Source organism: Nonomuraea zeae, assembly GCF_005889725.1.
Classification (GTDB): Bacteria; Actinomycetota; Actinomycetes; order Streptosporangiales; family Streptosporangiaceae; genus Nonomuraea; species Nonomuraea zeae.
The window spans coordinates 55,173-110,015 of record NZ_VCKX01000003.1 but is presented as its reverse complement, the minus strand read 5'-3'; the positions used below and the strand labels follow the sequence as shown (position 1 = coordinate 110,015).

Genomic DNA, 54,843 nt, shown 5'->3' with positions numbered 1-54,843 from the left:
ACCTGGATGCTCGTGCCGGTGTGGACGAACTGGACGATCTCGGCCGTGGTCAGCTCGGCCACGCCGAAATCGACGCCCGCGTGCTCGTCGCACCACTGGACGATCCGCTCCGGATCGGCGAGCGGGCCGGCGAAGTGGACGAGGCTGACGTACCAGCGGTCGCGGACCCGGCCGCGCTCCTGGTCCCGCACGCCGCGGGCGGCCAGCGCGCGGGCCAGGCGCGCCCAGAGCGTGGTCACGGTGTCGTCCTCGGGGTGGCCGCAGGCCAGGACGCCGCCCGCGTGCGGGCTCACGCCCGACAGGCGGATGCGCACCGGGGGCAGCCCGGCGGCGGCCTCGGCGAGCGCCGCGCCGTACACCCGGCGCAGCGGGTCGTCCTCGGGGATCTCCATGCGGTAGGGCTCAAGGGTTTTGACGGTGAAGTGCAGGGTCCCGCCGCCGTGCACCCAGTGGCCGGGCGCCCGGATGGTCGCGGCCAGCTCGGACAGGCGGTCCAGGACCTCGCCCGTGGGGCGGAGCACGGCCGAGGCTCCCCACCGCTGCGCGCCCTCCACCATGGGCACGTCGTACGTGGCCCGGCCGGACAGCAGGGCGGCCCGACCCGCGGCCCGGAACTCGGCGAAATCAGACATTCGAGCAGTATGCCAAAGCGGTGATCGCTCCAGAGGAGCAGCGGCGTCTCGCCGGGGGCGGGCCGCCATCCGCGCCCGCTCGGGCGTCAGGCGCGCAGGCCCTCACGGACGATGGCCAGCATGCGGGCCCTGGCGACCGGGTCCGCGGCCTTTCTCTCCCGGTCGATGCACCCGGTGAGCAGGGCCTTCACGTCCGCGATGTCGGCGTCGGCGCGGATCGCGCCCGACCGCTGCGCGCCCGCCAGCAGCCCTCCCCAGGCCCCCATGACGTCGTACCTGCTCTCCGCCGCCACCGCCCCGACGTCGAACCCGGCGCCCGCGAGCGCGTCCACCAGGCCGCGGTTCGCGGCGCCCTCCTCGACCATCAGGGAGAAGAACGCGAAGAACCCCTCCGCCGCCCCCTCGCGCTCCGCCAGCTCGGCCGCCTGCCGGACGAGCTGCTCCATGCGGCCGAGCAGGATCGCCTGGAACAGCGACTCCTTGGTCGGGAAGTGCCGGCTGACCGTCCCGGTGCCCACGCCGGCCCGGCGGGCGATCTCGTGGACGGGCACCGACAGGCCCTCCGCGGCGAACGTCTCGGCCGCCACCTCCAGGACGCGCGCCCTGTTGCGCTGGGCGTCGGCGCGCAATGGCCTGCTCATCCGGCACTCCGTTCCATGCTCGATAGACAAGCGGGATGGCCGTCCCGTATATTTCCGGACATAACCGGGACGTCCATCCCGATTCTACCCGTGACTGGAGACGCGCATGCGCATGGTCAAACTCGGCGACGGCCTTGAGGTGTCCGCTCTGGGGCTCGGCTGCATGGGGCTGAGCGAGTTCCTCGGCCCGACGGACAGGGACGAGTCGCTCGCCACCCTCAGGAAGGCCGCCGAGCTCGGCCTGACCTTCCTCGACACCTCCGACTACTACGGCATCGACTTTGCCAACGAACGCCTGATCGGCGACTTCCTGGCCGAGCGGCCACGCGAGGAGATCACGGTCGCCACCAAGTTCGCGGCGATCCGCGCGCCGGGCACCGGTGAGCTGGTGGGCGTGCGCAGCGACCCCGAGCACGTACGCGCCGCCTGCGAGGCGAGCCTGCGCCGCCTGGGCACCGATCACCTCGACCTCTACTACCTGCACCACCCCGACTTCACCACGCCGATCGAGGACACCGTGGGCGCCATGGCCGAGCTGGTCGCCGCCGGCAAGGTCCGCCACCTGGGGCTGTCCAACGTCTCGGCCGGCCGGCTCCGGGCCGGGCACCAGGTGCACCCGATCGCCGCGGTGCAGAACGAGTGGTCGCTGTTCTCCCGCGACGACGAGCCCTCGGTGGTGCCGGTCTGCGCCGAGCTGGGCATCGGGTACGTCGCGTACGCGCCGTTCAGCCGCGGCTTCCTGACCGGGCGGCACCTCTCCACCGAGGGCCTGGCGGAGGACGACATGCGGCGCGGGCTGCCCAGGTACGAGCCCGCGAACGCGGCACACAACGCCGCCCTGCTCGCCCCCGTCCGGCGCGTCGCCGAGGCGCGGGGGGCCACGATGGCCCAGGTCGCGCTCGCCTGGCTGCTCCACCGGTCGCGGGCGCACGACGTCCAGGTCGTGCCCATCCCCGGCACCCGCAGCGCGGACCGGCTGCGGGAGAACGCCGGCGCGGTCGACGTCGAGCTGACCGGTGAGGACCTCGCGGCACTCGAACCCATCGCCGCCCAGGTCGCGGGCGACCGCATGCCACCGCCGCCGGACCTGGGCTGAGGCGTCATCCCCCGATGAGCGCGCGCACCGCGGGCACCCAGTGCTCGCCGTAGCGTTCCTGGAGCTCCGGCCGCCGCCAGTCCTCGCCGGTGACCCGGCCGCGGCAGAGGGCGGCGCCGCACCGGCACTCCATGCCGAAGCCCGGCTCGGCCGTGCTGGTGGCGTAGTCGTTGGTCGCCTCCTCGCCGGGCCGCAGGTCGCGCCGGGCGGCCAGGGTGTAGGGGCCGGTCCACCACAGGTTGGGGTCGCAGGCGTGGTTGCCCTTGCCGTTCGGCCGCCCGGCCGGCAGGACCAGGTGCAGGTCCGCGGCCACGGCGATGGTGTCGACGTACGGGAGAGCGGGGTCGTCGATCAGCGCGCGCAGCCGGGCCGTGGACACCAGCCGCCCGCCCAGCCGGGAGACGACGGTGCCCGCGGGGATGGCGGCCGTGGCGAACAGGCCCGCGCCGGCGATGGGCGAAGGCCGTACCTCGAGGTGGGGGTGCAGCCAGCAGTCAGAGGCGGGAGGTTCGAGCATGACCCCAGCATGTACGGCACTCAGGTGCGCGCGGTGGGCGGGAAGGCGGCCTTGTGCGGGCCGGTGTCCGGGTCGAACTCGTGGCGGATCCTGGCGCAGTCGTCCAGCAACGCCCCCTGCAGCGCCCGGAACTCGTCGTTCTCCGTGCTCCCGAACTCGTGGGCCAGCTTGGACTGCAGGCGTTCGCCCTCGTCCAGGGCCGCGCACAGGTCGTGCATGTCCGCCTTCCTGCCGTGGCCGATCTGGAGGCGCCCGAAGTCGCGGAAGATGCGCGACAGGACCATCAGCTGCTCCGACAGCGCCCTCGGGAGGTCCGCCCCCTCCTCGCCCGGCAGGCCGCGTACGCCCGCTATCAGGTCCATCAGGCCGCGCGCTATCCCCCTGAGCTGGTGGCAGGCGTGGTCCAGGCAGGTGGCGGCGGCGGCCACCTGGCGCAGGCGGCGGTCGTACCGGCGGCGGCGCAGCGCCAGCCGGACCGACTCCGCCGCCTGGTCCGCGGACTCCTTCGTCTCCTCCAGCCGCTGTGACAGGCTCCTGGCCCGCTCCAGCCACTCGCGGGCCATGTCCTCGTCCCAGCCCTCGCCGAGGCCCTTGGCCATGTCCTCGGCCAGCTCGGCCAGCTCGTCGGACAGACCGCACACCTCCCTGACCGCCTCGTCCACGTAGCGCGGCGGGAGGACCAGGAGGTTCGCCACGATGCCCAGCGCCGCGCCCAGCACCACGTCCGCGAGCCGTTCGAAGCCGTAGGTCTTGCCCAGCGCGAACACCAGCAGCGCCGTGATCGGGATCTGCACGTTCTGGGCCGGGAGGTTGAGCAGCCGGGTCAGGACGAGCCCGGCGACCACCAGCGCGGCCAGCGTCGCCGCGTTGATGCCGATCAGCCAGGTCACGGCGGTAGCCGCGGCCACGCCCACGAGCACGGCCCCGACCTGCTGCACTCCCCTGATCACCGTGCTGTACGCCGTCGCGGAGACCGTCAAAAGCACGCCCACCGGCACGAGGATCGGCAGGTCCAGCTTGAGCACGTACAGCGCCAGCCACCAGCCCAGCACGCAGGTGCCGGTGACCTTGACGGTCTGGACGAGCGCGTCCCGCTCCATCCGCAGCCAGCGCCGCAGCCCCAGGCTCCGCAGGCGCCCGAGCGCCACCACCCCGCCCTTGACGACGCGTCCGAGCGGGGAGCCGGCCGGCTCGGTACCGCGCCCGGAATCCGTCTCCATGACAGGTCCATGCCCAGCCACGCAGCGGATAGAGCTGGGCTTATGCGGGTAGCGGCACAGCTGAGGGAGGTGGCACGTGTCCGGCGATCTGATCGTTCCCGACGCCGCTCATGGAGTGGTGGTCTTCGCGCACGGCAGTGGCAGCGGCCGGCTCAGCCCGCGCAACCGGTACGTGGCCGGCGCGCTCAACGAGGCCGGGCTGGGCACGCTGCTGTTCGACCTGCTCACCCCCGAGGAGGAGGCCGACCGGGCGAACGTGTTCGACATCGGGCTCCTGGCGGACCGGCTGCTCGGGCGTACCGGCTGGGTGCGCGAGCAACCCGAGGCCGCCGGGCTGCCGATCGGCTACTTCGGCGCCAGCACCGGCGCGGCGGCGGCGCTGTGGGCGGCGGCCGAGGCGGGCGACGAGATCGCCGCGGTCGTCTCGCGCGGCGGCCGGCCCGATCTGGCCGGGGCCCGGCTGGCGGAGGTACGCGCGCCGACCCTGCTCATCGTGGGCGGCAGGGATCCGGTGGTCGTGGAGCTGAACGAGCAGGCGCAGCGGAGCCTCGGCGCGGAGAGCCGGATGGTCGTGGTGCCGGGGGCCACCCACCTGTTCGAGGAGCCGGGGACGCTGGAGGCGGTGGCCGGGCACGCCCGGGACTGGTTCCGCACCCACTTCGCGGGACCACGCGAACGCCCGCAGGCTTGAGCGGCGGTGTGTCGCGGGCTCCAGCGGTCGCGGGCCTTAACGGTCGCGGGCTTCAGCGGTCGTGTGCCGTGACGGGGGTCGCGCCCGTCGCCGTGGCCGCAAGGCGCTCGTAGACCTCGGCCGACGTCGTCTCGCAGCCCAGCCGGTGCCCGGTCAGCTCCCCGTGGTCGTCGCTGGAGCCCGTCACGGCCAGTCCGAGGTCGCGGGCCAGCCCCCGGATGTGGTCCCGGGCGCCGGCGTCGTGATCCAGGTGATCGGCCTCCACGCCGAAGAGCCCGGCCCGCGCCAGCTCGGCGATCCACTCGTCCGGCACGACCTGGCCGCGCTTGACCGCCTTCGGATGGGCCAGCACCGTCACTCCGCCCGCCGCCCGCACCAGGCGCACGGCCCGCTCGGGCGCGAGCGCGTAGCGGGTCACGTGGGCGCGGCCGCCCGTACCGATCCAGTCCGGGGTGAAGGCGAGCTCAGGCGTGGCGATCGCGCCTGCCGCGACCATGGCGCGGGCGATGTGCGGCCGCCCGACCGGCCCGCCTGCCGCCAGCTCGGACACCTGCTCCCAGGTGACCGGCACGCCCAGCTCGACCAGCCGCTCGACGGTGGCCCGGCCGCGCTGCTCGCGGGCCCGCCTGATGCGTACGCACTCGGCCTGGAGCTCGGGCTCGAACGGGTCGAACAGGTAGGCGAGCATGTGGATGCTCTGCCCGGCCCGCCGGCAGGACAGCTCCATGCCCGGCACCAGCGTCAGCCCGCCGGGCAGCGCCTCGATCGCCGCCCGGTGCCCGGCGACGGTGTCGTGGTCGGTCAGCGCGAGCACGTCGAGCCCCCGCTCGCGAGCCCGGCGCACCACGTCGGCCGGGGGCTGTGTCCCGTCGGACGCGGTGCTGTGGCTGTGCAGGTCTATGCGCATCGTCCCCGATCGTAGGCCGTCACACGGCGACGGTGCCCAGGGTCCTGCCGTCGAAGGTCTCGATCGTGAAGTGGTTCAGGTCGGATTGGGGAAGGCTGGTGCCGCCGTGCAGGACGAGGGGGTCGGGGGAGCCGGCGACGCCGTACCCCTTGGCCGGGACTCCCCAGCTCGCCACGACCTCCGAACGGCCGTCGTCGCCGACCGCCAGGAGGCGGCACTGCAACGGGCCCTTGACACCCTTCAGCTCCAGCGCGACGTGGGTGCCCCAGCCCTTGTCCTCCAGGCCGACGACGCCGGACACGCCGGTGGCCGAGTCGGAGAGGGCATACGTCCGCCCGGTGAGCAGCAGGTCGCGGGCCGGGCCGTGAACGCTGTCCGGGTTCGGGGCGCTGGTCATGGAGCTGACCGCGAGGAAGACGCCGGCCGCGACCACCAGGCACGCGGCGGCGGACATGAACGTGCGGTGGATCCGCCGGCGCCTGCGCTCCGTGGCGGCCCGGCGTACCAGAAGGGACTCGACCTGCGGATCGGGCGGATTGGGCAGCAGGTCGTCCGGATGCACACCCTTGATGAGCTCCCCCATCGCCGCGAAGGCCCCTACCTCGTCGGCGCAGCTGTCACATCCCCGTAGATGGTGTTCGAACTCGGTCCGCTCCCCTTCGTCGAGCAGGCCGAGCGCGTACGCGGCCACATCTTCGTGACGCACCTCCGTCATGGCAACGTCACCCCCCTTTCTTCGAGCGCCACGCGCAGCGCGCGCATGGCGTAGTACACCCGTGACTTCACCGTGCCGACCGGCACCCCGATCGCCTCAGCGGCCTCCGCAGCCGTCCGATCCAGCAGAAACGTTTCCGTCAGCACCTGTCGGTGCGCGGGAGAGAGCGAGAGCATCGCGTCCGTCACGACGATCTCGCGGAGCAGGCGCTCGTCCTCAGCGGCCACGGGCTGCACGCGGTCGGAGATGTCCTCGACGGTGTCGAGGGGGCGCGCGCCCGAGCGGCGGTGGTTGTCGATGACGACGCGACGGGCCACCGTCGCCAGCCAGGGCATCAGCGAGCCCGACTCCGTGCGCAGGTCGTGCAGGTTGCGCCAGGCGCGTACCAGGGTTTCCTGTACGACGTCCTCGGCCCAGCGCCGATCGCCGCCCGTCAGCCGGACGGCGAAGGCCATCAGGGGGGCGCCGTATTCGCGGTAGAGGGCTCGGACCATGGCCTCGTCAGTTACGCGGTGATTCACAAGGGTGTGAGCTCCTTGCGGTGCGGATATCCTAAAATATCGCGCTGATATTGGAATTGTTACTCTAGCCACCCGCAGGGGCGAAGGTCAGGTACTTTGCCGCTCTCGCTATGCATCTAGATTTAGCGGATAAATCGTGCTCGGTCGGCCGAAGCAGCGATTATGATCATCAGGTTGGGTGGTCGGGTCCGGGCCGCCGGATCCTCCTTCCGGCCCGCCCGGCGGCGACGACGCCCGCCGTCACGGGCCCCGGGCACCGCCGGGGAGGCGCGGCCACACCTCGCGCCCACCCGCCGGGGCGGGCGTCGAACTCCTGTTCTTTCCTGCTGCCGCTGCCGCATGGCCGCGTGCGTGCTCGCGCGGCGACGGGTGTGATCGGGGGCACATTCCTGGCAGCAGAAAATGTGCATTTTTCAACGGGAGCGCTAATGCGCGGGAAATATGGCGTGATCGGGGTGAACAAAAGGCGCAACAGCGGATCAGACGCTCGGCCGAACCCGTGGACGTCAGCCATAGCCGCGCTCCTCGTCGACGTCACCGGGGGCGCGCTTCTGCGGCGCCGCGTCATAGCCGTAGTCCGAGTCCGAGCCTGATTCCGGATCCTGCTCCGGTGGCGCGGTGTCGTACCCCTCGTCCGGATACTCCTCCTCCGAGTACTCCTCCTCCGGGTACTCCTCCTTCGGGACCGGGTTTGCGGGCGGCGTCGTCTCGGGGCTCTTCGCCGGGCTCGGGGCCGGCGAGGACGGCTTGACGTAGGCCGGTCTCGTGGTGGTCGCGGGGGATACGCCGTCCGTCAGCGCGAACGCCAGCGAAGCCCCGATCGTCGCCACCAGGACCCCGGTGAGCACCCCGACCCCGAGCGGCTTCATCTCGTCCTCCCCGCGCCGCCGACCGACGGCTCGCCGAGGCTCACGTTCTGGGAGTCCCGCCCTGCGGCCTGACCGGAGATCAGGGTGACGGCTCCCGCCAGGGCCGCCACGATCAGCGCGCCGATCACGACACCGACCAGGAACGACGGCCTGCGCCAGACCGGCGCGGACGGTGTCTCCAGGGTCTCCGGTTCGAAGAGCCGCCGATCAGGCCGCCCGACCGGCCCTGATCCCAGCAGGTCCGACCAGTAACGATCGGACTCCAGCTCGTCCGGGACGGCATGACCTGCCTCCAGCCGGTCGGACAGCAAGGTGTCATCTGATCCGGCCCGTTCCGACCTGTTCCGAGCAGGCACCGCCCGTTCGGCACCAGCCCGACCACGCTCGCCCCGCCCCGGACGGGACCGAGGCTGCTCGACCTGGCTCGGGCGGGACCGAGACGGCTCGCCCCGATCCGACCGGGGATGAGACTGCTCGCCCCGATCCGACCGGGGATGAGATTGCTCCGCTCGGGCCGATTCGGCGCGGCCGGGCCCCAGCTGGACCGGCCCGTAACCCCCGAGATCCACCCGACCCGACCAGACCCGGGACGCCCCCACCCGAGCCGCACCAGCACCCCGGGCCCGGGCACCCCTGGGCCGGGACCGCCGCCTGGCAGGGGGCGGTTCGGGCTGAGGTTCGTCCGGTCTCGTGCGGTTCTCGGCCTCCAGCAGGAGGTCGTTGAGCGTGTCACGGTCGGGGGTCCCCGGGTAGCCGAGGAGGGTGTGCACCAGGTCCACGGCGGTCGGGCGGGTCGCCGGGTCCCGGCGGTGGCAGTCCTCGATCATCATGCACAGCCTGGGGAGCAGCCAGTCGAGGCCGGGCTCCGCACTCTGCCACTGCCCGGTGGCGGCGTACACGATCACGTCCGCCCAGTCCCGCACGTCGCTCGACGGGAACTGGCTGTCGCGCGGCCCGGGCGCGAAGGACACCTGCCCCCGGGCCCCGATCATCACGTTCGCCGGGTTGAGCCGCAGGCCGGCGATCCCGGCCAGGTGCAGCCGTGCCATGGTGGCGGCGCTGCCGAGTGCGAACAGATAAAGCGCCTCGCCCTCGAAGGGCCCCGCAGCCCGTACGACGTCGCCCAGCGACGCGCCGTCCCCCAGGTAGTCGTGCGGCCGGAGAGCCAGGCCGCCGCTCCATCCCTGAAATTCCATCGCCATTCCCGTCCGCGCCGGTCATCGCTTGCGGGCACGCCGATGTTCGTGCAGGTGAGTCGGCATTTTCCGGCCATCGGCGAGTGCCGTTCCGTCTCGTGGTACGCCGCCGCCCCGGACCGGGTTCAACCTCGCCAGGTAAATCTCCGTAGCCGACCGAATGGTTATGGCCGGGCGGCGATCACGTACGCGATCCGGGTCACAGCGGCGGGACCGCCGTGAACAACTCGTAGCTGTGGCCGTTGGGATCGCGCACGTACACGCCGCGCCCGCCCCCGAGGTGGTTGACCTCGCGGTCCCACCCGTTCATGGGTCCGGAGCCGTAGTCGATCGACGTGCTGCGCCGCAGCCGGTCCAGCACCGCGTCGAACGTGGCCTCGTCCACGAGGAAAGCGTAGTGACCCGGCTGGGAGACGAGGTGGCGGTCGTCGAAGTCGAGCGTGAGGTCGCCGTTCACCCTGACAGGGGTGAACGGGCCGGCCGGGACGCCCACCTCCAGCCCCAGCAGGTCGGCGAAGAACGTGGCCGCCGCGCGCCGGTCGGCGGCGGGCACGATCAGGTGGTTCATGACGATGGTCATGTGGCACCCCTTCGAGAGAATGCATGCGTTTCGCACACAATAACATGTGCGAAACGCATGCGATCTGCCGTAGGGTGTCGGGCATGGATGTGACGGAGGTGGAGGGCGGGCCGGCGCTGTTCCGGCTGGTGCGCTTCTGGTCGCGGCGGTGGGCCGGGCGGGCGTCGGAGGAGCTGACCGGCGAGTCGCGTCACGTTCAGCACATCCTGGTCGTGGAGGCGGCCCACACGAGCGCGGGCGAGGGCGAGCCGCCCACCGTGGGCACCGTGGCCCACCAGCTCGGGCTCGACCACTCGGGGGCCAGCCGCATGGTGAAGGACGCCGTGGAGGCGGGTTACCTCGCGCGCGACACCTCCGTACGAGATCGGCGCCGAGCCTCGCTGCGGCTCACGAAGAGCGGGCACGCGTTGCTGGCCGGGTCCCGCCAGTGGCAGCGGCAGGCGTTCGAGGAGCTGACCGCCGGGTGGGACGAGCGGGATAGGCGGCAGTTCGGGGCCTACCTGCTCCGGCTCGCCGACGACGTGGGCGCCTGACGCAGGCGGGCGATCAGGAGGAGCGCCGCCACCGTGAGCAGGCCCAGCAGGCCGAACGCGAGCCGGAAATCCCCTGTCGCGTCCCGCAACGCGCCCACCAGGACCGGGGCCAGCGCCGCGCAGGCGTACCCGACGAAGAAGGCCATGGCGCTGATCCGCCCGGCCTCCCCCGCGTCCCGGCTGATCACCACCGGCAGCGTCAGCACCAGCGTGAACAGGCCCCCGTGGCCGATCCCGAGCGCGGCGATCCACAGCCACGTCGCCGCGCCGGGCGCGAGGGCCAGCCCCAGGAAACCGGCGGCGGTCAGCAGGGTCGTGATCGCCAGCCCGGCCCGCCTGTCCCGGCCCTCGCCGAGCAGTGCGGGCACGGCCAGCATGGCGACGACCTGGACGGAGATCATCACGGTCAGCAGCACGCCGGCGGCGACCGTACCGACGCCTCCGTCCTCGTGCAGCAGCGGCGCCACCCAGGCCAGCTCGCAGTAGTAGAGCGCCGAGTTCGCGGCCGACAGCACGGTCACGCGCCAGGCCACCGGGCTGCGCCAGGGCAGGCCGCTACGCCGGGGCACCGGGCTGCGCCAGGGCAGGCCGCTGCGCCAGGGCAGTCCGCTGGCTTCCGTCGCGGGCCCCGTGGCGGAAGCGTCGCCGTCCAGGGCGAGTGAGCCCCGGCTCGCCTGCCACAGCACCATGCCCGCCACCGCCAGCACCACCCACGAAGCGAGCGCTCCCGGCCACGAGCCGAGCGCGTCGGCGAGCGGCGCGCCGACGCCGGCCGCGACCGCGCCGCCGAGGCCGAGACCGGCCGTGTAGATGCCGGTGACCAGGCTCGCGCGCCCGGCCCACCGCGTCTTGACCACGGCGGGCAGCAGCGTCTGCGCGATCGCGATCCCGGCGCCGACCGCCGCCGCGCAGGTGAGCTGCACCCAGGTCGCGCCGCCGAGCCCGCGGGCGGCAGTGGCCGCCGCGATGACGGCGAGCCCCAGCAGGACGCCGCGGTGCAGCCCCCACCTGCGGCCCACGACCGCGGCCAGAGGCGCGCACACGCCCATGGCCAGCGTCGGGATGGTCGTCAGCAGCGACACCCCGGTCGCGGAAAGATCCAGGTCCGTACGGATGCGGTCCACGAGCGGCGACACCGCGGCGATCGCGGGCCGCAGATTGGCCGCCGCCACGAACAACGCCACGACGCCCACCCCGAGCGCCATCCGGCTGCCCTCTTTCACCATGGATCTCCCAACGATCGATCTCGGATAAGTGATGTCCGAGTTCTACCACAACCCGGACATTTGTTGTCCGATAGGGTGGAGGCCATGAAGCTGTCGAACGGGGTGGAGTGGGCGCTGCACAGCTGCGTCACGCTCAGCCAGAGCGAGGATCCCGTGCCCGCGGCGCGCCTGGCCGAGCTGCACGGCACCCCTCCGGCGTACCTGGCCAAGCACCTTCAGGCGCTGTCCAGGGCGGGCATCGTGCACTCGACCGCGGGCCAGGTCGGCGGCTACGTCCTGACCCGGCCGGCGGCGGAGATCAGCGCGCTCGACGTGGTGCGCGCCATCGACGGGACCGAGCCCGCCTACCGGTGCACCGAGATCCGCCGGCGCGGGCCGCTGGCCGTGCCCGCCGAGCGGTGCCAGACCCCGTGCGCGATCGCCCGCGCCATGGCGGCCGCGCAGGACGCCTGGTCGGCCGCCCTGGCCGCGATCACCATCGCCGACCTCGCCGAGCGCATCGACGCCGACAGCGACGGCACCGCGATGGCCGACGTCCGCCGCTGGCTCGCATCAACAGGCTGACCCGCAGCCTGCTTCGCGGCGTGATAGCACCTGTCCAGAGCGACGTCCGCCGTCGTCGGACGCGCGGGAGCGCGGGAGCGCACGTCCGGCACGCCAAGGCCGTCGCGTCATGCCGGACGGAATCTGACCCGCACCTGCAAGCCGCCCTCCGCGCGCGGCCAGGTGTCGAGCTGGGCGTCATGGGCGGTGGCGATGGCGGCCACGATGGACAGCCCCAGCCCGCTCCCCCGCCCGGTCCGGTCCGCCGCCGGCTTGTGGAACGGCTCGAACAGGGCATCCACCTGGTCGGCGGGAATGACCGGTCCGCTGTTGCTCACCCGCAGCGCCGGCCGGCCGCCGTCGAGACCGGTCCAGACCCGTACCCAGCCTCCAGCCATGTTGTGGCGTACGGCGTTGTCCACCAGGTTGGCCGCCAGCCGCTGCACCAGCGTCGGATCGCCCGGGGCGCAGGCCGCGCCCAGCTCCACCTCCACCCGCAGCCCGCGCCTGGCGGCCTCCTCGCGGGCGGAGCCGAGGGCGGTCGAGGCGGCCTCCGCCAGGTCCACGTCGTGGAGCCGGTCCAGCCCGCGCTGGCTGCGGGCGAGGGTGAGGAGCGCCTCGATGAGCCGCTCCTGTTCCTGGTTGCCGGCGAGTGCCCGCTCGCAGACGGCGCGCAGGTCCTGTACGCCGGCGCCGGGATCGGCCAGGGCTATCTCCAGCAGGCTCCGCTCGAAGGTCAGCGGGGTGCGCAGCTCGTGTGAGGCGTTGGCCACGAACGCCCGCTGCGCCTGGAACGCGGCCTCCAGGCGGCCGAGCAGCCCGTCGATCGTGTCCGCCAGGTCCTTGATCTCGTCATCGGGCCCCTGCGCGGCCAGCCGCTCGTGCAGGTTGCGCGCGGAGATCTCCCGTGTGGTCGTGATGATCGTCCGCAGTGGCCGCAGCACGCGCCCCGCCACCACCCAGCCGAGCCCTGCCGAGACGAACGTCATCAGCGCCAGCGCCAGCACCGAGGCCGTCAGGAACTGCCTGAGGTCCTCGGCCCGCTGCCGGGCCGGCCCGTTCTGGAGCCCCGTCACGGGCATCGCCGGCCGCGTGATCGCGCCCCCCAGATCGGGCTGGACCGGCGGCTCCACCTTCACGAACGGCAACACGTGGTCCGCGAGCACGTAGGTGACGCAGAGCAGCAGCGCCCCCGTCCCGAGGACCAGGCCGCCGTACAGGAGCGTCAGCCGCAGCCGTACGGTCCACCGCGTGGCCGGCGTCATGTGGGCCACTACAGCCGGTAGCCCGCGTGGGGGACCGTTTCGACCAGCGGCGGGTCGCCCAGCTTGCGGCGCAGGCGGCTGACGGTCACCTTGACGGTGGCGGTGAAGGGGTCGGCGGCCTCGTCCCAGGCGCGTTCCAGCAGCTCCTCGGCGGAGACCGCGCGGCCTTCGGCGGCCAGCAGGAGCTCCAGGACGGCGAACTCCTTGGGGCTCAGGTCGAGACGGCGGCCGGTCCTGGTGGCGACGCGGCGGCCGGGGTCGAGGCGCAGATCGCCGTGCACCAGGATCGGAGGGACGGCGGGCTGCGCTCGCCTGGCCAGCGCCCGGATGCGGGCCACGAGCTCGGCGAACGCGAAGGGCTTGGGCAGGTAGTCGTCGGCGCCGTAGCTCAACCCGTCGACCCTGTCGTCGATGGTGGCGGCGGCGGTGAGCATCAGCACCCGTGCCGGGTAGCGTTCGGACACCAGCGTCCGGCACACCTCGTCCCCGTGCAGGCCCGGCAGGTCGCGGTCGAGCACCACGACCTCGTAGCGGTTGACGAAGGTGCGTTCCAGCGCCTGCGCGCCGTCGTACGCCACGTCGATCGCCATGCCCTCGCGGCGCAGCCCGCCCGCCAGCGTCTCGGCGAGCTCGCGATGGTCCTCCACCACCAGCACCCGCATCGCGCATCCCCCGACCACCGGCATCGACGACCTTGGCAGTATCCCGGTCGAGGGGTTACAGCGAGGTAAAGGCCGCCGTTCCGTCCCGGTAACCGGCATTCCGGTGGAGTACCTCCTGGCAACCGATCGTCGATCTTCCGAGGAGGGGTTCACTTGCCCGTCAGCAGCAGCGTCTCGTCATCCCGCCGGTTCGGCCCGCGTCTCATGGCGGTCGCGGCGGCGGCCGGGGTCGTGGTGGCGGCGTCCGCGTCGGCCCGGCCGCCGTCGCCCGTGCCGTCCACGCCGGAGCAGCCGATCACGCCGCCTGCGGTCCTCGCCGAGCCGGAGGTGGACAGCGCGACCCTGGCCCGGCTACGGGAGGACGTACGAGCTGTGCGCGCCACCGGGGTGGTCGGGGTGCTCGGCGAGGTGGACACCGGAGCAGGACGGCTGCCCGCACGCAGCGGGGTCGCCGACCGCGCCACCGAGGCAGCCATGCCGCTGAACGGCTACTTCCGGATCGGCAGCACCACCAAGACCTTCGTCGCCACGGTCGTGCTCCAACTGGCCGGCGAGGGCAGGCTGGCGCTGGACGACACCGTGGAGAAGTGGCTGCCCGGGGTCGTGCGTGGCAACGGCAACGACGGACGCGAGGTCACCGTACGGCAGCTTCTCCAGCACACCAGCGGCATCCCCGAATACCTGCGCCCGGCCACCTCGCCGCGGCAGTGGCGGCGGGAACGGCTGCGGACCTGGCAGCCCGGGCAACTCGTCGCGCTGGCCATGAAGCGGAAGCCGTCCTTCGCGCCCGGCGCAGAGTGGGGCTATTCCAACACCAATTACGTCCTCGCCGGCATGATCATCCGCAGGGTCACCGGGTACGACTGGGCTGAGGAGGTCAGGCAGCGCGTCCTGACCCCGCTGGCCCTGCGGCACACCGTCATCCCCGGCGCCGACCCGTACCTGCCCGATCCGCACGCCAGGGCCTACACCCGCTTCACGCCGGACGCCAAGCTGACGGACGTCACCACGCACGACCAGACCCTGGGCGACGCGGCCGGAGCGATGATCAGCACCACCGGCGACCTCAACCGGTTCTTCCGCGCCCTGCTGGGCGGCAGGCTTCTCGCGCCGGCGCAGCTGGCCGAGATGCGGAAGACCGTCCCGGCCAAGGCGCTTCAGGCCATGGGCGTCACCGGGGCCGCCTACGGCCTGGGGCTCATGTACCGCCCGCTGAGCTGCGGCGGCGGCTACTGGGGGCACGGCGGGGACGAGGCCGGCTTCAGCACCAGGGCAGGCGTCGCAGGGGACGGCAGGCGCAGCGTGGCGGTCGAGGTCACCTCCCGCTCTCCCGCCGACCTGAAGGCCCTGCTGCGCACCGACCGCGCCCTTTCGACCCTGGTCGACCACGCCCTCTGCGGCACCGGCTGATCAGCCGGCCCAGGCCGGCGGACGGCACTCTCCGACGCCCCTACAGTCGCCTGCGGGGTCTTGTCGCTCACCGTATTCAGGCCGCCGCGGCTCGGCGGCGGTACCGGCCGGGCGCGAGGCCGAACTCCCGCTTGAAGGCGTTGCCGAAGGCGAACTCCGACCCGTACCCCACCCGCTCGGCCACCTGCGCCACCGACGCGTCGGACTCGCGCAGCAGGCGCGCCCCGCTAACCAGCCGCCACCAGGTCAGGTACGCCAGCGGCGGCTGCCCGACCAGCTCCGTGAAGCGGCGGGCGAAGGCGGCGCGCGACATGCCCGCGTGGGCGCCGAGCGACTCGACCGTCCAGCGGCGGGCCGGGTCGCGGTGGATGGCGTCGAGCGCGCGGCCGACGCCGGGGTCGGCCAGCGCGGCGGCCCAGCCGGACAGCGTGCAGGGCTCGTCCTGGGTCTCGAAGTAGGCCCGCAGGACGTACAGCTGCAGCATGTCAAGCAGGGACGACACGACGGTGTCCGCGCCGGGACGCGGGCTGTCGATCTCGGCGGCCAGCAGCTCGACGGCGGCCCGCAGCTCCGGGTGGCTGCCGAGCGTCGCAGGCAGGTGGATCACGCCGGGCAGCGAGCCCAGGAGCGGGTGCGTCCTGTCGAGGTCGAGCAGGTAGCCGCAGGACAGGACCACCGTCTCGGCCCCGGCGCCGCCGAGATCGGTGGAGGCGAACAGCCCGGAATGCGGGGCGCAGCCCGACTCGACCAGCGGCCGCGCGGGATCGTCGGCCAGCCCGAACGAGTCGCCGTGCGGCAGGAACACCAGGTCGCCCATGCTCAGCGGAACAGGCTCGCCATCCGGGAGGATGAGCCAGCAGGACCCGCGCAGCACCACCTGGAAGCCCGCGGACCCGGGCACCGCGGGAAACGACACGCCCCAGGGCGCCCGCCAGGAGACGCGGACGGAGGTGGGCCGCCCGCACCGCATGAAGGCCACCACATCGCTGAGCACATCCATGCGCTGAGTCTATGACCTGAGACGATGACGTATAAACACTGGACAGCAGCGCATTCAGTATCCCAGCAGATCTCCCTACGGTGGTTCGCGTAACCAATTGAGGGAGCATTCGCATGCTGAAGATAGGCATCATCCTGGGCAGCACCCGTCCCGGCCGCAACGGCGAGGCGGTGGCGCACTGGGTCCGCGATCTGGCGGTCAAACGAGGCGACGCCGAGTACGAGCTCGTCGATCTGAAGGACTACAACCTGGGCAACCTGGACGAGCCCGAGCACCCCGCCATGGGCAACTACCAGCACGAGCACACCAAGCGCTGGTCGGCCAAGATCTCGACGCTGGACGCGTTCGTGATCGTGACCCCCGAGTACAACAACTCCTACCCCGGGGCGCTCAAGAACGCCATCGACTTCCTGTACGCGGAATGGACCAACAAGGCGGCCGGCTTCGTCGGGTATGGCGTGGACGGGGCGCCCCGGGCGATCTCGCACCTGCGACACGTCCTGGGCCTGCTCAGCGTGGCCACCGTGTCGAACCAGGTCGGGCTGTCGATCCACACCGACTTCGCCGACGGTTTCAAGCCCGCCGCCCCCCACGAGGACCGGCTGAACGCCGTCCTCGACCAGGTCCTCGCCTGGGGCTCCGCCCTGCGCCCGCTCAGGGGCTGAGCCTGCGGCGGGCTCCTCGTACGATCTCCACGGCTTGACCTTGACGCGACGTCAACGTGTCTACTCGGAGGTGATCAAGCAGAAGGAGGGGGAGGCCCGATGGTCAGAGCGGTGCTGCGGATCGTGGGATTCGAGCTCAAAGGCTTCATCGCCATCGGGCTGTGGGCCGTGCGCCGCCGTCACGGCGTCCCGCCGGGCGCGATCGCCGGGACCTACGCCAAGGAACAGGCGTTCATGCTCACCCTGATGCTGTTCGCCATGGCCGTCGAGACGGTGGTCCTCGACCTGTTGCTGGTCGCGGTCGAGGTCCCGGCGGCGGTGCGCTACGCGGTGCTGATCGCCGACGTGTACGGCCTGCTGTTCGGGGTCATGCTCGCCGCCGCGTGCGTCACCCGGCCGCACGTCGTCACCGGGGACGAGCTGCGCATCAGGTACGGCGTCTACTTCGACCTGCGCATCCGCCGCGACCGGATCGCCTCCGTGCGCGGCAGCGGCGGCTACGACGGCAGCAGGATGGTCTCCGTCGAGGACGGCCGGCTGTCCGTGGCGGTCGCCTCGCGGACGAACGTGACGGTCGAGCTGACCGAGCCCATCACCTTCGTCCGACCGCTGGGCGGGCGCGCCGAGGCGAGCACGGTCCGGTTCTTCGCCGACCAGCCGGAGACCGTCGTGGCCGCGCTCCGGGCGAACCAGGGCGACGGGCTGCCCGCGCGGTCGTAGCGCGAACCAGGCCGGGAACGGCAGATCCCTAGGCGAACCCCTTTTGCGGGGTTACGTTCCATACAGCACCATCTCGGGATCTTCCACCCTCGACCTCGGATGGAGGCGCCGCCATGCCGCTCACCTGGAGTAAAGGCATGAGATCACCTCTCGTCGCGGCGATCGCAACCCTCTCCTTAACCATGGCTGCCGTCCTGCCGGGCATACCCGCCCAGGCCGCCGCAGCACCCGACATCTCCCTCGCCAACGTCAAAGCCCACCTGTCCCAGCTCCAGTCCATCGCCACCGCCAACGGCGGCACCCGGGCGCACGGCCGGCCCGGTTACCTGGCCTCGGCGAACTACGTCAAAGGCCAGCTCGACGCCGCCGGGTTCAGCACCACCCTCCAGTCGTTCACCTACAACGGCGCCACCGGCTACAACGTCATTGCCGACTGGCCGGGCGGCGATCCCAACGACATCCTGATGACCGGCGCGCACCTCGACAGCGTCACCGCGGGCCCCGGCATCAACGACAACGGCTCGGGCAGCGCGGCCATCCTGGAGACCGCGCTCGAAGTGGCCCGCCAGTCGCTCCAGCCGGCCAAGCACCTGCGCTTCGCCTGGTGGGGCGCGGAGGAGCTGGGGCTGCGCGGCTCGCAGTTCTACGTGAACAACCTGCCGGCCGCCGAGCGGGCGAAGATCAAGGGTTATCTGAACTTCGACATGGTCGGCTCACCGAACGCCGGATATTTCGTCTATGACGGCGACAATTCCGACGGCACCGGCTCTGGTCCCGGCCCGGCCGGCTCCGCGGCGCTGGAGCAGACCATCCAGGACTACTTCACCTCGATCGGCGTCCCGACCAGGGGCACCGACTTCGACGGCCGCTCCGACTACGGCCCCTTCATCGCCGTGGGGATCCCGGCGGGCGGCACGTTCACCGGCGCGGAAGGCATCAAGTCCTCCGCCCAGGCCACGTTGTGGGGCGGCACGGCGGGACAGGCGTTCGACGTCTGCTACCACCGCGCCTGCGACACGACGACCAACATCAACGACACCGCGCTGAACAGGAACGCCGACGCGATCGCCTACGCGGTGTGGACGATCGCCACCGCCGTACCGCCGGTCGTGGTCTGGCAGGACACGTTCGAGACCGCGAACGGCTGGACCGTCAACCCGGGCGGGACCGACACCGCCACCACGGGGCAGTGGGAGCGCGGCGACCCGGAGGCCACCACCTCCAGCGGCGCCAAGCAGCTCGGCACCACCGTGAGCGGCACGAACGACCTGGTCACCGGCAGACTGGCGGGCACCTCGGCGGGCGCGTTCGACCTGGACGGCGGCGTCAGCTCGATCCAGTCGCCGCCGATCACGCTGCCCACGGGCACACTGAACCTGTCGCTGTCGTGGTACCTGGCACACGGCTCGAACTCCTCCAGCGCCGACTACCTGCGCGTCCGCGTGGTCGGCAGCACCACCGCGACCGTGTTCCAGCAGCTCGGAGCGGCCACCGACCGCGACGGCTCCTGGGCGGCGACGACCGTCGGCCTGAGCTCCTTCGCCGGCCAGACGGTCCGCATCCTCATCGACGCGGCCGACGCCTCAGGCGCCTCTCTCGTCGAGGCCGGCGTGGACGACGTCAAGATCACCAGATAGCTCCCTCCGCGGGCCCGGCCTTCGTGGCCGGGTCCGCCATACCTTCGTGGAGCCGTGCCATGGCACATCAGTCATCCTCCCGTGCTCGGAAGCTGGCCCTGCCCTTCCTCGCCGCCGTCCTGCTCGCCGGGGTGCTGACCCCGGCCGCCGAGGCCGTCGCCCCACGCGACCGGGAGATCGAGAAGATGGTCCAGCAGGTCGACGCGCGCAACCTGGGGCGGATCATCGCCAAGCTGGCGTCGTTCGGAACCAGGCACACGCTGTCCAGCCAGGACGACCCCGTACGCGGCATCGGCGCCGCCAGGGACTGGATCTACGACGAGTTCTCCAGGATCGCCGCCACCTCGGGCGGGCGGATGACCGTGGAGAAGCAGTCGTTCGTCCAGCCCGTCTCGCCGCGCGTCCCCGTCCCCACGGTGATCACGAACGTGGTCGCCACGCTGCGCGGCACCCAGGACGCCTCCGCCGGCCGCACGTACGTCGTCAGCGGCCACTACGACTCCCGCTGCACCGACGTCATGAACGCCGCCTGCGACGCCCCCGGCAGCGACGACGACGCCTCGGGCGTGGCGGTCTCCATCGAGGCCGCGCGGGTCATGGCGACCCGCGCGTTCGACGCCACCGTGGTCTTCATGGCCGTCGCGGGCGAGGAACAGGGCCTGTACGGCTCCGCGTACTACGCCCAGCAGGCCAAGCAGAACAACGTCGACATCCAGGGCATGTTCACCAACGACATCGTGGGCAGCGCCGACGGCGAGAACGGCCGGGACCCGAAGGCCGTCCGCGTCTTCTCGGAGGGCGTGCCCACCTCGGAGACCCCGGCCCAGGCCGCGGTCCGCCAGTCCGTCGGCGGCGAGAACGACGGCGTCTCCCGCCAGCTCGCCCGCTTCGTCAACGAGACCGCCCGGCAGTACGTGCCGTCGTTCGACGCCCGCATGTACTACCGCAGGGACCGCTATCTGCGCGGCGGCGACCAGATCCCGTTCCTCCAGCAGGGCTACGCCGCCGTACGCTTCACCGAGGTGCACGAGGACTACCGCCACCAGCACCAGGACGTACGGGTGGAGAACGGCGTCCAGTACGGAGACCTGCTGGACTATGTCGAGAACGACTACGTGGCCCGCGTGACGCAGGTGAACCTGGCCGCGCTGGCCGCCCTCGCCCGCGCTCCCCGCTCCCCCGGCCGGGCAGCCATCGTCACCAGCCGCCTCACGAACGACACCGACCTGCGCTGGGACGCCAACCCCGAGCCCGACGTCGCCGGTTACGAGGTGCTCTGGCGGGACACGACCGAGCCATCGTGGACGCACTCGCGCCTGGTCGGCGACGTGACGTCGTACACGGTGGCGGGGTTGTCGAAGGACAACTTCCAGTTCGGCGTGCGGGCGGTGGACAGGCAGGGCCACCGCAGCCCGGTGAGCTATCCCACGCCCGCGAGCTGAGGATGCGGGGCCGCGGCGGCGGCCCCGCATCGCATCGTCAGCTCACGCTCTCCACCGCCTGGGCGGTGGCGGCCCGCTGGGCCGCCGCCGTCCGCGGCGGGATGGAGCTCAGGTTGAAGGCGTACCTGGCGACGGAGTCGGCGATCGCGTCGGCGTCCACGTCCAGCGCGGTCGCGTTGATGTTGGCGATCGTGTCGCACGCCTGGTGGTAGCAGACGTCGTACGCGACCCCGGCCGTGCCGCCGAACAGGGCCGCTTCCTCGGCCGTCTTGATGCCCTCAGCACCGGTGAAGATGCCGCCCGACGGGATGCCGACCGCGATGAACGGGCCGTAGTCGGAGCGGCCGTCGAAGTCGGTGCCCACGGTGGGCAGGTCACGGGTGCCGTAGAAGGCGTTGAGCTGCTGCTCGATCTCGGCGGATCCGGGCGGGCCCGCCGGCGAGCCGACGCCGTCCGAGTTGTCGCCGTCGTAGAGCTTGTAGGCGTAGTTGGGCGAGGCCACCATGTCGAAGTTCAGGTAGACCTTGATCCGGTCGCGCTGTGCCTGGGACAGGGACTCGACGTACTGGTCGGAGCCGAGCAGGCCGATCTCCTCGCCGGCCCAGAAGGCGAAGCGGACCTTGTTCTTGACCGGGTAGAGCGCCATCTCCTCGGCGACTTCGAGGATGGAGGCGGTGCCCGAGCCGTTGTCGTTGATGCCGGGCCCGGCGGGGACGCTGTCGAGGTGCGCGCCGGCCATCACGACGTTACGCGGGTCGCCGAAGCGGGACTCCGCGATGACGTTGTCGTTGGTGCCGAGCACGAGCGTCGAGTCGACCTTGAGCCGGACCGTCGCGCCGGCCGTGGCGGCCAGCTCGTTGCCCACGGCGAAGTCGGCGAACACCATCGGCACGCCGGCCCGCCACTCGCCGATGTCCAGCGGGAACGCGTCGGTCCGTCCCGGCTGGCCCTCGTTGAAGACGATGATCCCGGAGGCTCCCGCGATTCCCGCGTTGCGGATCTTCAGCGCGAAGGCGCAGGTGCCGCGCTGGATCAGGGCGATCCGGCCGGCCACGAACCCGGCGAAGTCCGACGCCTCGCAGCCACTGGTCGAGGTGGGCGTCGGGGTCGGCGGCAGCGTCAGGTCCACGCCCTGGACCTGCGCGGTCACGTCACCGGCCGGTGACGGCTGGAAGGTGAAGAAGTCCTCGTTCGGCACGAACGTCTTCGCGGACGGCGCCGTGAGGTTCAGCGTGGGCGGGCTGTTCTCGGTCCAGCTCTCGACGAAGTTGATCGGCTGGAGCGTGACCTTGTAGCCGGCCTTGCGCAACTTGCCTGCCACGTAGTCGCGGGAGGCGTTGTAGCCGGGCGTGCCCGCGGCGCGGGTGCCGCCGTTCGCGGTGGCGATGGCCTGCAGGGCGTCCAGGTGCTTCTTGACGTTCGAGCCCTTGACCTGCTTGACGAGCAGCTTGGCGAAGAGGTCGTCCAGCCCTCCCGCGTGGGCGGGTGCGGCCATGGCCATGGGTAAGGCGAGTGCTGTGATCAGTGCGATGACGATTCTGCGCATGAAGGGTTCCCCCTAGTGAACAGGAATACGAAAATTCCCCCGAGTCGCTAACGGAACGTAACCCGCCCAGGTATCGCTGGGAAGACCCACTAATGCGTCAAAATCCGGACATAGTTGGCTACTCGGCCCGCCGAGCGCGGGCGCGGCGCTTGCCCTCGTGCATCGCCTGCACGCGGGCGATCGGGATCGTGTGCCCCTCTTCGACCAGGTCAGCGGGCAGCCGCTGCGGCTCCGGCATCAGCTCGGCCCACGGGTCCGCGCCCTTGAGCAGCCCGGCCGCGGTGTGCACGGTGAAGTCGGCCGGCGCGACCCGGTCGAGGTCGTCCCACGGCACGGGGAAGGACACCGGGGCCCCCGGGCGCACGCGCGGGCTGTAGGCGGCCACCACGGTGGCGCCGCCCGCGCGGGTGGAGTCGAGGAAGACCTTGCCCGCGCGGTCCTCGCGGATGAACGCCGTCGTGGCCAGCGCCGGATCCAACCGCTCCGCGCGGGCGGCCACGGCACGCGTGGCCGCGGCCAGGTCCTCCACCGGGATGCCCGCCACCACGGGGACGAACACGTGCACGCCCTTGGCCCCGCTGGTCTTCACCGCGCCCGCCAGCCCGGCGTCGTCCAGTGCCCGGCGGACCAGGAACGCGCCCCGCACGGCCAGCGAGAAGGCCTCGCTGCCGTCGGGCGGGTCGAGATCGAGCACCATGTGGGTGAAGTGGTCGCCGGCGAACAGCGCCGGGTGGTATTCCACCGCCCGCTGGTTGGCGAACCACAGCAGGGTCTTGCGGTCGTCGCACAGCGCGTACGTCACCTGCCTGTGTGACGCCTCGGCCCAGAGGGAGACCGACCTGATCCACTCGGGGGCGTATTTCGGCAGGTTCTTCTGCATGAACGGCTGCTGCCCCGGACGTACGCGGAGCACCGAGAGCGCCCGGCCGCGCAGCACGGGGATGATGCGGTCGCTGACCTGGTCGAGGTAGTCGACCAGATCGCGCTTGGTCGCGCCCGCCCCGTCGAACAGCGGCTGGTCGAGGTTGGTCAGCGCAACCCCGTCACGTGTCTCTTCGCTGGCCACCCGCCCTACGATGCCTATACGCCCAATCCAGGTCAACACTATCGGGAGCACCATGACTCGGAACCTCTACCTCACCCGCCACGGCGAGGCCGCGCCGGACGGCAGCGGGCTGAGCGAGAACGGCCGCCGGCAGGCCGCGCTGCTCGGCGAGCGACTCCGCGGCGTTCCGTTCACCGCCGTCCACCACGGCCCGCTCCCCCGCGCCGCCGAGACCGCCCGCCTGATCGGCGAGCGGCTGCCCGGCGTGCCGTTGCGCGAGTCGGAGGTCGCCGGCGACTACGTCCCGTACGTGCCGGACAAGGAGGAGCTGGCCCCGGAGCACGCCGACCGCCTGCTCCGCTTCCTCAGCCAGACCACCGAGGAGGAGGCCGTCCAGGGGGCGGCGCTCGCCCGCGAGGCCCTGGAGCTGTTCACCGGTCCCGCCGGCGAGACGACCAGGCATGAGCTGGTCGTCACGCACAACTTCCTGATCGGCTGGCTCGTCCGGGCCGCCATGGACGCCCCGGCGTGGCGCTGGCTCGGCCTCAACCACTGCAACGCCGCGCTCACGGTCATCCGCTACACGCCCGACCGGCCGGCGTCCGTGCTGTTCTACAACGACATGTCGCACCTGCCGGCCGACCTCCGCTGGACGGGCTTCCCGCCCGAGCTACGCCCGGAGTCCTAGCCGAGACCCGCGCCGGTCACAATGAGCGGCTGGAGTACGTCGGCCGGGTGCCCGCCCCGCCGCTCGACCGCGCCGCCCGGGTGACGGACCGGGACGCTAGGGGCTCTTCGACATCAGCTCGCGCTCCTCGCGGGTCGGAATGAGCCCGGCCGGGGCGAGGATCTTCGACTCCTCGAACGGCGCCTCCGTGCTCGGCAGCGGCTCCCTGGCCCGGATCGCCTTCGTCCATACGCGGGCCGCGTCCAGGATCACCACGATGATCAGCACCGCGAACAGGGCGGCCAGGATGCCGTCCACGGTGGAGTTGACGACGATCTGCTGCATCGCGTCCGGCGTCTTGGCAGGCGCGAGCAGTTTCCCCTGGTCGAGCGCGGCCTGGTAGCGGTCACGCTGGGCGAAGAAGCCGAGCGTCGGCTCGGTCGAGAACACCTTCTGGTAGCTGGCCGTCAGCGTGACCGCCACGTCCCAGGCCAGCGGCACTCCCGTCACCCAGGCCCATTTGAGCCGCCCGCTCTTGATCAGCGCCGTCGTGGCAACGGTGAGCGCCACCGCGGCGAGCAGCTGGTTGGCGATGCCGAAGAGCGGGAAGAGCTGGTTGATCCCGCCGAGCGGGTCGTTGACGCCCTGGTAGAGGAAGTAGCCCCAGGCCGCAACGACGACGGCGCTGGCGGCGATCAGCCCGGGCCACCAGCTCACCCGGCCGATCGGCTTCCACAGGTTGCCGAGCGTGTCCTGCAGCATGAACCGGCCCACCCGCGTCCCCGCGTCCACGGTGGTGAGGATGAACAGCGCCTCGAACATGATCGCGAAGTGGTACCAGAACGCCTGCAGCCCCGCGCCCCCGATGAACCCGGAGAAGATCTGCGAGATGCCCACGGCCAGCGTGGGCGCGCCGCCCGTGCGCGCGATCAGCGTCTGTTCCTGTACGGCCGCCGCCGCGGCCTGCAACTGCTCCGGTGTGATCACGAAGCCCATGTTGGCGACCGCCTGGGAGGCGGTCTCCACGGTGGCCCCGACGACGCCCGCGGGTGAGTTCATGGCGAAGTAGAGCCCGGGGCTCAGGACGCAGGCCGCGGTGATGGCCATGACGGCGACGAACGACTCCATGAGCATGGAGCCGTAGCCGATCATCCGGACCTGGCTCTCCTTCTGGATCATCTTCGGCGTCGTGCCGGAGGAGATCAGCGAGTGGAACCCCGACAGCGCCCCGCACGCGATGATGATGAACACGAACGGGAACAGCGACCCGGCGAAGACCGGCCCCTTGCCGTTGAAGGCGAAGTCGGTGAAGGCCGTGGTCCGCAGCGGAGGCATCGTGACGGCGATCCCGATGGCGATCAGCACGATGGTGCCGATCTTCATGAACGTCGACAGGTAGTCGCGCGGCGCGAGCAGCATCCACACCGGCAGCACCGCGGCGACGAACCCGTACGCGATCAGCCACAGCGCCAGCGCGGACGGGCTCAGCGTGAAGAACGGCGCCCAGCTCGACTCCTGCACCCAGCCGCCGGCCACGATCGACAGCAGCAGCAGCGCGACCCCGATCACGGTGGTCTCGATGACCTTGCCGGGCCGGATCACCCGCAGGTAGAAGCCCATGAACAGGGCGATGGGGATGGTCATGGCGATGGAGAAGACGCCCCACGGCGACTGGGCCAGCGCGTTGACCACGACCAGCGCCAGCACGGCCAGCAGAATGATCATGATGGCGAAGACCGCGATGAGCGCCGCCGCCCCGCCGACCGGCCCGATCTCCTCGCGGGCCATCTGCCCGAGGCTCCTGCCGTTGCGCCGCATCGAGAAGAACAGGATCACCATGTCCTGCACGGCGCCGGCGAAGATGACCCCGGCGATGATCCAGATGGTGCCGGGCAGGTAGCCCATCTGGGCCGCCAGCACGGGCCCGACCAGCGGCCCCGCCCCGGCGATGGCGGCGAAGTGGTGGCCGAACAGGATCCGGCGGTCGGTCGGCTGGTAGTCGATGCCGTTGTCGAGCCGCTCGGCCGGCGTGGCCCTGCGGTCGTCCGCGCGCAGCACCTTGCGCACGATGAATCTGGCGTAGAACCGGTAGGCGATGGCGTACGAGCCGAGGGCGGCACACAGCAGCCACACCGCGTTGACGTTCTCGCCCCTGGACAGGGCGAGGACTCCCCACCCCACGGCACCGACGAGAGCGACCGCCGTCCAGATGATGATGGAACGCAGCTTCACCGGTTACCTCCCATATATCGGGCTATACAGGGCGCCCCAGGCAACAACGCAGTCCGGCGTCCGGGGGCAGATCGGTGGTGAACCGCCGCCAGCGCCAGAGCGGACGGCAGTCGATCGTGACGGGAAGCTCGGCGAGATGCACCCAGGCGACCGGATGGGCGTAGACCAGATCGGTCCCGAGCCTGCGCGCGCGCCTGGGCAGTCGCGAGCGGCGCAGCGGCCGGACCGAGAACTCGCCCGCGTCGGCGCAGCAGAGTCCGGTCACATGCCAGTCGAAGAACACCACTTCTTCGTCGTGCAGCGCTTCACGGGCGGCGGGGGTGAGTGTGATAGGGGACATCTGGCGCTCCTGAATAACAGGTAGCTCAGAAATTAACGTCGGCCTTACCCGCTGCGGTGGTCCGCGAAACGCGAGATTCCACACAGCGGAGCGCCCCTGGCTCGGGAGTGAGCCAGGGGCGCCGCTTCAGATTCAACCGAGAAGGGTCACCGCTTCCGCCGTCACCGCTTCCGCGGTTCGACGGACACGGCCGTCATCGCTTCCACGGCTCGACGTACGCGACCGTCGCGAAGTCGATCTCCAGCGCGTCCGGCGGGAGCCCGCCGGTCGCGCTCGATCCGGTCACGAAGATCCGCACCCCGCCGCCGGCGACCGCGTCCACGGCCAGCGCGTGGGCGCTGTCGCGCGCGCCCACCGCGCCGTCGTAGCGGCCGAGCCAGGTCTGCTCGCCGCCGGCGGCGTCGTACGCGATCGTCACGAAGTCGCTGCCCTTGTCGGCGTCGTCGGTGCTCTCGCCGGTGACCAGCACCTTGCTGCCGTCGGGGGTCACGGCGACGTCCCAGGCCCAGTCCTCGTTGTTCGCCGCACCGCCGTAGCGCTGCACCCAGGCCCGCTGCCCCGTGGCGGCGTCGAAGGCGATCGTGGTGTAGTCGGACCCCGTCCCCTCGCCGCTGGTGTTGCCGGTCACGTACACCTTGCCGCCGTCGGGCGAGAGGGTGATGTCGTGCGGGGTGTCGCTGGTGTGCGCGGGGCCGTCGTAGACGTCCGCCCAGATCTCCTTCCCGGTGGCCGTGTCGTAGGCGATCGTGACGACGTCGCTCTGCGTGCCCTTGTTCGCGTCGGAGCCGGTGACGAACACCGTCCTGCCGTCCGCGCCGACCGTCATGCCGGAGGGGATGTCGATGCCCTTGTCCGTGCCGTTGTGGCCGGCGGCCCAGAGCTGCTCGCCGGTGCCGGCGTCGTAGGCCACGGTGGCCCACTCGGTCAGCCCGGTGCCGGCGACGCCCGAGCCCTGGCCGGTGACGAACACCTTCGACCCGTCCGGCGTCACCCCGATCTCCCGCGCGTCGTCGGTGCCGCCTCCCGGTCCCGCGTACTGCTTCAGCCACGCCTGCCGGCCGTCGGCCGCGTCGTAGGCGACCGTGAAGTAGTCGGCCTCGCCGTCGGCCACCGTGGTCATGCCGGTGGCGTAGACGCTCTTCCCGTCGGCGCTGACCGCGACCGCGCTGACGTGGTCGGAGGCCTCGCCCGCACCGGTGTAGCGCGCGACCCAGAGCTCCTCGCCCGTGGCCGTGTCGTACGCGATGGTCACCCCGTCGCCGCCGGTGCCCGTGCCGGTGCTCGTGCCGACGACGTAGAGCTTGCCGCCGTCGGGGCTGACCGCGATGGCGGCGGGCTCGTCGAAGGACCCGCCGGGGCCCACGTACGTCTTGCTCCACAGCTGCGCGCCGGTCGCCGGGTCGTAGGCGACGGTGGCGATCTGCGGGCTGAGCAGGCCGGGCCGGTTGCCGAAGCTGGCGCCGGTCGCGAAGAGCCGCTCGCCCTTGGGGTCGAGCGCGGTGAACTCGGCCGAGTCGTTGCCGCCCGCCGCGCCGTACGTGGCCGCCCACTTCTCCGGCGTCGGCCGGACGGTGACGGGCACGCGTACGGTGTGCCTGCCGTCCTTCCAGGTGAGCTGGCCGCCCTGGTAGACGTTCATGGGGGCGGTGGTCTGCGTGAGCGAGACCGTGAACGACTTCGTCTGGCCCGGCCGCAGGGTGAGCCGGCTCGGGCTGACCTTGGCCGTGATCCCGCTCAGGCCGGTGAGCGAGGACTTGTAGGTGGCGGTCGAGCGGCCCACGTTCGTCACCGACCGGGTGATCGTCTGCGTGCCGGGCAGGCGGCCGACCGCGATCGATGGGCCGTTCAGGTCGCTCGCGTCGAACGTGTAGCCCTTCTTCGCCAGCAGGTCGCAGACCTTCTGCTCGACGCCCTTGGTCGTGCCGCAGAGGAAGGCGATCCAGTCCCTGATGCCGCTGTCGTAGACGAGGCCGGGGTCGGCCGAGCTGTTCGGGGTGACGTGGCCGGCGCCCTGGCCGAAGATCACCGCGGGGTCGGTGCCCGGCCCGTCCAGCACGTCGCGGCCGGTCGTCATCAGCGCGGACTTGACCGCCATCGGCGACCAGTCGGGGTGCAGGTCCTTCAGCAGGGCGGCCAGCCCCGCGACGTGCGGCGCCGCCATCGAGGTGCCGCTGGAGAGGTTGAACTCCAGGCCGTTGTTGCCCGCCGGCGCGGTCGCCGCCAGGATGTCCTGCCCGGGAGCGGTCAGGTCGGGCTTCAGCACGTCGCCGCCGCCCGCGCTCAGCGGCCCGCGGGAGGAGAACTCCGCCACGTAGGGAGCGGGGGCGTCGCCGGTGATCTTCGCCTGCTCGATCGTGGCCGTCGCGCCGCCGGTGGCCGCGTAGTCCTTGACGGCCTGCCGGTCCTTGACGGCGAGGTGCACGGTGGGGATGGAGTGCAGGTCGGTGTTGAGGGAGCTCTCGTCCACGTTGGCCAGGATCAGGCCGATGCCGCCCGCCTCCCCGACCGCGATGCTCTTGTTCACGCGCGGCGTCTCGCCGCGGTCACAGACGACGATCTTGCCCTTGACCTTCTCCGGGTCGAGCACGGGCTTGCCGCCGTTGTCCCTGGCGGCGTAGCACTGCGCCACGCGCGTGGGGTCCGCGCCAGCCAGCCCTGCCGCCGTGGAGTCGATGAGGGGCGCCGGGCCCGCCTTGGTCGCCAGCGAGGCCCCGCTGTAGGCGGCGCCGTTCCCGAGGGTCACCGAGCCCGCGGTGGCGCGGTTGTGCGTGCCCGCGGCGACCGTGGTGATCCACGGGGACGGGTGCGCGACCGTGCCCGCGGCCGGGCCGCTGTTGCCGCCCGCCGCCGAGACGAACACGCCGGCCTCGGCCGCGGCCAGGAACGCCATCTCCACCGGGTCGAGGAAGTCGGTGCTCGTGCCCGAGACGGAGTAGTTGATGACGTCCACGCCGTCGGCCACCGCCTGGTCGATGGCGGCGACCAGGTCCGAGTTGTAGCCGTTGGCGGTGGAGGCGTCCTGGGCGGACCAGAGCGCCTTGTAGGCGGCGATCCGGGCGCGCGGCGCGATGCCGCTGATCGCCCCGAACACCGCGGACGCCCCGGTCGCCGGCACGTTGTGGTTGCCGCCCGCCGTCGAGGCCGTGTGGCTGCCGTGCCCGTTGTAGTCGCGCGGGGACAGGAACTCCCACGGCATCTGTTCCTTGATCGCCGCGTCACCGCCCCACGCGGTGTTGAAGTGCTGGGCCGAGACGAGCTTGCCGTTGCACAGGTCCGTGGTCCAGGAGGAGTCGGCGCCGGCCGGGCACGTGCCGTGGAAGCCGCGTACCGGGTGGTACTTCTTCCCGGTCATGTCGGGGTCGGCGAAGCTCTTGCCGGGCCAGATGCCGCTGTCGATCACGCCGATGACGAGCCCGTCGCCCGCGCCCTTGTTGCCCGTGGGGCCGCCGAGCTGCTGCCATAATCCGCCGCGCTGGTCGAGACCGAGGAACGACGGCGTCGACGACGTCTGCAGCGACACCTTCCGGTCCTCGGCCACAGCCACGACCTCGGGCAGCGCCCGCATTTGGGCGGCCTGCGCCTTTGTCAGCCTGGCGGCGAAGCCCTCGTAGGAATAGACGTACTCGTAGAGCTTCTTGCCGCCGCCGACCTTCCTGAGCGCCGCGTCGTGCCGGCCGCGTACGTGGTCGACGTATTTCGTCACCTCGGCCGAGCGGGGGTCGATCTTCTCGCCCCGCTTCGGCTTCGTCTCCGCCAGCCCGGCCACGTCGCCTTCATAGGTCACGACGGGGTCGAGGGCCATCTGCACAATGTAGGTCTTCTGTTCCTCCGGAGCCGGCTCGGCCAGGGCCGGACCGCCCGGCCAGGCGACCGAGGTCAGCATCAGCCCCGTCAAGGCCGCTGTCGTCGACAGGCGTCTGCGGGTTCTCCCAGGAGATTCGGACAGGTCCATCGTTGCCCCTCAATGCATCGCCGCTGATCAAGCGGACGATCGCTGAGGCTAATGAGGACCGTACGTAGGGGGCATCCGTACCGAATACGGATTTTTGGGCGGCACTAACCGCGAGTTGGGGATCCGGTAATCTGATCGTGCCGATATGCCACCATCGCGCAGGCAGGGGGTAGGCCGCATTGTCCTCAGGACCGGCCCGCGTCGCCCCCTACGGATCCCTGTCCGACGTGCTCGTCGGACGCCAGGCCGAGCTCGCGCTCCTGCGTACGGCCATCGCCGCCGCACCCTCGCTCGCCCTGATCGAAGGCGAGGCCGGGATCGGCAAGAGCCGGCTGGTGGGAGAGCTGTTCGCGACGCCCGAGCTGGCCGGCGCCCGCAGGCTCGTCGGGCAGTGCGAGCAGCTCCAGGACCCGCTGCCGCTGTCCCCCTTGCTGGACGCCTTCCGCCTGGCCGGCGGCGAGCTGGCCCGCGCCAGGCCGGCCAACCCGGTGGTGGGCGCGCTCGCCCCGCTGCTCCCCGAGATCGCCAAGCACCTGCCGCCACCCCTGCCCCCGTTACCCGACCAGCGGGCGGAGCGGCACCGGGTGTTCCGGGCGGCCGTCGCCCTGCTGGAGCACCTGAGCCCGCTGGTGCTCGTCCTGGAGGACGTGCACTGGGCCGACGGCGGCACCCACGACTTCCTCGCGTTCCTGGCCGCCCACCAGCCACGGGACCTCTCGGTCATCCTCACGGTGCGCACCGGGACGGGGCTGCTGCCGATCCGCGAGGCCTTCGCCCGCGCGCCGTCGGGTCCCGCGCGGGTCGTCACCCTCACCCCGCTGACCAGGCCGGAGGCGGACGAGCTCGCGCGCCGCATCCTCCAGGCCGACCTGCCGGGCACGTTCGCCGCCCTGCTCTACGAGAAGACGGGCGGCATCCCGTTCGTCGTCGAGGAGCTGCTGCGCACGCTGCTCGAACGCCTGCCCGCGAACGAGATCCCCGGCCGCCCCGACGTGCTGACCGGACTCGCCGTGCCCACCGTCCTGCGCGACGTCGTGCTGCAGCGGCTGTCCTCCCTCGACGACCCCGTGCGGGAGATCCTGGAGGCCGCGGCCGTCATCGGCATGACCCCCGACGACCGGATCCTGGCCGAGGTGACCGAGCGCGACGCCGCCGAGGTCGCCAAGGCGCTCGGCCGGGCGCAGGCGGCCGGGCTGCTGCACGAGGAGGACGGCGGGTGCCGCTTCCGGCACGCGCTGGCCAGGCAGATCGTGTACGAGTCCGTGGCCGTCTCCGGCCGCCGCTGGCTGCATCTCAAGACCGCCCGCGCCCTGGAGTCCGCCGGCCCGAAGCCGGTGGCCAGGCTCGCCCACCACTACCGGCTCGCCGGACGGCCGGCCGACTTCGTGAGCAACGCGGAGGCCGCCGCCGACACCGCTCTCTTCCACGGCAACGACGCCACCGCGGCCCGCTTCCTCCTCCAGGCCCTGGAGATCGGCGAGCTGTCCGGCGAGGTACGCGTACGGCTGGCCGTCAAGCTCGGGCGCGCGGCGGTCGACGGGCTGGCGCACGCGGAGGCCGTACCGATACTGGAGCGCCTGCTCGCCACCGAGCCCCTGCCCGCCCACCTGCGCGGCGAGCTCCGCTTCGCCCTCGGCCGCCTGCTGCGCCAGCACGGGGAGGCGTGGGCGGGTTACCTCCAGATCGAGAGCGCGGTCGGCGACCTCGCGGGCCGGCCCGCGCTCCTGGGCCGGGCGCTGGCGGTGCTCGCCGCGCCCGAGACCATCGTGGACCGGCACGTCGGCGAGCACGCGGCGCGCTGCGACGAGGCCGAGTCGGCCGCGCGGCGCAGCGGCGACCGGGACGTCGGCGTCGCGGTGCGCATCGCCAGGGCCTCGCTGCTGCTGGAGCAGGGCGATCCGGCGAGCTGGCGGCTGATCGACGAGCTGCGGCGCGACGAGGGGCTCAGCGGCGCGCCGCGGGAGCACGCCCGCGCCTGCCTCAACTGGGCCCAGGGCGCCCTGCGCGTCGGCCGCCTCGACCGCGCCGAGGCGCTGCTGGCCGAGGGCCGCCAGGTGGCCGACCAGGCGGAGTACCTGCGGGTGGCGGAGGTCGTCGAGCTGGTGACGGCCGCCGTGGACCGCGCGGCGGGGCGCTGGGACGGGCTGGAGCCCCGGATCCGCCGACCGGCGGGCACGGCGGCCACCTTCGCCGCCGCGTCGCTGGACTCGCGGCTGCTGCGGGGCGCGTTGCTGGCGGCGATGGGGCCGGCCGAGGAGGCGGTGGCGTGCCTCGGAGAGGTGATCACGGTCGCCGGGCGGGTGGGGGCCGTGTGGCCGCTCATCTCGGCGCGGGTGACGCTGGCGCGGCTGCTGCTGACCCTGGACGACGCGGCGGGGGCGATCGAGCACGCCACGGCGGCGCTCGCTCTGGTCCGGGCCAAGGGGATCTGGGTGTGGGGCGCGGAAACCGTGCTGGTCCTGGTCGACGCGCTGGGCTCCGCGGAGATGGCGGACGCCGCCGCGCTGGTCGCCGAGCTGGGCGCCGGGATCGACGGCGCCGATGCGCCCCTGGCGCAGGCGGCGGCGCTGAGCGCCCGGGCCGTCCTCGCGCGTTCGCGCGGGGACCTGCCGGAGGCCGACCGGCTGCTCGACGCCGCGCGGGCCACCCTCCAGGAGGCCGGGCTGCGCTACGAGGAGGCGCTGGCCGCCGAGCGCCTGGGCCGGTGGCGCTGCGAGAGCGGCGCGGCGACCGGCGGGCCGCTGCTGGAGAGCGCCCTGCGCCTGTACGGGTCGATGGGCGCGGACCGGGACCTCGCCCGGGTCAGCCGGATCATGCGGCAGAACGGGGTGCCCATCCCCTACCCGTGGCGGGGCGGCCGCCCGTCCCACGGCCAGACGCTGTCCTCACGAGAGCGCGAGGTGGCCCTGCTCGCGGCGGAAGGCCGGACGAACCAGGAGATCGCCACCGCGCTGTTCCTGTCCAGGCGGACGGTCGAGAGCCACATCGCCAGCGCGCTGCGCAAGCTCGGCCTCCCGTCGCGGAAAGAGCTCAGAGGGCTGACGGCGCTTCCCTGACGCGCCCGCTCACTCGGCGGCGTCGGCGGCGACCAGGCGGCTCTCCCAGGCCCAGGCCACGATCTCGACCCGGTTACGCATCCCGAGCTTGGACATGACGCTGGAGACGTGACCTTTGACCGTGCTCACCGAGATGAAGAGCTCCGCGGCGATCTCCTGGTTCGTCCCGCCCCTCGCGATGGCCAGGACGACTTCGATCTCCCGCTCGGACAGCGGCTGGGCGGGCGCGCGGGCGGCCGGTTCGGTCATGGCCGTCAGGTGGCGCAGCAGCCGCAGCGTGACGGACGGCGAGATCAGGGCGTCTCCGGCGTGCGCGGCGCGTACGGCCTCGACGAGCAGGTCGGGGCCCGCGTCCTTCAGCACGAAGCCGGCCGCCCCGCCACGCAGCGCGCCGTAGACGTACTCGTCGAGGTCGAAGACGGTGACCACGATCACCCGCAGCGGATCGCGCACGTGGGGGCCGGCCAGGGAGCGGGTGACCTCGATCCCGTCGAGGCGGGGCATCTGCACGTCCACGAGGCACACGTCGGGACGCAGCCTGCGGGCCAGCTCGACCGCCTCGACGCCGTCGGCGGCCTCGCCGACCACGGTGATGTCGGGCTGGTCCTCCAGGATGAGGCGCAGGCAGCCGCGGATCATCGCCTCGTCGTCCGCCAGCAGCACCCTGATCGTCACCAGCGCCTCCCCCCGGGCAGGGGCACGGTGGCCAGCACGGACCAGCCGCCCTCGGGGCGCGGGCCCGTACGGAGCGAGCCGCCCAGGCCCTCGACGCGTTCGCGCATCCCGACCAGGCCGTATCCGCCGGTGCCCGGCGACCGGCCGGCCGCCGGCGGAGCGTCGTCCACGACCTCGACGGTGAGCGTGCCGCGATCCCGCGTCACGCCGACCGTGACGGAGCGGGCGTGCGCGGCGTGGCGGGAGACGTTGGTCAGCGACTCCTGCACGACCCGGTAGACGGTGCCGGCCACCTCCTGCGGCCAGGCCGGCTCGCCGTCGGGCAGTCGCAGGCGTACCGGAGGGCCGGTGAAGCGGTCGACCAGCTCGCGCAGCAGCGCCGGGCCCGGCACCGCCGCGCCCAAGGCGGCGCGCGGCGCGTCCGGCCCGCGCAGGGGCCTTCGGACGGGGCCGGCGTCGCGGAGGAGGCCGACGACCTGGCGGGTCGCCGACAGCGCGTCGGAGCCGGCGGCCTCGATGCCGGCCAGCGACCCCGCCACCTGCTCCGGGTGCCTGCGGGCCTGGATCCGGGCGGCCTGGGCCTGGAGCACGACGCACGTGACGTGGTGGGCGACGACGTCGTGCAGCTCCCTGGCCAGCGCGAGGCGTTCGTTGCGGCGTACCCGATCGGTGAGGGCGCGGCGGCGGGCGGAGAGCAGGCGCGGCCCCAGCCCGGCGGCGACGGCGGCGAGCCAGCAGAGGCCGCTCAGCACCGCCAGGACGGGGCTGGACGCGGCGGTCAGACCGCCGGCGGCCACCGCGAGGCCACCGGCCGCGACGGCGCAGGCGGGGCGGACCGGCAGCGTCCTGACCGCGGAGCCGACGAGCACGGACACGCCCAGCGACATGGCGGGACTCGGCTCGCCCGGCAGCCCCGCGAGCCACGCCACCACGACGGCGACCGCCGCGACGCCCAGACCCGCGACCACCGCCCGCAGCCGGTCGAGCCGCCGTGCCAGGGCGATCGAGCACACCACCGCGCCGGCGGCACAGCCGAACACCCAGAAGCCGCCGCCCCAGCTCGCGGCCAGCCGGTACGCCTGGAAGGCCAGCGCCGCCGCGAACCCGGCACCCAGCCCGGCCTCGGCCGCGACCTCCGCCCGCCACCCCAGAACCCGCACGCCGCCCAACGTAGACGCCCCGGCCACCCCGCAGTACCGGCCGAAAGTACGGTCGTGAGCCACGCCCCTCGACGCCGCGCGGTCTCCCGGCGCCCGCCGCCGGCCCTGGAGCCGCGGCCGGGGTGCCCTTCGACGCCCCGGCATATGCTGAGGACCATGGCCGATTTGGAGAAGCAGCAGGACGTCCGCATCGAGATCAAGATGATCATGTCGCTCACCGATGTGCAGGCCCTGCAGGACGCGGCGATCGACCTGATCGAGCGGGAAGGCGTGTGGCACATCGGGGCCGACCCGACGGAGGCCCAGAAGCAGGAGGAGATCCGCCAGATCAGGGACGACCCCGCCCACGCGGTGAGCAACCTGATCGCCTTCATGAACATCGACACCATGATCGCGGATCGCATCCCCGGCCTCGAGGTCGAGAGCGCGAGCGTGGGCACGAAGGTGGGCGAGCCCGGCGATTTCGACTAGCCCGGGAGCGGACCGGCTCGGGTTGTCGGGGTGTTCCGCGCGACAAATTCGTGGCCACGCGGTAGAACTTCGTCCCAGAGCTCCTGGCTGTGACGGGTGAGGTTGTGGTGGCCCGCCCACCGCGCCGGGAGCTCTGCCATCATCTGCCCGGCCCCTGGCGTCCCGATCCGGTCATGAGCGCCTCGATGCGTAGGGGCCGTCGGACACGCCGATATGCACCTTGCGGCCGCGCGCGCGTACGGTGGTCTTCCCCCGCTCTTCCAGCCCGTCAGAAAGCCCCACATGACCGAAACGCCGGCCGCAGCCGGAACCCTGCACCACGTAGAGATCTGGGTCCCAGACCTGCACCGCGCGCTGGCCAGCTGGCAGTGGCTGCTGGAGGAGCTCGGCTACGCCCTCTTCCAGGACTGGCCCGACGGCCGGAGCTGGCGGCTCGGAGCGACGTACCTCGTCCTGGAGCAGTCGCCCGCGCTGACCTCCGACCTGCACGACCGCCGCCGGCCCGGCCTGAACCACCTCGCCTTCCACGCCGGGCAGCGGTCCCTGGTCGACGCCATGGTCGAGCGGGCGCCGGAGCACGGCTGGAGCCTGCTGTTCCCCGACCGCCACCCCTACGCGGGCGGCGGCCGGCACTACGCCGCCTATCTGGAGAACGCGGACGGCTTCGAGGTCGAGCTGGTGGCGGCGCGCGCCGCGGAAGCTCAGGACCAGTAGTCGACCGAGCGCGCGGCCCCCGCCACGATGGCCGCGCCGTCGAGCTCGACGGCGGTGAACTCGATGCCGCTCAACGGCCACTCGACGGCGAGCTCGAACGTCTCGGGCGGCGGCAGCGGCCACAGCCACAGCACGACGTTCAGGGCGGTCAGCCCGTCGCCGAGGCGCATCGCCTGCAGCAGCGGGCCGGCCGCCGCCCGGCGTCTTCGATCGATGCTGGTGACCTTCGTCCCGTCGGCATAGCGCACGCCCCACCGCAGCAGCCGGGGCGGCAGCCGTTCGCCTGCCCGCAGCCTGATCGGCGCGGAGGGGAGTATGGCCATGTGCAGGTCCCAGTAGTCGGTCAGGCTGAGGCCGCCCTGGCGCAGGGCGATTTCGACATGGAACGTGCAGCCTGTTCGGTAGGCGCGAATGGTCGGGAGGGTGAGAGCCGCGTGGTCGCTGCGGGCGATCAGTCGTTCGACGGCCAGCACGGCCCCCATTTCCGGCAATGCCGGGCATAGCCATGGGGGAAGCTCCGGAGATATCCCGAGATCTCCCTCTTCGGTCGGCAGGGACTCGAAGAACATCCGCCCATGCTAGGACCTCGGATCAATTCCTGGCCGACAAATAATTGGACTCGTTATATCCATGGAATGGCATCGGCACCCGAGCCGACGATTCCGAATTTCCTTCCATATTTGGCTTCTTAATGGGGCTGGGGGTAAAACCAGTGGCGGCGCGCCGCCTGCCGAGGGTTCACTGGGGCGACTGTCCACAGAGGGAGACCCATAGATGATCGCGATCTCGGCCGCGTCCGGTGCGCTCGGCCGTCTCGTCATCAGCCGGCTGCGTACGCGGGCGGAGGTGGTGGCCGTCGTTCGCGACCCCGCCCGAGCCCCGGAGGGCGTCGCCGTGCGGCGCGGCGACTACGACGACCCGGCCAGCCTGCGCGCGGCCTTCGACGGGGTCGACCGGCTGCTGCTGATCGCCTCCCCCGAGCTCGACACCGCCCGCAGGATCAAGCAGCACCTGGCCGCCGTGTCCGCCGCCGAAGAGGCCGGCGTCGGCGCCGTCGTCTTCACCAGCTTCCTCGGCGCCGGCACCGTCGCCACCGGCCTCACCGAGGCGTACCACGCCACCGAGCAGGCCATCCTCGCCGGCGGGCGGCCGTACACGCTGCTGCGCCACCCCTTCTACAGCGACGCGTTCGTCCCCCAGGTCTCCGGCGGGGAGATCACCAGCAGCACCGGCGGCCGGGGCCTGAACACGGCGTTCCGGTCCGATCTGGCCGAGGCGGCGGCGAACGTCCTGACCGGCGAAGGGCATCTGGGCCGGGCCTACGACTTCACCGGGCCGCTGTGGACCTATCCCGAGGTGGCGCAAGCGATCGGGGTGACCTATCGCGAGGTGCCGGACGCCGGCCCCGGCCCCATGAGCTGGCTGTCCGCCCAGGTCCGCGCGGGCGCGCTCGAACAGCAGTCCCCCGATCTGGCGCGCGTGCTCGGCAGGCCCGCCAAGACGGTCGCCGCCCACCTCCTTGACCAGCGGAAACTCGGGGCCCAAGGGTAGATCGGCGATAGACTCGGCGGTTTCCGTCCGAGGAGGCCGCCTGGATGCGCCGGTACCGGAACGGCAGGAACGCGGCGGTCATCGCCGGCGCCTACGGGGGCCTGGTGCTGCTGCTCGGTGTCGTCTCGCTGGTCATCGTGCTGACCGCCCCTGATCCCATCCTGCTGACCGGCCTCGCCCTCGTCGTCGTCACGTTCCCGCTCGGCTGGCTGGTCTGGTGGGGGCGGGACCTGGTTCCGGCCCTGGCGGGGCGTCCCGTGCTGTTCACGGTGCTCCTCGTCGTGGCGGGGCTGCTGCAGACGTGGGTGCTCTGGCGTGCGACCAGGGGCTCTGCGCGTCCCTGAGATCAGGGCCGATGCCGCCGCCTGGACGGAGGCGGCGGCAGTTCTCGCTGGCATGATGTGGGGATGGACAGCCCGCTCGTGGTTCCGGAGCTTGCGGCCGGTGAGACGTTCCTGCTCCGTCCGTGGCGGCTGGCTGACGCCGTGGTGGTGGAGGAGGCTTCCACGGATCCGTACATCCCGCTCATCACCACCGTGCCTTCGCGATACTCGGCCGAGGAGGGCGCGGCCTTCATCCGTCGGCAGTGGAGCAGGTCCATCGACCGGGTCGGCTACTCGTTCGCGATCGCGGACGCCGGGAGCGGCCGGGCCGTGGGCCAGATCGGGTTGTGGCCGGGGGCGTACGGACGGGCCACGGTGGGTTACTGGGTGACCGCGTCCGTGCGCGGGCGGGGGGTGGCGGCCGCGGCGCTGCTGGCGGTCTCGGCCTGGGGCCTGGAGCGGCTCCGGATCCCGCGGCTTGAGCTGCACGTGGAGCCGTGGAACGAGCCGTCGTGGAAGACCGCGGAACGGGCCGGGTTCGTCCGTGAGGGGCTGCTGCGCGGCTGGCAGGAGATCGGGGGCGAGCGACGCGACATGTACGTGTACTCGAAACTCCCCGGAGACCTCACCTGAGAGCTCCTCAGCGCTGCCGGCCTTGAGGCTTGAGCTGGCTCAGCGCCTGCATGGCGTCCTTCTCGATCCGCGAAAGATCGTGCAGGATGGCGCCGGCCTGCTTGAGGTGGTCCGCGTCGCCGCTCTCCCCGGCCTTCGCGATCAGCGTGGACACGTCCGTCCACAGGTCGGCGGCCTCGGCGTACAGCCGGTGACCGGCGCGGAGGTTGCCGTCGTCGACCAGCCGGGTGCACTCGTCGAGGAAGTCGCGGTAGAGGGCGCGGAACAGGCCGCCGCCGGTGCCGCCCCGCTCCATGAGGAGGGCGGCCTGCGGCAGGTCCCGCTGCGGGTCGCCGGCGCGCAGCAGCCATCCGGGCACCTGCTTGCCGGCTTTCTCGATGCCGCGGTGACCCAGGTTCGCGATGGGAGGGGCGAGGAAGGCGTCGGCGCAGTCCTTGATGGCGGGGACGATCTGGTCTTCCCAGGACAGCGGATGAGCCGGCCGGGCGATGGTGAAGGATCGGTTCCTGGCGGTCATCGGGCCGCGTTCGGCCCGCGCCAGGGCGAGGGCGGCCCGGCTCGTACGCACCGCGCCTCCCTGCTGGCCGGTGTCCACCAGGTAGACGTCCTGCTCGTCGTAGCCGTACATGGCGACGACATGACCGCCGAAGTGCACCTTGGTCTGGAAATAGTCCAGGTGGTAGCAGTCGAGCTGGAGGCCGACCGGCCGACCGGCGTCGATGGGGGCGGCCACGTTCTCCCACGCCTTGCGCGCAGAGGTGGTCTCCTCGGCCGTCAACGTCAGCCCCAGCCGGGCGGCCAGGCTTTTGGTGAGCTCGAAAGGCTTGACCCGGCCTCCCAGAAAGGGGAACGCCATGCTCTTGCTGTCCCAATAGATGAAGGACAGGCCAGAGCCCAGCCCGAACAGCATCGGCTCGGACAGATCGAGCCCCTCATGCCGCAGCAGCACACCCAGCGCCGTCGTCTCGCAGTGGTGCAGGCCGCGGGCCTCGATGCCCTTCACGATGGTCATGCGTCGCTCTCCTCATGCCGGCGCGGCGAACGGTCACACCGCTGGACCCAGCATGGAGCCTCCTACAGGGGGAGAGTCCAGCCGATGCGCGAGCCGGCGGCGAGCTCGGCGGTGCCAGTAGCATTCTCCTCCCGATCCTTGATCACCAGGAGCTCTCGTGCGGCCGTTCCCCGCGTCAGCCGGGCTGCTCGCCCTGGAAGGAGCGTGGCCGCAGCTCGTTCCGCCAGGAGAAGGGGCCTTCTTCGGCGCGCCGCTCGGGAGGCATGCCGCCGGCGGGGTGGGCTCCACGGGAGAGCCGTCGGGCCGAGCCGGTCCGGCCGGCTACCGGCCCTCCGTGAGCAGCTCCGCCAGATGGTCGGCGAACTCGGTTAGCCAGTCCAGTCGCGGGCCGCTGGGGGCGATGCGGAATCCGTGGCGGCGACCCCAGAAGGCGGCCTGGACGGCATGCAGCTGGCACCAGCGCCGGACGCGTTCGCGATCGAGCTCCGCGGCCTCGGCGAAGACGTCCAGCAAACGGTCGACGGCCTTCGGCAGGTCGCCCGCTTCGAGGAGCGTCAGCGCCCGCGACTTGAGCAACGTACCGGCGTCGTGAGCGGGGTCTCCCGCGTGCCCCTTGGGGTCGACGGCCAGCCAGGGCTCACGCTCGGCCCGCAGGATGTTGCCCGGGTGGAGGTCACCGTGGATGAGAAGGTCCGGTTGGCCGCGGCCCAGCTCGCGGACGGTCGCCGCGGCGCTGTCCAGCGCGTAGGGAGGCAGTGCGTGCCCCAGCTCCGCCGCGTCCCTGCGCAGCTGCTCCTCCCAGGCGTCGGCCTGCTCCCGCAGCCGGGGCAGGCCGGGCGGAGCGGGAACGGCCAGGCGGCGATTGAGCCGTCCCGCGATCGTCACGACCTCATCGCCGTCCGCGACCTCGGCCAGGGTCGTGCCGCGGGCCCGTTCGAGCAGCATGGCGAAACGCTCGTCGGCGCGCTCGTACAGCAGCACCGCTCCGCGCCCGCCCCACGCCGCGAACGCGTCGGGCTCGTGCACGTTGCCGGGGTGCGGGAAAGACACCTTCAGCACGGCGCTCGCCCCCGTCCGCCGCCGCACCGGGACGATGACCCCGACGCCTCCGTGCATGACCTCGCCGTCCGGCACGCACCCCCAGCGGTCCAGCAGCTCGGCCACGATCGCGGGCAGCTCGGCGAGCCACGCGGCTCCGGGCCCCCCTTCCCGCTCGGCCGTGCTCCGCGCGAACCCCTCCGGAATCTGGATCATCCCGGCACTTTACGTGCCCGGCCGAGACCACCACCACCTGGTACGAGTCGGTCCGGGACCGGCATGCCTGCGGCATACCACCGTCCCCTAGCCTGCCGCCGTGAACAGGACTCATGGTGGGATGGACGGCGAAGCGTCGATGACGCGGAGGACCCGGCTCGGCGCAGGTGCGCTCGGCCGTCGCACCCTCTCCGCAGGTCTGGGCACCGCTCTGCTGGCCGCCTCCATGTGCCTCCCGCAACCGGCCGCGGCACGCCCGGCCGCGGCGGCCTCCGCCGGGCTGAGCGCCTACGACCAGCTGGTCCTCTCGGACCGTCCGGCCGCCTACTGACGGTTGTCGCACCCCTCCGACGGCACGGAGACCGACCGCACCGGCAACGGGCACAAGGGCGCCTTCCACGGCGTCACCAGCACGGTCCAGCTCCCCAACCGGGACGGCGCCGCCGTCTTCAACGGCTCGTCGGGCTACTTCGAGATCCCGACCGCCAAGCTAGTTCCACATTTCCACCACGGGCACGTTCACCGTGGAGGCGTGGATCAGGCCGCACACCCTCCAGTTCCCCAACGAGGAACAGACCGGTTACGTCTACTTCATGGGGAAGGGCACGAAGTCGGGCAGCGGCGGCGACCGCGAGTGGGCGGGCCGGATGTACTCCAAGTCCAACGACGAGGATCGTCCCAACCGCATCTCCGGTTACGCCTGGAACCTCGACGGCGGTTACGGCGCCGGGGCGTACTTCCAGCAGCCGGTGAAGGCCAACGAGTGGATCCATTACGCGGTCACGTTCGACACCGCGGAGGGCACGTACGGGAAGGTGCGCATCTACCGCAACGGCGTGCTGGCGGGCTCCGACAATCTGGCCTACCGCCCCGGTACGGGCGACGAGGTCATCGTCAGGCCCCGGCCGGGATCCGCGCCGGTCCGGGTCGGCACCCGAGACCTGAAGTCCTACTTCAAGGGCGCGGTCGGAAAGTTCGCGATCTACAATCGCGAGCTTTCGGGAGCGGAGCTCCAGTCGCACTACGCCGTGATGACCGGATCGGGCGCGCCGGACTTCGACGCCGACGGCATCGGCGACCTGCTCGCGGTCAAGAAGGACACCAACACCCTGCACATCTGGAACGGCAAGGGCGCCAACAACTTCACCGCCGCCACCGAACTCGGCCCCGGCTGGGCCCCTACGCCGCCACCCTCACGTCACTGGGCAACGTCAACGAAGACGGTCACACCGACATCGGCGCCGTCAGTGACGACACCCTGTACCTCTGGAACGGCAAGGGGAGCAACCGGTTCGGCCCGGCGACCCCCGTCGGGACCGGCTGGACCCCGTACTTCTGACGCGCCGCGCACCATGAACACGTCCACCGCGTCCTCGGTCTCCAACGTGAACCCGTGCCGCTCGTACAGCCGTCGGGCGGGGCTGCCCTGCAGCACGTTCAGCCGGACCACGGCCTCTTCGCGGTCGCACCGTTCCAGCAGGCTGCGCAGCACCGCGGAACCGAGGCCCCTGCCCTGGAACTCCGGGGTCAGATAGAAGTGCTCCAGCCAGTAGGCATCCTCGGCCGGCCGCAACGCCACGCAGCCGGCCAGGGTGCCGGCCACTCCGATCACCCAGGTGTGCCCTGGCGTGAAGGCGTCCCGCAGCCGCTGCCCCACCCGCTGCTCGTCATACCGCCCGAGCCGCTCCAGGTCCGGCCGCATCACGACGACCCGCACCTCGACCAGCGCTTCGAGGTCCGCCAGCAAAGCGCGCCGAAGTTCCCAATTCACCACGAACGTGATGTTATCGGCCCACCGGATACCGCCCGTGCAAGGAGAAGCTCCGATCCGGGGAGCGAGAGCGTCGCCGTCACCGGGCAAAATTGTGGCGGGCTCGCCGGGCGGGCCGCGGCTTCGCTCACCAGCTCAGCACCCGGGATCGGCCGGCCGGGGCCGGTGGCCGGGCCCGCAGCACTTGCGTGCCCAGCGGGACCAGGGCCACGCAGAGCAGGCCGGTGACCACCACGTCGGGGATCGAGGCGGCCTTCAGCACGCCCATCCAGGTGCCTCCCGCCACCAGCAGCATCAAGGCGCGGGCGGTGCCGAACACGCCCGAACGCCAGGCGGCGATGGCCAGCAGGAGCGTGCCCGCGTACTGACCGGCCGAGGCCCAGACCGGCACCCGCCACGGCCCGTAGGAGATGTCGACGTACTCCGTCATGACGGCGTTCGTCGCCTGCTCCAGCCCGACCACCTCGGTGAGCTGGAAGGCGCTCTGGTCGGCACCGGCGAAGTACAGCCGGGCGAAGAGCCCCGCCACCAGCAGGGTGGCCCCCCAGAACGCGAGTCCGCCTCCGACCCGCTGGGCCAGCGCGACGAAGGCGGGAAAGAGCAGCACCGCCCCCAGCGTGAAGACCGCGTAGGAGAGGGTGACCAGGGCGGGTTGCGAGGTGTAGGCGAGGAGCTGCCCGGGGGCCGCGAACGGCTGCGCCTCGGCCCACGCCTGCTGCTGGGAGGAGAGGGGGATGGTCGAGCTCAGGTAGCGCATCAGGTATCCGGCGCACATGACGACCGGACCCAGGACGAGCGTCACACCGCCGATCCACCGGCCGGGAAAGTACGGGTTCATGGGGGCGAGCCTGTCGCGGACGATCCAGGCGAACACACCGCCGATCGTCAGCTCGCACCCCTGTCGAAAGTCAGGTCATGGCGGGACGGCGGCCGAAACGGAGATTGGGTCGAGGCTGAGGGCAGGACCCGGGGTCGTGCCGTCAAGGCAGGCGGAGTACCACCGCTTGACACTCACAAAGGCCGGAGCGCTCGTACGGCCGCCCAGATCGCGCACGTACCTCTCTCATCGGGCTTTCTCTCCGAGCGGCCTGACGATGGAGGATTGTGAATGAGTACCCTGCCGTCATGGGAACTGGCGAGACATCTCTGCAGCTGGCGGACGTGACATCGGCGTTAGACACGGCTCTCACCGCGCTGAAGGCTGTGGGAGCCGACCCGGCGTACCGCGTGGGTGGCACAGGTGCCGCTCTTCTACAAGGTGTGCGGCTTCCTGTCGGAGATGTCGACCTCTTAGTGGCTCGGCGGGAGGACGTGAACACGTTCGCCGCTGCCCTCTCGTCCTTCCCCTGTTTGTATGCGGCCTCTTGGATCCCCGAAAGTTCGCAGTATTTCGCCAGGTACGAGGTGAGCGGGGTCCATTTAGAGATCAGCACGGTTGAGCGGGAGACCGACTCCGATGAGATGGAGTGCATCGGCCGTGGCCCGTGGCAGCACTATGTCTTGATCCCGTGTGGCTCGCACCGCGTTCCTGCGGTGCGCCTGGAACTGCGGTTGGCCACAGAACTCTTCCGCGATCGGCCCGATCGATACGGACCTCTCCTCGATCACATGGCGGCGCAGGGGTTCGATGCCGAGCTTCTGCACAGGGCCATGGCGGCTCACGGCCTTTCGGCGGAGCACCGGCGCTTGGTCAACGACCGCCTCTGCCGTTCCCGATAGCTGCCAAAGGGTCGGCGACTCGCGCCCGAGTTTGACGTCTGCGCCATCACTCAGCGACGCCGTACGGCTCCATCGCTCGATTCGAAGGCATCGCCCAGATGCAGCCAGGTTGGAGCGACCTGCCTTCCGGCACCAAGAGAGTCCGCTGTCCCCTACGCTCGGTCATTTCATTGGTGGCCGGTGATCCTGACGGTCGTCTCCATCCCGGCGTCCATCCACATTGCCCGAAAGTGAAATGGCCCGCTTTTCCCACGGGTGTCAACGCGGTACGGCTCTCCACATTCACCGCATGTACGCTCGTCGGGCCATGGTGAGCCGGAGACCAGCCCGTCTGCCTCATCTTCGGCCACTTCCACACTGTAGGCGCGTAAGTCCGTCAGATCTCGCCGCCAGGCGCCGGGTCCGACCCGGTAGCGCATGAAAAGTGGATCGCCTTCATTACGCACCGCCCGGGTACTGAGCTGAGAGAGCTCGCATGGCCGTAGGTGCGGCTTCCCTGATCACCCCGGCCACGCTCCAGATCTTGCTGCGGCGCCGTCTCAAGCAGGTGGACATGACCGGTACCGTGCTCTCAAAGGCGATCATCGGGTCTGGCGCTGGACTCAAGGACCTCATGGCCCGCATGGGACAGGACAACATCCGAGCGGCCGTGACTACCAGCACGCGGCCAGGAGAGCCGACCTGTGAAAGAAATCCGGGAGGGGTGTCGGATCGGGGCGGTGGTGTTCGTAGCAGGGGTGAGGCCGCCACAAGGCGCCCGCGACCCGCTTCCGGCAAGGAGACACCATGACTGCCACCTACACCTTCGACATCTTCTCCACGCTCGACGGCTTCGCCAACCACAACGGCGACTGGGGCGGCTACTGGGGCAAGCAGGGCCCGGAGTTCCTCGCCCATCGCGCCGCTGCCTACCGCGACCCGCTACGCATGGTGCTCGGGGCCAAGACCTACTCCTCGAACGCGCCGTTCCTCAGGCCGGGCTTCGACCGCAGCCTGTTCGACGCGTGGATCACCCGCATGTTCGAGTCCCCGGTCACGGTGCTCTCCAGCCGGCTGACCGAACCGCTCGAGTGGCCGGACACGACCATCGAGTCCGGCGACCCTGTCGAGGTGGTCACGCGTCTCAAGGCCGACTCCGATGTGCCGCTGCGCTCCCACGGCAGCCTGACGCTCAACCGGGCCCTGCTGAACGCCGGCCTGATCGACACCATCGAGGTGACGATCTTCCCAGTGATATCCGGGACGACCGGCGTGGACCGGATCTTCGACGGTACGGACGACTTCGACCTCGAACTGCTCGAGGCCCGGACCTTCGACGGCCACACGCAGGTGCTGACCTACCGGCCGACCCGACACAGTTGATCGGCGACGGGCGGCGTCGAGCCATACCGGGATCGTCATCCTCGACTACGTCGCCCGGTCGCTGCGTCACTTAGTTGAGCTGGGAAGAGACCGCGATCGATTGGAATGAACCGGCCCATCACCCGACGAACGTAGCCCAGAAGTAGGTTGCATCGTGGGACGAAGACACCGAGCGCAAGGCCGGAAAACCGTCTCCGTGTCGAACGTGCCATACGCCGCCATGTCGTACTGCCTGACGGTTGCCAGCGCGCGGTGTGGACAGTCATACGCACGCTCGCGCACGTCCGTCGAGACGATGCTGTCCGCTCGATGGCCTGGTTGAGGAGTAGGCCATTCGGCATGACGGACAGCCGAGATCGAGACGGATCGAGCATGGAAAATCAGGAACCGATCCCTGAGCGGCCTCTTGTGCGCCGAGAGCAGGTGACGGGTATCGAATCCGCACTGTCAGCTTGGGAACCGCATCGATCACTTACCCACGGAGGTCCCGAGCTGGGCAGCGAGCCGGTCGTGATGACCGCGATTGACCCCTCATCACCTCTTCCGATGGCCCGCTAATGGGCCAGCGATCAGCCCGCGACCTGTGTTTCTCGCGCCACGCGCGTACCCCGCCCGCCTGATCATCCCCGTCTGCCGTCATCTCGCTTCGAGAGGAGCAAGGAGAGCGCTCAGCTCTCGCGGGTGCGCAACCACTGACGACGGGTTCTCCCGGACGATAGCAAGGCGGCCGCGACATCGCGGGAGGATAGACGGTAGGATAAAGGGCATGACTGAGCCTACCGGCAAGTATTCGATCACCATGCCGCGTGACATCGCCGAGGCCGCCCGATCCCGGAGTGGCCCTTCCGGCCTGTCCGCTTACGTCGCCGCCGCCGTCGCCCGCCAGATCGAGCGCGACAACCTCAGCGAACTCATCCAAGTAGCCGAGGCCGAGCATGGCCCCATCACCGACGACGAGGTCCAGGCATTGCGCGACCAACTCCACCACGCCCGGCAGGGACAGCCCAATGGTGGGGCGGCTGCGTGACCCGTTCGCCCGCTACTCCTGGCGGCACCCTTGTCCTCGACAGCGAAGGACTGGCCAAGGCCGTTCTGCGCGACCGTACGGTCACCGCGTGGCTTGCTCTCGCCCGTGCTGACGACCTCCGCGTCATCACCTCTGCCGTCACCCTCGTCGAGGTGGTCCACCCTCACGTGAACCGACCGGCTCTGGAGTGGACGCTGTCCCGTCTTGTCATCGAACCGATCACCGAACCAATCGCCCGCCACGCCGCCACACTTTTGTCCAACGCCGGCCTGCACGGGCACAAGTACGCCATCGATGCCATGCTCAGCGCCACCGCCCTCGCCGCCCCAGGCCCTGTCACCGTCCTCACCTCCGACCCCGAGGACCTCGCCGCGCTGTGTGGTGCACGCGTCACCGTTATCAAGGTTTAAGTTATGCCCCGTACTGCTGGTTCTGACAGGTGATCATGACCCCAACGGGACGCAGAGATCAACAGCATGAGAAAACGTCAAGGCCCAGACACCGAATCCATCGGCCCACCTGGGCTTCCGTGCCGAGCTTGTGGCGCTGGTCTCGTACCGTCGCCAGATCATGATCAGGTATTCGGAGCCCCTGCTGCGCGGCTTGATCTAACATCGTCGCCGTGGCGTCGTGGGCCAGAAGGTATCGGTCAGGTGACTACGTTCCCGTGTGGAATGAGATGCGCGCCTTCGGGTCGGCTGGAGTGCCGTCGAGCCTGCGCGAGGATGCCGAGGACGTTGCCCGGGAGACTATGCGGCGCGTGGCTGTCAATGCCGATGTCTTGGTGGACCGGCTTTGGTCTGCGGGGTACAGGTTCGCCTGTCCTGATGCGGTCCGGCAGCCGCCGACGACGGCCGATTTCGATGCCATCGCCAAGGCCGAATCCATCCTTGGCCCCCTCCCTGTGGCGCTTCGCGCCTGCCTGGAGGTGGTGGGTGTGGTTGATCTATGCGGAGATGGAGGCACACTGCTGCCCCACGTCCGTTACCACGAGCCGCCAGGGGAGCCTTGGGACTGCGGGCCGGATCCCCTGGTCCTTCACTCGGGCGTAATGCTGCGAGACATGTTGGATTCGGCTGTTGGAGACCTCAGCCTGGGCTGCGCATGCACAGATCCGGAAGAAGACGAGCAGTGCAGGTTCCACGAAGACGGCTTCTTCTTCGACATCGCACCCGATGCGGCAGCCAAGGCCAACTACAGCGGAGGAGGTCACGGTGTCCATCTCCCGAACGCTGATCCAGACCCCTTGGTCGAGGGCACGACGGCTGAGGAGCCGATCTCGCTCGTCGAATATCTCCGCTGCTCACTCTGGTGGGGAGGATTCCCCGGCTACCGTGATCGGCCTGTGCATGTTCAGGTGCCGGAGTTGATCGGGCGGCTTAGCAACCGACTACTGGAGTTCTGAGTGCGAGACAGACATCAAACCCGTAGATCGGCTCGTTGTCGTAAGAGCGGGTGCCGGGAATCGAACCCGCGCTGTCAGCTAGGAACTCCTTCAAGATCACAGTATCTGACCAGGGGAAACGCTGACCTGGGTGTATGCCGGTCGAGCGATCGCAAGTCTCCCTGAGTTCCGCCCCAGCTACCCTGGTCGGCCGGCCAGGAGCAGGCGATCGTAAGGGCAGCATTCGTGCGGCCCGATCTGGCCGGCCGGTGTGTCGGCTAGGACCGCGGGCTCTCAGACATCTCCAGCTGCTTCGCGCATCAGCAAACTCCAGCTGTCCTCCGTATCGCTCGTTCGATACCTTCAACAACCATGCAGGAGGTCACCTCCGAGAGGGCGACTGTCCTTTTGCTGTCGCTCTCCGCGAGTCACTGGAGCCAAAGAGTATGAATAGCCTTACGAGAACCTGCGCAGTCTTCACCGCGGGTATCGCCTTAGCTGCCTCAATGACTGGCTGCGGCACAATCTGCGAGACGCAGGCAAAGCAGGAGATTGACGAACTCAAGCAGATCGTTCAAGATCTTCTCCCGAGGACCATCGCCGAGACCGCCATGGAAGAGGACGACTGCGACTCCGGAAGCGGCGGTTCTCTTGCCTTCAAAGTGAGTCACACGATGACTAGCGAGCAGATATTCGAGAAGTTTCTCGCCCAGGGATGGAATCGAATCGATGACCCACAGGATGGGTGCTTCCGTTGTGTCGACGGGCTCGACGGCGTAAGCACGGAGAGGGATGGTCAAGAGGTCTATCTGAAGATCAGCAACTCGGAGGACGGCTCCATGGACATCTTGGCGGCGTTTGCATGATGTGCGGCCCGAGCGGCGATCCGCGCATGAGAACGGCCCTCGGGCCGCCACCCCCGCAGCGCGCGGCTCAAGGAAGAGTGCTCGGTCCTCGACGTCAAGAGCCCGGCCGCGCTGCTGGCATGTACGCCGCCGCCTGCGATGCGACCGAGAAGCCGGCCGGGATTGTCGTCGGGTCCATGCTGCCGGGGGACCGCCACCAGTTGGATGGCGCCTATCCCATCCCCCGCCCCCCGGACGAGGCTACGTTGGCAGGGCTGCTCCAGCAGCCCCGACCGACTGCCGCCACTCCAGGGCTTCGGCCGTGTCGCGGTACTCCAGGAGATGTTGACCAGCGATCTTCTGCAGCAGGTCGCGCACCTCGGCCGGAGTGGCATGGAAGAACTCTCGTCGCAGGTTCACCTTGTTGAGCCGATGGTCGCTCAGCTCCGAGTGCAGTCGCGCCTCCAGCCCCACCGCGTCCTCGCTGAAGATCAACGCATGCGTGTCGAACCTGAATGGCACCGATGCGTCACCCAGTTCGCGCACACGATCTTCAGGCTCCAGCCGACGGGTCATGCCGATCTTCACGACGTTTTCTCCGAAGGCTCCGATGTTGGAGATGACGTACACGTACCCAGCCCGGGTGTTCGCTTCTCGAGCCTCGACGTCGGCGACCGCCGCGCCGATCTCCTCCAGCTTGGCCTTCAACTCATCCACGCTCTCCGCGGATGCGGCACCGTTCTTCAGCAGCTTCGCCAGCGCCGACCGATAGTGCGCCTCCTCCTTGCGCAGGCGCGTCTTCTCGCGCTCGAACTCGCGTCGTGCGGTTTCCTCTTCACGCTGCTGTTCGCGCTGTGCACGGATGAGCTCCTTCTCTTCCTCCTGCTTGGCCAGGTAATCGGCCGTCAACTCCAGCTCGTGGATCCGCCCCGCCGATCGCTATGCGAACGGGCACGCAGCAGGTGCGTTGGCGGCATCGCCACTCGGGCCCTATTCGATGAGCACCCACCCCTTGTTCTGAGTTCTGATCAGCTTTCGAATGAGACCACGAGCGTTGAGGTCCTGCTCCGCGATCATCTGCAAGGTGCCAACGGCTTGCCCAATCCGCTCGACAATCGCCGTAATGACATCGATCGTCTCTCCCTCGTGATCGGTGTACGACTCGAAGCCTGGCTCAGGTTGAAAACATCCCCACCAATCGAGCAGGACGCAAAGAGCAGCCTGCCTCGCCGGCCCAGGATGCTCGGTGATGATCTCCAGTAACACGTCAGTGCCGGTGACGGCGGCCGGATAGAGCGTCCCAGCATGATCGTTTCCTACTGCCGATCGGATGCCACCCTCTTGATCCAGGTCACTACGAGCACTCCTGCGCAAGGTGGCGAAAGCTTCCGCGACAATTTCCGGCTGATACCACCTCGGTCCTGGGATCGCTGCCCAATCCACGGCCTGAGGGTTCATGGCGGCAGCGTACGACACACCCCTTACGTCCCGCTCCCGCGAAGCGGCGATCATCCCGGAGCTGGAGTGCCCCTGCCGGAGGCATTGGGTGTCAAATAGGGAGGCCGAGTGACGCCGAGCTTTCGGGCGCTGAGGGGAGAGAGCGTCATGGGTGTGAGCCATCCTTGCCGGGTCATGACGACTTGGGCCGGCAGTGGTGCGGATGGGTAGACCTCGATGCCGTGGGCCCAGTTGAGGAGTATGCCTTCGGTTCCATCGGTGTCGGCCAGGATGATGGAGATGGGTTGCTGGTCGTTGGCCCAGGCGTTCCAGACGGCCCAGCCGTCCGCTGTCGGAGGTATCCCCAGTCGGGTGCAGATTTCTTCGTAGGTCCCCTCCATGTCCGCGGGGATCGCCTTCGGGTGGAGAAGGACGATTCCTGCGAGCTGCATGGGCGGGAGATCGTCTTCCAGGCAGCCGTCTCCGCTGAAGTGGTAGTGGCGGATCTGACGGGCCAGTTCGTTCACGGCTCGGTGGAGAGCGGTGGCGGGTGTCGCCTCGCGGTCGTAGGTCAGCCATCCTTCTTCGTTTGCGGCGTGTATTACATCGCGCGCGAGCAGTTCGATGTGACGTAGGTACTCCGTCTCGCTGAGGTTGGCTGGAGGCATGAGGCCCAGTTTGCACCTGCTTGCGGATATGGCCCACATGTTATTTCGGTCGTTCCTGCGCGGGCTTCTAAACGACGGCCCGGGCCGCTGCCGCCCGGGACCAGGCCCCCACGCCGCACGCCCGGGCGGCGGGCGCCGGAGGGCCGTCGGCGGCGCGCCAACGCCGCCGCTTGAAGAGCCCTGCTCGCCTACCTGCCCGAACTGGCTGCGCTACAGCGTGCAGCCCAAAAACGCCAAGTCCGGGTTGATTCCCGGCCGCTGCCGGTCCAAGGCCCACAAGCCCGAACACCTCGGCTACGCCGGTCGCCGGTTCCTCGTCTCCCGCAAGTGGAGCAACAAGACGCTCGCCGAACACAAGCAGGACCGCCGTACCTGGGTTCTCGAAGCTCTCGGCCAGGCCAACGGGCCCACCGACCCACACCGCTACGTCTGGCAACCGGTCAAGCCGGGCGATCCCGATGTCGCTCCGATCGGCGTCCGGCTCCTTCGATCCATCGCCGAACGCCAGCGATGGCGCGCTCACCTGAGACGGCTGGAAGAACTTTCGGCAACTCCGCGCAAGGTGGGGCGACGACCAGTGGGCAGCATCCGGGCGCTCAAGAGAGGCGAAGGGCACCGCATCCGCTTCCAGCGGCATGGTGAGATGCGTACCTACCCGGAGGTCTTCCCGACGCGAGCAGAAGCCGAGCGGGCACTGTGGCGGATGATCGACACCGGGCAGGCCGACTGCACGCACGATCGGCGCTACCGGGCCTTCGTGCTCCTGGCCACGTTCGCGAGCCTACGGTGGGGCGAGATCACCGCACTTACCCGATCAGATCTCGCCCTCAACGCGGGTACGGTCCGCGTGCGCCTGGCCCATATGAAACGCTCCACAGGCGAGCTGGCTCTTGGTCCACCCAAGTCCAAGGCCAGCAAGCGCATCGTCGGCATCCCACAAGCGATCATCCCGGCTCTGACAGAACACCCGCGGCTCTGCGTGAAGCCTGGGGCCGGAGCACTGATCCTCACCGGGATCAAGGGCGGCCCGATGCGCAGGAGCGGGTTCAACAAGCTCTCCGGCTGGATGGAGGCCGTGCGGGCGATCGGCGTCCCGGGTCTGCATGTCCATGATCTCCGTCACACGGGAAACAAGATCGTGGCGGACTCGCGGGGCTTAAGGACCTCATGGCGCGCATGGGACACGACAACGTCCGCGCCGCGATGATCTACCAGCACGTCGTCCGTGGAGCCGACAAGCTGATCGCCGAAGCCATCGACAAGCACCTCATCGGGTACGAACGGGCACACGACGATGACGACGACAACCCGCCCGGCCTGCTGGTCCCCGCCGGGTGATCACAAGCCCTAATGGCACGCAGAGATCAACAGTCCTAGTAGAGATCAAAGCCCAGGTACCGAATCCATCGGTCTACCTGGGCTTTCAAGATGAGAGCGGGTGACGGGAATCGAACCCGCGCTGTCAGCTTGGGAATTGCAGGGATCTTGCCTCGTAGGGGCGTTGACCTGGCTCTGAAGCCGGTCGTGAGTGACCGTGGTTGACCCCTTGTTACCGCCCTTAATGGCACGCTAATGGCACGGCGATCAGCCCGCGACCTGCTGTTCCTCGCGCGACGTGTACCCCTTTGCCCTCCTGATCACCTTGTCTGCCGTCGGTCCGCCCGGGGAGGAAGCAGCCAGGGCCACGGGGGACATCCTCGATGGGAGACACGCAACAGGCACCCGCATGGAGGGCAGTCCGTGGACCCGCGAACCTACGCATCCACCAATCGGCTCGACGCGGGGCTCGCCAGCGCAACCTTCGGCGAGAGGCGGGGTGCATCGGATGTGGACATGGGGAATATGACTAGATGGTTATAATCGTTTGTATGAGCTGGGAGGTCAGTCTTCATCCGGAGGTCGAGGCGTGGTATTTGACCATGTGCGTTACCGATCCGGAGACTGCAGACCTGGTCAAGGACGCGATCGATCAGCTCGCGGAGGAAGGCCCGACGGCGCGTCGTCCTCTGGTCGACCGGGTACACGGCAGCCAGTATCACAACATGAAGGAACTACGTCCGCCCTCATCGGGGACGAGTGAGATCCGGATGTTGTTCTGCTTCGATCCTGCAAGGGAAGCGATCTTTCTGGTAGCCGGCGACAAAGCCGGCAACTGGAACCGCTGGTATCGGGAAGCGATACCGCTGGCCGACGAACGATTTGCCCAACACCTGATCACGCTCAAGCAAGAAGAGCAGGAGGAGCGATGAGCACTCAGTACAGCAAGTGGTCAGACGTCAAGGCCAAGGCGGCAGCGCTCGACCCGCGAGACGAGACGGAACGCGCTGCTGGAGAAGCCGTCGCGCGTGAACGCCGCGAAGCATACGTCCGCGGATTCCAGCTCGCCGAGATCCGTCAGGCCGCCGGTGTCACCCAAGCCGAACTCGCGCACACCTTGGGAGTCAGCCAAGCTCGCATCTCCAAAATCGAACACGGCGAGGTATCCGGCATCGACGTCGTACGAGAGTACATCGCTGCGCTCGGGGGGCACTTGGATCTCGTAGCTACGCTCGGCGACCGGACCTGGAAAGTCGCCTGAAGAAGGCACGCCGATCTGCAGCCAAGTAGTTCAGAGCTTCGACCACGTCAGCCCAGACACAAGCCCTCGCTGGGCTTTCCGATGAGAGCGGGTGACGGGAATCGAACCCGCGCTGCCAGCTTGGGAACTGCATCGATCACGGTCCGTTGGGGCACTGAGCTGGTCGGAAGCCCAGTCCTGAGTGACCGTGGTTGACCCCTCGTCGCCCCTCTTAATGGCCCGCTAATGGCCCGGCGATCAATGTCGAACAGGCCCACCTCAGCCATTACGGCCTCGGCTCGCGCTCGTCGCGATCATCCCGGAACTGAGGCCCCCGCCGGAGGCGCAATGAACTGGGCACGAGTCAAGGGATCGTCCTGCAGAGAACGATGTTTCGAACTTTGGTCCTAGGCTCGGTCAGTCCTATTCCCCTTTGGATGTCGAATGACCGGTTCCACTCTCCGCGGTGTTTAGGATCCCATGCTTCATTGCGCGCGTAGGGTTGACATACGGCTTCGTATTCCGCGTTCGACACCGAGGCGACGGAGGGTGCGGATGCTGCGGTGACCATCAGGGTCAACAAAGCTGCGGGGGCAGCGAGGATGTGTCTACTCGATCTGGTCATGATGTCAGCCCTCCAAGATCCCGACTATCAGATCATGTCGGAGCGGCTGAGTGGCAAATCAGGCGGTGGCGTGCCAGCGGTCGGTGCAGCGCCTTGGTACGGCGCGTCTGGATGACTCAAACCCCTGGC

56 protein-coding genes and 1 pseudogene (1 of these 57 cut by a window edge) are annotated in these 54,843 nt (G+C 70.4%); 28 read left to right on the top strand and 29 right to left on the bottom strand.

What is annotated here, in order from left to right; all coding sequences use genetic code 11:
• On the bottom strand, nt 1-632 hold the 5' portion of the coding sequence (locus ETD85_RS01930) for a hypothetical protein (protein ID WP_138687816.1). Its footprint begins 58 nt before the window's first position; only the first 632 of its 690 coding nucleotides appear in the window; it begins with the start codon at nt 630-632; the stop codon falls past the left edge of the window.
• 86 nt (nt 633-718) lie between these two features.
• Nucleotides 719-1,273, bottom strand: coding sequence for a TetR/AcrR family transcriptional regulator (locus tag ETD85_RS01925; protein WP_240778767.1), 555 nt, complete (start codon nt 1,271-1,273; stop codon nt 719-721).
• 106 nt (nt 1,274-1,379) lie between these two features.
• Here ETD85_RS01925 and ETD85_RS01920 point away from each other — a divergent pair, with 106 nt between their 5' ends.
• On the top strand, nt 1,380-2,369 hold the full coding sequence (locus ETD85_RS01920; protein WP_138687815.1) for an aldo/keto reductase: 990 nt from the start codon (nt 1,380-1,382) through the stop codon (nt 2,367-2,369).
• A gap of 4 nt (nt 2,370-2,373) precedes the next feature.
• Here ETD85_RS01920 and ETD85_RS01915 read toward each other — a convergent pair whose 3' ends face one another.
• Together ETD85_RS01915 and ETD85_RS01910 are read right to left on the bottom strand one after the other, a co-directional pair.
• Complete coding sequence (locus ETD85_RS01915) at nt 2,374-2,886, bottom strand: SET domain-containing protein (RefSeq protein ID WP_138687814.1); 513 nt, start codon at nt 2,884-2,886, stop codon at nt 2,374-2,376.
• Between the two features lie 20 nt (nt 2,887-2,906).
• Complete coding sequence (locus tag ETD85_RS01910) at nt 2,907-4,106, bottom strand: FUSC family protein (RefSeq protein WP_138687813.1); 1,200 nt, start codon at nt 4,104-4,106, stop codon at nt 2,907-2,909.
• 76 nt (nt 4,107-4,182) lie between these two features.
• Between ETD85_RS01910 and ETD85_RS01905 the strand changes: the two genes are divergently transcribed.
• Entirely contained in the window at nt 4,183-4,797 is a 615-nt protein-coding gene (locus ETD85_RS01905; protein WP_138687812.1) for a dienelactone hydrolase family protein, read from the top strand.
• A gap of 52 nt (nt 4,798-4,849) precedes the next feature.
• Here ETD85_RS01905 and ETD85_RS01900 read toward each other — a convergent pair whose 3' ends face one another.
• The 6 genes from ETD85_RS01900 to ETD85_RS01875 all read right to left on the bottom strand — a co-directional run bounded on the left by ETD85_RS01900 (nt 4,850) and on the right by ETD85_RS01875 (nt 9,585).
• Nucleotides 4,850-5,704 (bottom strand): PHP domain-containing protein, encoded by an 855-nt coding sequence (locus tag ETD85_RS01900; RefSeq protein ID WP_138687811.1) that lies wholly within the window; start codon nt 5,702-5,704, stop codon nt 4,850-4,852.
• Between the two features lie 19 nt (nt 5,705-5,723).
• On the bottom strand, nt 5,724-6,410 hold the full coding sequence (locus ETD85_RS01895; RefSeq protein ID WP_170246462.1) for a zf-HC2 domain-containing protein: 687 nt from the start codon (nt 6,408-6,410) through the stop codon (nt 5,724-5,726).
• Nucleotides 6,411-6,415: 5 nt separating this feature from the next.
• Nucleotides 6,416-6,940 (bottom strand): sigma-70 family RNA polymerase sigma factor, encoded by a 525-nt coding sequence (locus ETD85_RS01890; RefSeq protein WP_449290117.1) that lies wholly within the window; start codon nt 6,938-6,940, stop codon nt 6,416-6,418.
• Between the two features lie 506 nt (nt 6,941-7,446).
• Nucleotides 7,447-7,809: a hypothetical protein gene (locus ETD85_RS01885; protein WP_138687809.1), complete on the bottom strand. Its 363-nt coding sequence runs from the start codon at nt 7,807-7,809 to the stop codon at nt 7,447-7,449.
• Nucleotides 7,806-9,005, bottom strand: coding sequence for a protein kinase family protein (locus ETD85_RS01880; protein ID WP_138687808.1), 1,200 nt, complete (start codon nt 9,003-9,005; stop codon nt 7,806-7,808). The genes ETD85_RS01885 and ETD85_RS01880 overlap by 4 nt, the downstream gene beginning before the upstream one ends.
• A 199-nt stretch (nt 9,006-9,204) precedes the next feature.
• Nucleotides 9,205-9,585 carry a VOC family protein gene (locus ETD85_RS01875; RefSeq protein WP_138687807.1) on the bottom strand — a complete coding sequence of 127 codons (381 nt, stop codon included), beginning with the start codon at nt 9,583-9,585 and terminating at the stop codon, nt 9,205-9,207.
• Nucleotides 9,586-9,668: 83 nt separating this feature from the next.
• Here ETD85_RS01875 and ETD85_RS01870 point away from each other — a divergent pair, with 83 nt between their 5' ends.
• A complete protein-coding gene (locus tag ETD85_RS01870) occupies nt 9,669-10,118 on the top strand; it encodes a MarR family winged helix-turn-helix transcriptional regulator (RefSeq protein WP_138687806.1) in 450 nt (149 codons plus the stop codon).
• Here the strand turns inward: ETD85_RS01870 and ETD85_RS01865 are convergent.
• On the bottom strand, nt 10,082-11,344 hold the full coding sequence (locus ETD85_RS01865) for an MFS transporter (protein WP_138687805.1): 1,263 nt from the start codon (nt 11,342-11,344) through the stop codon (nt 10,082-10,084). The two genes, ETD85_RS01870 and ETD85_RS01865, sit on opposite strands and share 37 nt — an antisense overlap.
• Nucleotides 11,345-11,428: 84 nt before the next feature.
• On the opposite strand from ETD85_RS01865, the gene ETD85_RS01860 reads away from it, so the two are divergent.
• Entirely contained in the window at nt 11,429-11,908 is a 480-nt protein-coding gene (locus ETD85_RS01860) for an RrF2 family transcriptional regulator (protein ID WP_138687804.1), read from the top strand.
• A gap of 107 nt (nt 11,909-12,015) precedes the next feature.
• Here the strand turns inward: ETD85_RS01860 and ETD85_RS01855 are convergent, their stop codons facing one another.
• Both ETD85_RS01855 and ETD85_RS01850 read right to left on the bottom strand, forming a co-directional pair.
• Entirely contained in the window at nt 12,016-13,152 is a 1,137-nt protein-coding gene (locus tag ETD85_RS01855; RefSeq protein WP_138687803.1) for a sensor histidine kinase, read from the bottom strand.
• Nucleotides 13,153-13,160: 8 nt separating this feature from the next.
• Nucleotides 13,161-13,814, bottom strand: coding sequence for a response regulator transcription factor (locus ETD85_RS01850; RefSeq protein WP_138687842.1), 654 nt, complete (start codon nt 13,812-13,814; stop codon nt 13,161-13,163).
• 153 nt (nt 13,815-13,967) lie between these two features.
• Here ETD85_RS01850 and ETD85_RS01845 point away from each other — a divergent pair, with 153 nt between their 5' ends.
• On the top strand, nt 13,968-15,224 hold the full coding sequence (locus tag ETD85_RS01845; protein ID WP_206058025.1) for a serine hydrolase domain-containing protein: 1,257 nt from the start codon (nt 13,968-13,970) through the stop codon (nt 15,222-15,224).
• 76 nt (nt 15,225-15,300) lie between these two features.
• Here the strand turns inward: ETD85_RS01845 and ETD85_RS01840 are convergent, their stop codons facing one another.
• Nucleotides 15,301-16,224, bottom strand: coding sequence for an AraC family transcriptional regulator (locus ETD85_RS01840; protein ID WP_138687802.1), 924 nt, complete (start codon nt 16,222-16,224; stop codon nt 15,301-15,303).
• A gap of 113 nt (nt 16,225-16,337) precedes the next feature.
• On the opposite strand from ETD85_RS01840, the gene ETD85_RS01835 reads away from it, so the two are divergent.
• The 4 genes from ETD85_RS01835 to ETD85_RS01820 all read left to right on the top strand — a co-directional run bounded on the left by ETD85_RS01835 (nt 16,338) and on the right by ETD85_RS01820 (nt 20,688).
• Nucleotides 16,338-16,889, top strand: a complete 552-nt coding sequence (locus ETD85_RS01835; RefSeq protein WP_138687801.1) for an NADPH-dependent FMN reductase — start codon at nt 16,338-16,340, stop codon at nt 16,887-16,889.
• A gap of 99 nt (nt 16,890-16,988) precedes the next feature.
• Nucleotides 16,989-17,609: a hypothetical protein gene (locus tag ETD85_RS01830; RefSeq protein ID WP_138687800.1), complete on the top strand. Its 621-nt coding sequence runs from the start codon at nt 16,989-16,991 to the stop codon at nt 17,607-17,609.
• 137 nt (nt 17,610-17,746) lie between these two features.
• Entirely contained in the window at nt 17,747-19,246 is a 1,500-nt protein-coding gene (locus ETD85_RS01825) for a M28 family peptidase (RefSeq protein ID WP_138687799.1), read from the top strand.
• Between the two features lie 59 nt (nt 19,247-19,305).
• Complete coding sequence (locus ETD85_RS01820; protein ID WP_138687798.1) at nt 19,306-20,688, top strand: M20/M25/M40 family metallo-hydrolase; 1,383 nt, start codon at nt 19,306-19,308, stop codon at nt 20,686-20,688.
• A 37-nt stretch (nt 20,689-20,725) separates the two neighbouring features.
• On the opposite strand, the gene ETD85_RS01815 is transcribed toward ETD85_RS01820, so the two are convergent.
• Nucleotides 20,726-22,234: a M28 family metallopeptidase gene (locus ETD85_RS01815; protein WP_138687797.1), complete on the bottom strand. Its 1,509-nt coding sequence runs from the start codon at nt 22,232-22,234 to the stop codon at nt 20,726-20,728.
• A 118-nt stretch (nt 22,235-22,352) separates the two neighbouring features.
• On the bottom strand, nt 22,353-23,300 hold the full coding sequence (locus ETD85_RS01810; RefSeq protein ID WP_240778765.1) for a DNA polymerase domain-containing protein: 948 nt from the start codon (nt 23,298-23,300) through the stop codon (nt 22,353-22,355).
• 52 nt (nt 23,301-23,352) lie between these two features.
• On the opposite strand from ETD85_RS01810, the gene ETD85_RS01805 reads away from it, so the two are divergent.
• Nucleotides 23,353-23,967, top strand: coding sequence for a histidine phosphatase family protein (locus ETD85_RS01805; protein WP_206058024.1), 615 nt, complete (start codon nt 23,353-23,355; stop codon nt 23,965-23,967).
• Nucleotides 23,968-24,063: 96 nt separating this feature from the next.
• On the opposite strand, the gene ETD85_RS01800 is transcribed toward ETD85_RS01805, so the two are convergent.
• The 3 genes from ETD85_RS01800 to ETD85_RS01790 form a co-directional block, all read right to left on the bottom strand.
• On the bottom strand, nt 24,064-26,178 hold the full coding sequence (locus ETD85_RS01800) for a carbon starvation CstA family protein (RefSeq protein ID WP_138687794.1): 2,115 nt from the start codon (nt 26,176-26,178) through the stop codon (nt 24,064-24,066).
• Between the two features lie 22 nt (nt 26,179-26,200).
• Nucleotides 26,201-26,518 carry a hypothetical protein gene (locus tag ETD85_RS01795; protein WP_138687793.1) on the bottom strand — a complete coding sequence of 106 codons (318 nt, stop codon included), beginning with the start codon at nt 26,516-26,518 and terminating at the stop codon, nt 26,201-26,203.
• Nucleotides 26,519-26,711: 193 nt separating this feature from the next.
• Nucleotides 26,712-30,413: a S8 family serine peptidase gene (locus ETD85_RS01790; protein ID WP_170246461.1), complete on the bottom strand. Its 3,702-nt coding sequence runs from the start codon at nt 30,411-30,413 to the stop codon at nt 26,712-26,714.
• A gap of 236 nt (nt 30,414-30,649) precedes the next feature.
• Here ETD85_RS01790 and ETD85_RS01785 point away from each other — a divergent pair, with 236 nt between their 5' ends.
• A complete protein-coding gene (locus tag ETD85_RS01785; protein WP_138687791.1) occupies nt 30,650-33,526 on the top strand; it encodes an ATP-binding protein in 2,877 nt (958 codons plus the stop codon).
• Between the two features lie 9 nt (nt 33,527-33,535).
• Here ETD85_RS01785 and ETD85_RS01780 read toward each other — a convergent pair whose 3' ends face one another.
• Together ETD85_RS01780 and ETD85_RS01775 are read right to left on the bottom strand one after the other, a co-directional pair.
• Entirely contained in the window at nt 33,536-34,201 is a 666-nt protein-coding gene (locus tag ETD85_RS01780; protein WP_138687790.1) for a response regulator, read from the bottom strand.
• Nucleotides 34,198-35,361 carry a sensor histidine kinase gene (locus ETD85_RS01775; RefSeq protein WP_240778763.1) on the bottom strand — a complete coding sequence of 388 codons (1,164 nt, stop codon included), beginning with the start codon at nt 35,359-35,361 and terminating at the stop codon, nt 34,198-34,200. The genes ETD85_RS01780 and ETD85_RS01775 overlap by 4 nt, the downstream gene beginning before the upstream one ends.
• 156 nt (nt 35,362-35,517) lie before the next feature.
• Between ETD85_RS01775 and ETD85_RS01770 the strand changes: the two genes are divergently transcribed.
• Nucleotides 35,518-35,832: a hypothetical protein gene (locus ETD85_RS01770; RefSeq protein ID WP_138687788.1), complete on the top strand. Its 315-nt coding sequence runs from the start codon at nt 35,518-35,520 to the stop codon at nt 35,830-35,832.
• A 282-nt stretch (nt 35,833-36,114) separates the two neighbouring features.
• On the top strand, nt 36,115-36,546 hold the full coding sequence (locus ETD85_RS01765; RefSeq protein ID WP_138687787.1) for a VOC family protein: 432 nt from the start codon (nt 36,115-36,117) through the stop codon (nt 36,544-36,546).
• On the opposite strand, the gene ETD85_RS01760 is transcribed toward ETD85_RS01765, so the two are convergent.
• On the bottom strand, nt 36,534-37,115 hold the full coding sequence (locus ETD85_RS01760) for a hypothetical protein (RefSeq protein WP_138687786.1): 582 nt from the start codon (nt 37,113-37,115) through the stop codon (nt 36,534-36,536). The two genes, ETD85_RS01765 and ETD85_RS01760, sit on opposite strands and share 13 nt — an antisense overlap.
• 205 nt (nt 37,116-37,320) lie before the next feature.
• Here ETD85_RS01760 and ETD85_RS01755 point away from each other — a divergent pair, with 205 nt between their 5' ends.
• The 3 genes from ETD85_RS01755 to ETD85_RS01745 all read left to right on the top strand — a co-directional run bounded on the left by ETD85_RS01755 (nt 37,321) and on the right by ETD85_RS01745 (nt 39,053).
• Nucleotides 37,321-38,097, top strand: a complete 777-nt coding sequence (locus ETD85_RS01755; protein WP_206058023.1) for an NAD(P)H-binding protein — start codon at nt 37,321-37,323, stop codon at nt 38,095-38,097.
• 44 nt (nt 38,098-38,141) lie between these two features.
• Nucleotides 38,142-38,441, top strand: coding sequence for an SCO4225 family membrane protein (locus tag ETD85_RS01750; protein WP_138687785.1), 300 nt, complete (start codon nt 38,142-38,144; stop codon nt 38,439-38,441).
• 63 nt (nt 38,442-38,504) lie between these two features.
• A complete protein-coding gene (locus tag ETD85_RS01745) occupies nt 38,505-39,053 on the top strand; it encodes a GNAT family N-acetyltransferase (protein ID WP_138687784.1) in 549 nt (182 codons plus the stop codon).
• A gap of 7 nt (nt 39,054-39,060) precedes the next feature.
• Here the strand turns inward: ETD85_RS01745 and ETD85_RS01740 are convergent, their stop codons facing one another.
• Both ETD85_RS01740 and ETD85_RS01735 read right to left on the bottom strand, forming a co-directional pair.
• Nucleotides 39,061-40,065, bottom strand: a complete 1,005-nt coding sequence (locus ETD85_RS01740) for a BtrH N-terminal domain-containing protein (protein WP_138687783.1) — start codon at nt 40,063-40,065, stop codon at nt 39,061-39,063.
• Between the two features lie 321 nt (nt 40,066-40,386).
• Entirely contained in the window at nt 40,387-41,319 is a 933-nt protein-coding gene (locus ETD85_RS01735; protein ID WP_138687782.1) for an aminoglycoside phosphotransferase family protein, read from the bottom strand.
• Between the two features lie 121 nt (nt 41,320-41,440).
• Here ETD85_RS01735 and ETD85_RS01730 point away from each other — a divergent pair, with 121 nt between their 5' ends.
• Nucleotides 41,441-41,650, top strand: coding sequence for a hypothetical protein (locus ETD85_RS01730; protein WP_206058022.1), 210 nt, complete (start codon nt 41,441-41,443; stop codon nt 41,648-41,650).
• Nucleotides 41,651-41,819: 169 nt separating this feature from the next.
• Nucleotides 41,820-42,320, top strand: a pseudogene (locus tag ETD85_RS65440) (LamG domain-containing protein); the annotation flags it as partial.
• Nucleotides 42,321-42,517: 197 nt separating this feature from the next.
• Here ETD85_RS65440 and ETD85_RS01720 read toward each other — a convergent pair.
• Nucleotides 42,518-43,021, bottom strand: coding sequence for a GNAT family N-acetyltransferase (locus ETD85_RS01720; protein WP_138687839.1), 504 nt, complete (start codon nt 43,019-43,021; stop codon nt 42,518-42,520).
• A 196-nt stretch (nt 43,022-43,217) separates the two neighbouring features.
• Complete coding sequence (locus ETD85_RS01715) at nt 43,218-43,964, bottom strand: hypothetical protein (protein ID WP_138687780.1); 747 nt, start codon at nt 43,962-43,964, stop codon at nt 43,218-43,220.
• Nucleotides 43,965-44,215: 251 nt separating this feature from the next.
• On the opposite strand from ETD85_RS01715, the gene ETD85_RS01710 reads away from it, so the two are divergent.
• The 6 genes from ETD85_RS01710 (at nt 44,216) to ETD85_RS01685 (ending at nt 49,448) form a co-directional block, all read left to right on the top strand.
• Nucleotides 44,216-44,809 (top strand): hypothetical protein, encoded by a 594-nt coding sequence (locus tag ETD85_RS01710; RefSeq protein ID WP_138687779.1) that lies wholly within the window; start codon nt 44,216-44,218, stop codon nt 44,807-44,809.
• Between the two features lie 786 nt (nt 44,810-45,595).
• Nucleotides 45,596-46,171 carry a dihydrofolate reductase family protein gene (locus ETD85_RS01705; RefSeq protein ID WP_138687778.1) on the top strand — a complete coding sequence of 192 codons (576 nt, stop codon included), beginning with the start codon at nt 45,596-45,598 and terminating at the stop codon, nt 46,169-46,171.
• Nucleotides 46,172-46,937: 766 nt separating this feature from the next.
• A complete protein-coding gene (locus tag ETD85_RS01700; RefSeq protein WP_138687777.1) occupies nt 46,938-47,198 on the top strand; it encodes a CopG family transcriptional regulator in 261 nt (86 codons plus the stop codon).
• On the top strand, nt 47,195-47,608 hold the full coding sequence (locus ETD85_RS01695; RefSeq protein ID WP_138687776.1) for a type II toxin-antitoxin system VapC family toxin: 414 nt from the start codon (nt 47,195-47,197) through the stop codon (nt 47,606-47,608). The genes ETD85_RS01700 and ETD85_RS01695 overlap by 4 nt, the downstream gene beginning before the upstream one ends.
• 212 nt (nt 47,609-47,820) lie before the next feature.
• Nucleotides 47,821-48,603: a hypothetical protein gene (locus ETD85_RS01690; protein ID WP_138687775.1), complete on the top strand. Its 783-nt coding sequence runs from the start codon at nt 47,821-47,823 to the stop codon at nt 48,601-48,603.
• A gap of 425 nt (nt 48,604-49,028) precedes the next feature.
• A complete protein-coding gene (locus ETD85_RS01685) occupies nt 49,029-49,448 on the top strand; it encodes a hypothetical protein (RefSeq protein ID WP_138687774.1) in 420 nt (139 codons plus the stop codon).
• A 240-nt stretch (nt 49,449-49,688) separates the two neighbouring features.
• Here ETD85_RS01685 and ETD85_RS01680 read toward each other — a convergent pair whose 3' ends face one another.
• The 3 genes from ETD85_RS01680 to ETD85_RS01670 all read right to left on the bottom strand — a co-directional run bounded on the left by ETD85_RS01680 (nt 49,689) and on the right by ETD85_RS01670 (nt 51,532).
• Nucleotides 49,689-50,336 carry a GIY-YIG nuclease family protein gene (locus ETD85_RS01680; protein WP_240778761.1) on the bottom strand — a complete coding sequence of 216 codons (648 nt, stop codon included), beginning with the start codon at nt 50,334-50,336 and terminating at the stop codon, nt 49,689-49,691.
• Nucleotides 50,337-50,417: 81 nt separating this feature from the next.
• Nucleotides 50,418-50,885, bottom strand: coding sequence for a hypothetical protein (locus tag ETD85_RS01675; RefSeq protein ID WP_138687772.1), 468 nt, complete (start codon nt 50,883-50,885; stop codon nt 50,418-50,420).
• A gap of 50 nt (nt 50,886-50,935) precedes the next feature.
• A complete protein-coding gene (locus tag ETD85_RS01670; protein ID WP_138687771.1) occupies nt 50,936-51,532 on the bottom strand; it encodes a hypothetical protein in 597 nt (198 codons plus the stop codon).
• Here ETD85_RS01670 and ETD85_RS67220 point away from each other — a divergent pair.
• From ETD85_RS67220 to ETD85_RS01655, 4 genes are all read left to right on the top strand, one after another.
• Nucleotides 51,531-52,739 (top strand): replication initiator, encoded by a 1,209-nt coding sequence (locus ETD85_RS67220; protein ID WP_138687770.1) that lies wholly within the window; start codon nt 51,531-51,533, stop codon nt 52,737-52,739. The genes ETD85_RS01670 and ETD85_RS67220 overlap by 2 nt on opposite strands.
• Complete coding sequence (locus ETD85_RS62820; RefSeq protein WP_170246460.1) at nt 52,709-52,870, top strand: hypothetical protein; 162 nt, start codon at nt 52,709-52,711, stop codon at nt 52,868-52,870. Before ETD85_RS67220 ends, ETD85_RS62820 begins: the two co-directional genes overlap by 31 nt.
• Nucleotides 52,871-53,400: 530 nt before the next feature.
• Nucleotides 53,401-53,781, top strand: coding sequence for a type II toxin-antitoxin system RelE/ParE family toxin (locus ETD85_RS01660; RefSeq protein WP_138687769.1), 381 nt, complete (start codon nt 53,401-53,403; stop codon nt 53,779-53,781).
• Complete coding sequence (locus tag ETD85_RS01655) at nt 53,778-54,110, top strand: helix-turn-helix domain-containing protein (protein WP_138687768.1); 333 nt, start codon at nt 53,778-53,780, stop codon at nt 54,108-54,110. Before ETD85_RS01660 ends, ETD85_RS01655 begins: the two co-directional genes overlap by 4 nt.
• The last annotated feature ends 733 nt before the right edge of the window (nt 54,111-54,843 follow it).

What these genes read in the sequence shown, in the direction of transcription:
- ETD85_RS01765 (WP_138687787.1), top strand. Translation starts at nt 36,115, where the DNA reads ATGACCGAAACGCCGGCCGCAGCCGGAACCCTGCACCACGTAGAGATC.
- ETD85_RS01815 (WP_138687797.1), bottom strand. Translation starts at nt 22,234, where the DNA reads ATGCGCAGAATCGTCATCGCACTGATCACAGCACTCGCCTTACCCATG.
- ETD85_RS01915 (WP_138687814.1), bottom strand. Translation starts at nt 2,886, where the DNA reads ATGCTCGAACCTCCCGCCTCTGACTGCTGGCTGCACCCCCACCTCGAG.
- ETD85_RS01835 (WP_138687801.1), top strand. Translation starts at nt 16,338, where the DNA reads ATGCTGAAGATAGGCATCATCCTGGGCAGCACCCGTCCCGGCCGCAAC.
- ETD85_RS67220 (WP_138687770.1), top strand. Translation starts at nt 51,531, where the DNA reads ATGAGGCCCAGTTTGCACCTGCTTGCGGATATGGCCCACATGTTATTT.
- ETD85_RS01710 (WP_138687779.1), top strand. Translation starts at nt 44,216, where the DNA reads ATGGGAACTGGCGAGACATCTCTGCAGCTGGCGGACGTGACATCGGCG.
- ETD85_RS01805 (WP_206058024.1), top strand. Translation starts at nt 23,353, where the DNA reads ATGACTCGGAACCTCTACCTCACCCGCCACGGCGAGGCCGCGCCGGAC.
- ETD85_RS01720 (WP_138687839.1), bottom strand. Translation starts at nt 43,021, where the DNA reads ATGCGGCCGGACCTGGAGCGGCTCGGGCGGTATGACGAGCAGCGGGTG.
- ETD85_RS01670 (WP_138687771.1), bottom strand. Translation starts at nt 51,532, where the DNA reads ATGCCTCCAGCCAACCTCAGCGAGACGGAGTACCTACGTCACATCGAA.
- ETD85_RS01675 (WP_138687772.1), bottom strand. Translation starts at nt 50,885, where the DNA reads ATGAACCCTCAGGCCGTGGATTGGGCAGCGATCCCAGGACCGAGGTGG.
- ETD85_RS01880 (WP_138687808.1), bottom strand. Translation starts at nt 9,005, where the DNA reads ATGGAATTTCAGGGATGGAGCGGCGGCCTGGCTCTCCGGCCGCACGAC.
- ETD85_RS01875 (WP_138687807.1), bottom strand. Translation starts at nt 9,585, where the DNA reads ATGACCATCGTCATGAACCACCTGATCGTGCCCGCCGCCGACCGGCGC.
- ETD85_RS01825 (WP_138687799.1), top strand. Translation starts at nt 17,747, where the DNA reads ATGAGATCACCTCTCGTCGCGGCGATCGCAACCCTCTCCTTAACCATG.
- ETD85_RS01700 (WP_138687777.1), top strand. Translation starts at nt 46,938, where the DNA reads ATGACTGAGCCTACCGGCAAGTATTCGATCACCATGCCGCGTGACATC.
- ETD85_RS01755 (WP_206058023.1), top strand. Translation starts at nt 37,321, where the DNA reads ATGATCGCGATCTCGGCCGCGTCCGGTGCGCTCGGCCGTCTCGTCATC.
- ETD85_RS01910 (WP_138687813.1), bottom strand. Translation starts at nt 4,106, where the DNA reads ATGGAGACGGATTCCGGGCGCGGTACCGAGCCGGCCGGCTCCCCGCTC.
- ETD85_RS01925 (WP_240778767.1), bottom strand. Translation starts at nt 1,273, where the DNA reads ATGAGCAGGCCATTGCGCGCCGACGCCCAGCGCAACAGGGCGCGCGTC.
- ETD85_RS01660 (WP_138687769.1), top strand. Translation starts at nt 53,401, where the DNA reads ATGAGCTGGGAGGTCAGTCTTCATCCGGAGGTCGAGGCGTGGTATTTG.
- ETD85_RS01860 (WP_138687804.1), top strand. Translation starts at nt 11,429, where the DNA reads ATGAAGCTGTCGAACGGGGTGGAGTGGGCGCTGCACAGCTGCGTCACG.
- ETD85_RS01870 (WP_138687806.1), top strand. Translation starts at nt 9,669, where the DNA reads ATGGATGTGACGGAGGTGGAGGGCGGGCCGGCGCTGTTCCGGCTGGTG.
- ETD85_RS01730 (WP_206058022.1), top strand. Translation starts at nt 41,441, where the DNA reads ATGGACGGCGAAGCGTCGATGACGCGGAGGACCCGGCTCGGCGCAGGT.
- ETD85_RS01760 (WP_138687786.1), bottom strand. Translation starts at nt 37,115, where the DNA reads ATGTTCTTCGAGTCCCTGCCGACCGAAGAGGGAGATCTCGGGATATCT.
- ETD85_RS01850 (WP_138687842.1), bottom strand. Translation starts at nt 13,814, where the DNA reads ATGCGGGTGCTGGTGGTGGAGGACCATCGCGAGCTCGCCGAGACGCTG.
- ETD85_RS62820 (WP_170246460.1), top strand. Translation starts at nt 52,709, where the DNA reads ATGGGACACGACAACGTCCGCGCCGCGATGATCTACCAGCACGTCGTC.
- ETD85_RS01750 (WP_138687785.1), top strand. Translation starts at nt 38,142, where the DNA reads ATGCGCCGGTACCGGAACGGCAGGAACGCGGCGGTCATCGCCGGCGCC.
- ETD85_RS01920 (WP_138687815.1), top strand. Translation starts at nt 1,380, where the DNA reads ATGCGCATGGTCAAACTCGGCGACGGCCTTGAGGTGTCCGCTCTGGGG.
- ETD85_RS01820 (WP_138687798.1), top strand. Translation starts at nt 19,306, where the DNA reads ATGGCACATCAGTCATCCTCCCGTGCTCGGAAGCTGGCCCTGCCCTTC.
- ETD85_RS01705 (WP_138687778.1), top strand. Translation starts at nt 45,596, where the DNA reads ATGACTGCCACCTACACCTTCGACATCTTCTCCACGCTCGACGGCTTC.
- ETD85_RS01795 (WP_138687793.1), bottom strand. Translation starts at nt 26,518, where the DNA reads ATGTCCCCTATCACACTCACCCCCGCCGCCCGTGAAGCGCTGCACGAC.
- ETD85_RS01830 (WP_138687800.1), top strand. Translation starts at nt 16,989, where the DNA reads ATGGTCAGAGCGGTGCTGCGGATCGTGGGATTCGAGCTCAAAGGCTTC.
- ETD85_RS01740 (WP_138687783.1), bottom strand. Translation starts at nt 40,065, where the DNA reads ATGACCATCGTGAAGGGCATCGAGGCCCGCGGCCTGCACCACTGCGAG.
- ETD85_RS01855 (WP_138687803.1), bottom strand. Translation starts at nt 13,152, where the DNA reads ATGACGCCGGCCACGCGGTGGACCGTACGGCTGCGGCTGACGCTCCTG.
- ETD85_RS01745 (WP_138687784.1), top strand. Translation starts at nt 38,505, where the DNA reads ATGGACAGCCCGCTCGTGGTTCCGGAGCTTGCGGCCGGTGAGACGTTC.
- ETD85_RS01900 (WP_138687811.1), bottom strand. Translation starts at nt 5,704, where the DNA reads ATGCGCATAGACCTGCACAGCCACAGCACCGCGTCCGACGGGACACAG.
- ETD85_RS01885 (WP_138687809.1), bottom strand. Translation starts at nt 7,809, where the DNA reads ATGAAGCCGCTCGGGGTCGGGGTGCTCACCGGGGTCCTGGTGGCGACG.
- ETD85_RS01840 (WP_138687802.1), bottom strand. Translation starts at nt 16,224, where the DNA reads ATGGATGTGCTCAGCGATGTGGTGGCCTTCATGCGGTGCGGGCGGCCC.
- ETD85_RS01770 (WP_138687788.1), top strand. Translation starts at nt 35,518, where the DNA reads ATGGCCGATTTGGAGAAGCAGCAGGACGTCCGCATCGAGATCAAGATG.
- ETD85_RS01685 (WP_138687774.1), top strand. Translation starts at nt 49,029, where the DNA reads ATGAATAGCCTTACGAGAACCTGCGCAGTCTTCACCGCGGGTATCGCC.
- ETD85_RS01735 (WP_138687782.1), bottom strand. Translation starts at nt 41,319, where the DNA reads ATGATCCAGATTCCGGAGGGGTTCGCGCGGAGCACGGCCGAGCGGGAA.
- ETD85_RS01655 (WP_138687768.1), top strand. Translation starts at nt 53,778, where the DNA reads ATGAGCACTCAGTACAGCAAGTGGTCAGACGTCAAGGCCAAGGCGGCA.
- ETD85_RS01865 (WP_138687805.1), bottom strand. Translation starts at nt 11,344, where the DNA reads ATGGTGAAAGAGGGCAGCCGGATGGCGCTCGGGGTGGGCGTCGTGGCG.